This is a genomic window from Sulfitobacter sp. KMM 9851, from assembly GCF_057178245.1.
In genome coordinates, this window is the sequence record NZ_CM169991.1 from 3,638,033 (window position 1) to 3,694,738 (window position 56,706).

Below are 56,706 nucleotides of genomic sequence, written 5' to 3' on the forward strand. Positions count from 1 at the left end.
CCGCGATATTCATCAAGGGTTTCGGCCACTTTGCGTTTCTCGTCGATGATCGTGGTGTTTTTCCACATGGTGCCATCGTCAAGCTGCACTTCGTCCTCAAGCGGGCCATCGGCATAGATGGTATCGCCGGAGTGCAGGAAGAAATCGGGTTTGTGCGTGGCCATGGTGGCGTAGGTGCGCATGCCGTCGTCGTCGATGCCCCAGCCTTGGCCAGCGGTATCGCCGGACCAGGCAAAGCGGATGTTGCGCCGCGCGGTGGGGGCGGTGCGGAACTGGCCGATGATCGGCTCGGACGTGGCATTGATGTCGTTCAGATCAGCAGCGGTGAAGCGGTAAAAGATGTCTTGGTCAGAGGGCAGCCCTTCGACCAGTCGCTTGATCGCCAAATCGTGGTTCGGCAGGGCGTTCATCGGGGCCAACTGGCGCGCATTGGCAAAACTTTCGGTGGTGGAAACCTCCATCTGCACCCGCGCCGGGCGGTCTGTGCGTGTCCAGATCATGCCGGATGTTGTATCCACGTCACCCGACTGCACACCGTGGGTAAAGACCGGGCGAGATGACGCGCGGCTGAGGCTGGGCATGGCAAGGCCAGCGGCAAATGCGGCGGAACCTGCCAGCATGGCGCGGCGGGTGGGGCGGATAAGTTTTGTCATTGGATGGGTTTCCCTGTCTGACGGGTTGCGATGGGCGCAAATGAACGGGCCTGCGTGACAGGGGATCGACAACTAGGTTACGGTTTGACGAAGGTTTTATTGCACGCCGCTTAATGTGTTACCAAATTTATAAAAACCTCCCGCTTTGGTAACATTAATATTGAAACGAATCGGCGCACCGTCTAGATAAACTGGAACAATAGGAGGTTTTCCATGCAGGCATTCATCTGCGACGCGCAGCGCACTCCCATCGGCCGCTACGGCGGCGCTTTGTCTTCGGTTCGTGCGGATGATCTGGCCGCGATCCCGATTGCGGCACTGATGGCGCGTAATGGGGATGTGGATTGGGCGCGTGTGGATGATGTGATCTTGGGCTGCGCCAATCAGGCGGGCGAGGATAACCGCAACGTGGCGCGTATGGCGGCACTGCTGGCCGGGTTGCCGGTGGATGTGCCGGGGGCGACGATCAACCGGTTGTGTGCGTCGGGCATGGATGCGGTGGGCGCTGCGGCGCGGGCCATTCGGGCGGGCGATATGGATCTGGCGATTGCCGGCGGCATTGAAAGCATGTCGCGGGCGCCGTTTGTGATGCCCAAGGCCGAAACCGCGTTTTCCCGCAGCAATACGGTTTATGACACCACCATCGGCTGGCGCTTTGTGAACCCCAAGATGAAGGCGAAATTTGGCGTCGATTCGATGCCTGAGACAGCGGATAACGTGGCCGAGGATCATGGCGTGTCGCGCGCGGATCAGGATGCTTTTGCCGCGCGCAGTCAGGCCCGATGGGCCGAGGCGGATGCATCGGGTATCTTTGCCGAGGAAATCACCCCCGTCACGATCCCACAGCGCAAGGGTGACGCGATTGTGGTGGACCGCGACGAACACCCACGCCCCGGCACGACGTTGGACGCACTGGGCAAGCTGCGCCCGATCAACGGGCCGGACCTGAGCGTGACAGCGGGCAATGCCTCGGGCGTGAACGACGGGGCGGCGGCGCTGCTGATCGCGTCGGAGGCTGGGGTGAAGGACCATGGGCTGACGCCGATTGCGCGGGTTGTCGCGATGTCTGCCGCGGGGGTTGAACCGCGGGTGATGGGCATTGGGCCAATTCCCGCCGTGCAAAAGGTGCTGGCGCGGGCGGGTCTGACCATCGACCAGATGGATGTGATAGAATTGAACGAAGCCTTTGCCAGCCAAGGGCTTGCCACGTTGCGTGCCTTGGGTGTGGCGGATGATGCGGCGCATGTGAACGCTAATGGCGGCGCGATTGCCATTGGGCATCCCTTGGGCATGTCCGGCGCACGGCTGGTGATGACGGCCGCCTTACAGCTACGGCGGACAGGCGGGCGGTATGCGCTATGTACGATGTGTGTGGGCGTGGGTCAGGGTGTGGCACTGATCCTCGAAAACGCAGGCTGATATTTCTTTTCTGAGAAAGGAACGGACCGATGTATGCACAGATGATCAAATCCACCGGCCAGGGCGTGAAATCGCTGGACGAGATGGAGCCCGAGGAACGCGCCTTTCAGGAGCGGATCAACGCGGGCGGCAAGATCGAGCCGAAAGACTGGATGCCGGACGGCTATCGCAAGAACCTGATCCGCCAGATCGGTCAGCACGCGCATTCCGAGATCGTCGGCCAACTGCCCGAAGGCAACTGGATCACCCGCGCGCCCACGTTGGAACGTAAGGCGATTCTGCTGGCCAAGGTGCAGGATGAGGCAGGGCATGGGTTGTACCTGTATTGTGCGGCGGAAACGCTGGGCGTGACCCGCGACCAAATGACCCGCGACCTGCTATCGGGCAAGATGAAATACAGCTCAATCTTCAATTATCCGACCCTAACATGGGCCGATATGGGCGCTGTTGGCTGGTTGGTCGATGGCGCGGCGATCATGAACCAAGTGCCGTTGCAGCGCACATCCTATGGGCCATACGCCCGTGCGATGGTGCGCATCTGCAAGGAGGAATCGTTCCACCAGCGGCAGGGTTTCGACATCATGATGAAGATGGCCAACGGCACCAAAGCGCAGCGCAAGATGGCGCAGGACGCGCTGAACCGCTTCTGGTTTCCGGCGCTGATGATGTTTGGCCCGTCAGACAAGGATTCGGTGCATTCGGCGCAGTCGATGGCGTGGAAGATCAAGATGAATTCCAACGACGAATTGCGCCAGAAGTTCGTTGATGAATGCGCCCCGCAGGCCGAATACCTTGGCCTGACGATCCCGGATGAAACGCTGAAGTTTGACGAAGAAACCGGGCATTACACCTTTGCAGAGCCTGATTGGGATGAATTCTTTGACGTGCTCAAGGGCAATGGCCCCTGCAACACGGAACGTCTGGCGGCGCGCAACAAGGCCTGGGATGACGGGCGTTGGGTGCGTGAGGGGCTCTTGGCCCACGCGGAGAAAAAGCGCAGCAGAAAAATGGCAGCGGAGTAAGCACAATGAGCAGCCCAGAATCCAGTGAATATGACGGCACCGAAGCAGCGCCGCACGGCAAGGCGCGCAGCACCGAATGGCCCCTGTGGGAGGTTTTTATCCGTGGTCAACACGGGCTAAGCCATCGCCATGTCGGCAGTCTGCACGCTGCGGACGCGGAAATGGCCATCAAGAACGCGCGGGATGTGTACACCCGCCGCAATGAGGGCGTGAGCATCTGGGCGGTTGAGGCAAGCAAGATTGCGGCCTCCTCGCCCGAGGAAAAAGGCGCGTTGTACGAGCCTGCCAATGACAAAGTGTACCGCCACCCGACGTTTTTCGATATTCCTGACGAAGTGGGGGCGATGTGAGCACGGCTACTGATCCCAAGTTCGAATTTCTGTGCCGCATGGGGGACAACTCCCTAGTGCTGGGCCACCGCGTATCGGAGTGGTGCGGCGTGTCGCCTGTACTGGAAGAAGACATCGCGCTGGCCAATGTGGCCCTGGACCTGATCGGGCAGACGCAGCTGTGGCTGGGTCTGGCGGGCGAGGTTGAAGGCGCGGGGCGCGACGCTGACAAGTTGGCGTTTCACCGCGATGTCTGGGATTTCCGCAATGTTTTGCTGGTGGAACAGCCCAACGGTGACTTTGGCCAGACCATGATGCGCCAGTTCTTGTTTGATGCTTGGCATTTGTCACAGTTGACGGCGCTAATTGAGTCTTCGGACGACCAGATTGCCGCGATTGCGGAGAAATCTGGCAAAGAGGTGACCTATCACCTCGAGCGGTCCACAGACACGGTGATTGGCCTTGGCGATGGTACCGAAGAAAGCCATGTGCGGATGCAAAACGCGCTGGATCTCTTGTGGCCTTATGTCGGCGAGATGTTCATCAGTGACGACGTGGATGCAGCGATGGTAGCGGCGGGCATTGCACCTGATCCGTCCAACCTGCGCGCGGGCTATGATCAATTGGTCGACAACGTGCTAAGCGCGGCCACCCTGAATAAGCCAGAAGATGATTTTGCGCATAAGGGTGGAAAATCCGGGGTGAGGCACAGTGAACATCTGGGGCATATGTTAACCCAGATGCAATGGCTGCAACGCGCCTATCCGGATGCCTCATGGTAATCGAAAGACCCACGTTAGAGACTGTTTGGATGTGGCTTAGCGCCGTTCCGGACCCGGAAATTCCGGTTATTTCTCTGACTGATCTCGGCATTATCCGCGACGTGGCATGGCAGGGTGATGTGCTGGAAGTGACGGTGACCCCGACGTATTCAGGCTGCCCCGCGACCAGCATCATCAATCTCGATATTGAAACCGCTTTGCGTGCCAAGGGGATCGAGAAACTGACCCTGAAGCGCCAGCTTTCGCCCGCCTGGACCACCGACTGGCTGTCGGATGCGGGCCGCACCAAGCTGGAGGCCTATGGCATTGCCCCGCCGCAGCCAGCGGGCGGACCGCAGCATTGCCCGCGCTGCCAATCGAATGATCTGGAAAAAATCAGCCAGTTCGGATCGACCCCTTGCAAGGCACAGTGGCGCTGCCGCGATTGCCTAGAACCCTTCGACTATTTCAAATGTATCTGAGGCCCCAATGAGCCAGTTTTTGCCCTTATTAGTGACTGATATCCACCACACCATCCGCGATGCCGTGGTGCTGACACTACAGCCGGAAGACCCGGCCGCCTTTGCCTTTACCCAAGGCCAGTACCTGACGTTTAAACAAGATTTCGATGGCACCGAGCTGCGCCGCAACTATTCGATCTGTGCGGGTCTTGACGATGGCGAACTAAAGGTTGGGATCAAACGCGTTGATGGCGGGGCTTTTTCTAGCTTTGCCAATACGCAGCTCAAGGTCGGGGATACGCTGCATGCGATGCCGCCGCAGGGCAAGTTTTTTACTGCGTTAGAGCCGGATATCGCTAAGAATTACCTTGGTTTTGCCGGGGGCTCCGGGATCACTCCCGTGCTGTCAATCTTGAAAACCGCGCTGAAGCGCGAGCCTAAATCAACCTTTACACTGGTCTATGCCAACCGCGCGGTGAACACGATCATGTTTCGCGAGGAGCTCGAAGACCTCAAGAACCATTACATGGGGCGGCTAACGGTCATTCATATTCTGGAATCCGGGCAAGACATGGAGCTGTTCGAAGGCCGGGTCGATCAGGCCAAATGCTCGGCGCTGTTCAAACACTGGATACAGGTGGAAAACATCACCACCGCATTTATCTGCGGACCGGAACCGATGATGCTGGCAATTGCGGATGCGTTGAAAACCCACGGGTTAGAGCCTGATCAGATCAAATTTGAATTGTTCAGCGAAAGCCAGCAAGGGCGTTTGGCGAAACAGGAAATGGCCAAACGCAGCGAAGGCCAAAGCGGCACAGACGTAACCGTTATCATCGACGGCGCGCGGCGCAGATTTACCATGCAAAAGGGCCAGTCGGTGCTGGAAGCAGCACTGGAAAACGGCCAGGATGCGCCGTTTGCCTGCAAGGCCGGGGTTTGTTCAACTTGCATGGGAAAAGTCATCGAGGGCGAGGTGGAAATGCTGAGCAATCACGCGCTGGAGGACTATGAGGTCGATCGGGGCTACGTCCTGACCTGCCAGAGTTACCCGCTGAGCGATAAACTGATCATCGACTACGACCACCACTAAGGAATCTGACATGCGCGATATTCACAGCTTTGCTGCAGGCGAATGGATTGCCCCCGGTGCGGGCGCCCGAAACATTGCCAGCGCAATCAACGGCGACGTGATCGCGCAGGCCGGCAACGACGCGCTGGATGTGCAGGCGATGCTCAGCTTTGCGCGCGATGTTGGCGGCCCTGCCCTGCGGGCGATGACGTTTCATGACCGCGCGCGCATGCTCAAGGCGCTGGCGCTGCATCTGCGCGAACACCGCCCGGCCCTGTATGATCTGAGCTATGACACAGGCGCGACCCTGTCTGATCATAAGATAGACGTGGACGGCGGGATTGGCACGATGTTGGTTTTCGCCTCCAAGGGGCGGCGCGAGATGCCTGATGCACATGTATTTCTTGATGGCCCGCCCGAGCAGCTGGGCCGCGAAGGGCAGTTTATGGGGCGGCACATTTGCACGCCACTTCAAGGGGTTGCGGTACATATCAACGCTTTCAACTTTCCGGTTTGGGGGATGTTGGAGAAATTGGCGCCAACCCTATTGGCAGGCGTGCCAGCGATCGTGAAACCGGCCACTGCCACCTGCTATGTCACCGAACACTGCGTGCGCTTGATGCTGGACAGCGGTTTGCTGCCCAAGGGCGCGCTGCAACTGGTCAGCGGTGGTTTGGGCGACATGCTGGATCATCTGGATTGTCAGGATGCAGTAGCCTTTACCGGGTCTGCCGACACGGCGCTAAAACTGAGGGCGAACCCGGTTTTGTTGCAAAACTCAGTGCGCTTCACGGCAGAACAGGACAGTTTGAATGCATCGGTTCTGGGGCCAGATGCAGTGCCGGGCACGCCGGAATTTGATCTGTTTGTCAAAGAGGTGCAGCGCGAGATGACTGCCAAGGCGGGCCAGAAATGCACCGCGATCCGCCGCATCATGGTACCGCAGGCGCAAGTCGATGCAGTGATTACAGCCCTCTCAGAGCGGCTCGGCAAAGTCACTATTGGCGATCCGCGCGCCAAGGAAACGGGCATGGGTGCGTTGGTGTCTGGCAGCCAGAAACGCGATGTGCTGGAAAAGGTCGCGCTGATGAGCGGCGAAGCAGAGCGCGTGTTCGGCAACCCCGATGATTTCACCGTGACCGGTGCTGACAAGGACAAAGGCGCGTTTTTGCCGCCGATGCTGTTTCACTGTGCCGATCCCGATGCGGCCCAGCGTGTACATGACACCGAAGCCTTTGGCCCCGTGTCGACGATCATGGCCTACCGTGATCTGCCCCATGCAGTTGATCTGCTCAACAAGGGCAAGGGGTCGCTGGTGGCGTCGGTCATTACCCATGACGGCGACGTGGCGCGCGAGATAGCGCTGGGTGCTGCGGCATTCCACGGGCGTCTGTATTTCAACAACCGCACCTCGATGGCCGAGGCAACGGGGCACGGATCGCCGCTGCCGCATATGGTGCATGGTGGGCCCGGGCGCGCCGGTGGCGGCGAAGAGTTGGGCGGCATCCGCGGCGTGATGCATTACATGCAGCGCACGGCAATTCAGGGTAGCCCAGACATCTTGACCGCGATTGGACAGCAGTGGGTGCCGGGCGCGCGCGAAATTTCAGACCGGGCGCATCCATTTACCCGCAGGTTTACCGACTTGGATTTGGGCGAGACATTCAATTCGCCCAGCCGCAAGGTGACTCTCGAGGATATCGAGACATTTGCCCATTTCACGGGCGATACGTTTTACGCGCATATGGATGACGCCGCCGCAAAGGCAAATCCGTTTTTCCCAGGCCGCGTGGCGCATGGCTATCTGCTGCTCAGTTTCGCGGCAGGCCTGTTTGTGCAACCCGATCCCGGCCCCGTGCTGGCCAATACCGGGCTTGATAACCTGCGGTTCCTCGAACCTGTATCGGCGGGCGACAGCATCAAGGTGCGCCTAAGCGTAAAACACAAAACCCCACGCAATGAGGAATACGGCGAGGTGCGCTGGCACGTAACGCTGACCAATCAAAATGACGCGGCGGTGGCAGAATACGAACTGCTGACGATGAATGCGGTCTGAGGGCTTCACCCCGTCGACAACGGCGCTGGCCGCGCTTGGCGGGCAGCGGGTCTGGTCGCTGATGATTAGCCTGTTTGGCGATTTGGCGCAGGGCAGTGGCGATGCCATCGACGGGCCGGTTCTGTCGACGATCATGACCGCCCTTGATGTCCGGCCCGAAGCGACCCGCGTGGCCCTGCACCGCCTGCGAAATGATGGCTGGTTGCAGTCCCGGAAGTCGGGGCGGATCAGCCAGCACAGTCTAACGCCAAAAGGTCGGCAGGAAAGCGCTGCCGCCAGCCCGCGCATCTACGCCGCTGTCCCAAATCTGAACGAGGCTTGGCAATTGGTGCTGACCGAAGACGCCTCAACCGAAATGGACAGCGTGGTCAAGGCGGCGGGCTTTACTGGCCTGCTGCCGCGCACCTATGTCGGCCCGGCAACGGCCACAGCGCCGACAAATAGCCTGAGCCTGCCCGGCGGCACCCCTCCGGATTGGCTGCGCAACGCGGTCGAACCTGCGGGCTTGGCAGAGGATTATGCCGCATTGCTGGATGCGCTGACCACCCTGCGTGCCGATCTGCCCGGCCCAGACGATCTGTCACCGCTGGACATCGCCGTGCTGCGTTGCCTGATTGTGCACAATTGGCGGCGGCTGGTCCTGAAACACGCCGCGTTGCCCGGCGGGCTGATCCGCGCCGATTGGCCGGGGTATCAATGCCACGTCTTGGTGGACGACATGCTGGCCCATTATCCGCGCCCCGCCCTGCATGATGTCAGCGCTGCGCAATCGGGCTAGGTCGCTTTGCTTTTTCGGGCTTCAAATACCCTCGGGGTTTGGGGCAGCGCCCCAAGGCGCGCGCCAAGCGCGCCAAAACCGCCGCTTTCCCAATGCACACAAGCGCGATATAGATTGCGCCATGACCAATTATCTTTATCAAAATGACCTGCCTGATGGTCTGGACCTTGGTCCAAATGTCGCGATTGATTGCGAAACCATGGGGCTGCATCCACACCGCGACCGGCTGTGTGTCGTGCAATTGTCGGGCGGTGACGGCAATGCCCATCTCGTGCAGATTGCCAGAGGCCAGACCGAGGCACCAAACCTTCGCGCCTTGCTCGAAAACCCACATGTGCTAAAGCTCTTTCACTTTGGCCGCTTTGACATCGCCGCGATGCTGAATGCCTTTGGTGCGGTCGCCGCCCCTGTCTATTGCACCAAGATCGCAAGTCGCCTGATCCGCACCTACACGGACCGGCACGGGTTGGCCAAGCTCTTGCAAGAATTGCTGGGCGTCGACATTTCAAAGCAACAGCAATCCAGCGACTGGGGCGCCGAAAAGCTGAGCGAGGCGCAGATCGAATATGCGGCGTCGGATGTGCTGTATCTACACCGCCTGCGCGACGAATTAAACAAACGGCTTTTGCGTGAGGGGCGGATGGACATGGCGCAGGCCTGTTTCGATTTCCTGCCAATGCGCGCCCGCCTTGATTTGGAGGGGTGGCCGGAGACGGACATCTTTGCTCACACATGAACACACCATTCTTAGATACCGCACGGCGGGTGATCCGTACCGAAGCAGAGGCCCTGAATGCCCTGGCCGACAGTCTGGATACACGGTTTCGCGATGCCATCGACCTGATGAAAGCCACAACCGGACGCGTGATCGTCACCGGCATCGGCAAATCGGGGCATATCGCCAACAAGATCGCTGCCACACTGGCCAGCACCGGAACACCGGCGCAGTTCGTGCATCCGGCAGAGGCCAGTCATGGCGATCTGGGCATGATCACCGGGGCCGATGTGGTGCTGGCGATTTCCAACTCGGGCGAGGCGCCCGAACTGGCCAACCTGATTGCCTATTCGCGACGCTATGCCATTCCGCTGATCGGCATAACCAGCCGTTCAGACAGCAGCCTGGGTCGGCACAGCGACGTCGTGCTGGAACTGCCCCGACTGGGCGAGGCCTGCGGCACCGGCGTGGTGCCGACCACCTCGACGACCATGACATTGGCGATGGGCGATGCGCTGGCGGTGGCATTGATGGAAAACCGGGCCTTCACAGCCGAGCATTTCCGCGATTTCCACCCCGGCGGCAAGCTGGGCGCGCGGTTAAGTCGGGTGTCCGACTTGATGCACTCAGGCGACGCATTGCCCCTCGTCGGTGCCGAGGCGAGCATGGGCGAAGCACTGAGCGAGATCAGCCGCAAAGGTTTTGGCGTGGTCTGTGTTGCCGACGAAAGCGGCGCACTGGCCGGGATCATCACCATGGGCGATCTGGGGCGCCATATGGATGGGCTTATGTCGATGACGGCCCGCGAGGTAATGACGCCGCAGCCGATCACCATCGCCCAAGACGCGCTGGCCGAAAAGGCCGTGGGCATCATGAACGGGCGCAAGATTACCTGTCTGATCGTGGTTGACCCCGCAGCACCCACAGCGCCGCTGGGCATTTTGCACATCCATGACTGCCTGCGCGTCGGTCTGGGGTAGCGTGATGCAGGCAGATCGCTATTCGAGGATGGTATCCTTGCTCAAGGTGGTTTTCCCTCTAATGGCGCTGGGGCTGCTGTCGACGCTGTTCCTGCTGTCTCGGGTGATTGATCCGGGCGCGACAATCCCCTTTGCTGACAAGGATATCCAGGATCGGCTGCGCAATCAGCAGGTCACCGGCCCGTTCTTTTCCGGCACCACGGCCGATGGCGATCTGATTTCCTTTTCCGCCGATGCCTTGACCACGCCCAAAGGACAAACCGACGGGAACGAGGCGATCGAGGTGCGCGCCGAGCTTGACCTAAAGGACGGCGCACGGATCACATTGCAATCCGACAACGCGCGGTTCGACCTGGCGGCGGATCTTGCGGAACTGACAGGCGATGTGCGCATCAACACCGACAGCGGCTATCGCATTATCTCTGATCTGCTGAAGTCAGAGATGGCAGATTTCAACCTTCAGTCCCCCGGCCCCGTCGAGGCCTCCGGCCCACCCGGTACGTTGACCGCAGGCAGTATGTCTATCGTCGATCCTGAGGGTGCGGATGGCCCCCAATTGATTTTCACAAATGGCGTGAAGCTGGTATATACGCCCAATACAACAGAAGAGTAATCGTCTTGAGACATTTGCGAGTTTTGCTGCTGCCGCTATTTCTGGCCGTTCAAACCCTTCCCGGGTTCGCGCAGAGCGCGAATGTAGCTTTTGGTACCATCAAACAAGATACCAGCCTGCCGGTTGAGATCACAGCAGACGACCTGACCGTCGATAATGCCTCGGGGACAGCGGTTTTCACTGGAAATGTCTTGATCGGGCAGGGTGAAATGCGCCTTACCGCGGCACGCGTTCAGGTTGTTTATCGCGCCGAGAACAAGGGCATCGCCCGGCTGGAGGCCACCGGTGGCGTAACACTGGTATCCGGCCCGGACGCGGCCGAATCAGAGCGTGCGGATTACAACATTGATGATGGGGCCATCGTGATGTCGGGCAATGTTTTGCTGACGCAGGGTGCCAGCGCATTAAGCGCGGACCGCATGACGGTGCAATTGTCTGACGGGACCGCCCAGATGTCGGGCCGGGTAAAAACTATTCTGCAGACAGGCAGCAATAACTGATGCCCCCCCCTGATCTAAAGGTGGCCGAAGGCATGTCGGGACTGCGCATCGAACATCTGCGCAAATCCTACCGCAAAAAGACCGTGATCCGCGATTTTTCCATGCATCTGGAACGGGGCGAAGTCGTCGCCCTGCTGGGGCCAAACGGGTCAGGCAAGACCACAACATTCTATGCGGTGGCCGGTCTGGTCACGCCAGAAGGCGGCACCGTGACAGTTGACGGCAAGGACGTGACGACCCTGCCGATGTACCGCCGTGCCCAGCTTGGCATCGGGTATCTGCCGCAGGAGATGAGCATCTTTCGCGGCTTGTCGGTGCAGGACAACATCAGCGCCATCCTGGATATCAGCGTTGCGCGTCGACACAAGCGGCGTGAGCGGCTGGAGGAACTGCTGTCGGAGTTTTCGATCGAACACCTGCGCCGCGCACCCGCGCTGGCCCTGTCGGGCGGCGAACGGCGGCGGGTGGAAATTGCGCGCTGTCTGGCTGCCAATCCGAACTATCTGCTGCTGGACGAACCCTTTGCCGGGGTCGATCCCATTTCGGTCGGCGACATCCGGCATCTGGTTTCCGACCTCAAGACGCGCGGCATCGGTGTGTTGATCACAGACCATAACGTACGGGAAACATTGGAAATTGTCGACCGGGCCTATATCCTCCACGAGGGCAAGGTACTGATGTCGGGCACCCCATCCGAAGTAGTTCAAAACGAAAACGTGCGCCGCGTCTATCTCGGCGATAATTTTCGTATCTCCTGACCAATCGGTCAGATTGCGCCCATTTTCCCGCCAGCACGGTTGAACGTACCATTGACTTTCAACCGGAATCGCGGCCTCATTGAGCCATGGTAACACCGCGTTCCTGCTTGATCCCGCACCAGCCTTCACGCCAAGGCATGGTTAAAATCATCCCGAACGCAGCGCCATATTCCCGCATCTGAGCGCCCCTGACGTCCACAGCCGTGGACCGTTTGGCGACGCTCAGACCTACAATAACAAGGAGACAATATGCGGTACCAAATCAGCGGCAAGCAGATCGACATTGGAGAAGCGCTTCAGACTCATGTGAAGACAGAGCTGGGCGAGGCAGTCAAAAAATATGCCGAACGTCCAATTGACGCGCAGGTTATATTTTCAAAGTCGGCACATGAATTTGTCTGTGAGGCGACCGTACATCTTTCCACCGGATTGACGGCCTCGGCAAAGGCCCATGCCACTGAAATCTATGCCGCCTTCGATTCATGCTGCGAAAAGATGGAAAAGCAGTTGCGCCGATACAAGCGTCGGTTGAAAGATCACCATAAAGATCGTTCCGAACCGGTTGAACTTCTGGGCGCATCCTCCTATATCCTCGCGTCAGACAGTGATTCAGACGCGCAGGAACCTGACAGCCTCCAACCCATGATCATCGCCGAAATGCAGACCAAGATTGCAACCTTGTCTGTCGGTGAAGCGGTTATGCATATGGAACTGGCAGGAGCCCCGGTGCTGGTGTTTCGCAAGGAAGGCAAGGAAGGGCTGAACGTCGTTTACCGCCGCGAGGATGGGAACATCGGCTGGATCGACCCTTCGTAACCCAAGGCGGACATAGTCCGCATAAAGAGCAGAGCGAGCGGAATGGATTTTGCCAAACTCCTCAAGCCGGAGGCCGTCAAGGTATTGACGTCGGCCTCCAGCAAGAAGCGTCTGATGCAGGATATCGGAGAACTGGTGCATCAGGCCTACGGCTTGCCCGCAGGGCAGGTTGTTGACGCTCTACTGACGCGCGAGGCCCTGGGGCCGACGGGTGTGGGCCACGGTGTGGCCCTGCCCCACGCCCGCGTGGACGGCATCGAGGAAGTGGTCGGTGCATTTGTCCTTTTGGACAAGCCGATTGATTTTTCTTCGGTGGATCGGCAGCCTGTCGATATCGCCTTTGCGCTTTTTGCGCCCGAAGATGCCGGGGTGGAACACCTCAAGGCGCTGGCGCTGGTCGCGCGGACGCTGCGGGATGCCAGCATCTGCACCAAGCTGCGGTCCAACCCAGACCCGGCCACACTGTTCACGATCCTGACCGAAGACAAGGCCGTAAAGGCCGCCTAGGCGGTCGGCCAAAGGTCAGGCCGTGATGGCATCGCCCTTTGCGGCTTGGTGACGCGTTGCCTTCTTTTCACCCAGCATCAGCATGGCGGGCGTTACGATCAGCGTCAGTACCGTCGCGATTATCAGCCCGCCCGCAATTGCCGAGCTAAGTTCGGTCCACCACTGCGTCGACGGCGCGCCATAGACCACTTCGCGCGTGAAGAAGTTAATGTTTAGGCCGATCACCATCGGCATCAGACCCAGCGCCGTGGTGACTGACGTCAGCACGACGGGCCGAAGACGCTGGGCGCCGGTCCGCAGGGCCGATTCCAGAGGCGACAGACCTGCTTTCTTTAGGTCGTTGTAAGTGTCGATTAGCACGATGTTGTTGTTCACAACGATACCCGCCAGGGCGATCACACCGATGCCGCCCATGACCACGCCAAAGGGCCGCCCGGTGACCATCAGGCCAAACAACACCCCAGCAATCGAAAATACGATGGCCGACATCACGACGAACGCCTGATAGAAATTGTTGAACTGGATCACTAGGATTACGAACATCAGCAGGATCGCGGTTAGAAACGCCCCGGCGAGAAAGATCATCGAATCCTGCTGGTCCTCGGCCTCGCCTGCAAAGGTGGCCTCGACACCTACGGGCAGGTCCATCGCGTCGATGGCGCTGCGCAGTGCGACGGTCTGATCGTTTACCAGCACCCCCGGCGCCACATTTGATTCAATGGTGATGACACGGCGCTGGTCGACGCGGGTGATAGTCCCGGACCGGGGGCTTGGCTCGAACGTCACGAAATTGGCGATCGGCACCAGCCCGGATTCAGTCGGCACGCGCAGGGATTGCAGCTCTTCCAGGGTGCGTTCATTGGACGGAAAGCGCACATTGATGTCGACAGAACCTTCGGCATCGTCGGGACGGTAATCGGCCACAGTAATGCCGCGCGTCAGCAGTTGCACTGCCTGACCCAACGTCGAGATATCAGCGCCAAAGCGGGCGGCCTCGGATCGGTTAACGGCGATACGCCATTCGACACCCGGCAAGGGGCGGCTGTCGGTCACATCGGTAAAGCCGCCGATGTCATCCATCGCCGCACGGATTTGCGTGACGGCTTTGGCCTGTTCGGCCGGGTTGCGGGCGCGTACGCGCAGGGTGACGGGTTTGCCCGCTGATGGCCCCTCGGATGCTGTTTGGACCTGCACGTCGATACCGGGGATCTGTGCCATCTGGGCGCGGATTTCATTGCCGATCACAGCGGCGGTGCGGCGGGTGTCCCAATCGGTGAATTCGACCTGAATCGTCCCGATCAGATCGGCGCTGTCCTGATTATTGCTGCCAGTACGGGCATAAACACTGGCGATCTCGGGATAGTCAAACAACCGTTCTTCGACCTTGCGCACCAATGCGTCCTTTTCAAAGATCGAAAAGTTGTCGCGGGCGCGCACCTGCACTTGTGCAAAATCAGGCTCTACTTCGGGGAAAAAGGTGATGCCGTTGCCAAATTGACCGTAGGCCGTAAATCCCGCGAGCAAAAAGGCGATCGCGCAGGTCAGTGTGATCCATGGGCGCAGGATCGCGAATTGCAGCAGTTTGACATAGCGCCCGGTAAAGCCCCCCAGATCACGCGGATCGCCATTTTCGGCGGCGTGCAATGTCGCCTTGTCCTTGGCTGTCTGGGGTGGGCGTTTGCCGATGATGCCACCGACAACAGGAATAAATACCAGCGCCATGAAAAGGGACGCCGTGAGCGTAAGGATCACTGTGATGGGCAGGAATTTCATGAACTCACCGACCGTGCCCTCCCAGAACAGCAGAGGGAGGAACACCGATAGAGTGGTGGCTGTAGAGGCGATGATCGGCCACGCCATGCGCTTGGCCGCATGAGCATACGCCACTTTGGGTGCGTCACCCTCTTGCAACCGGCGATCAGCCAGTTCGGTTGTCACAATCGCCCCGTCGACCAGCATCCCCACTACGAGGATAAGCGAAAACAGCACGACGAGGTTCATGGTAAAGCCCATCGCCCAAAGTGCTGTGACCCCGGCCAGGAACGCCCCCGGTATCGCCAACCCCACCAGCAGCGCCGACCGCACCCCCAGCGCCCAGACGATAACCACCATCACGAGGATCACGGCGGCAATCACATTGGCCTCAAGATCAGACAACATGTCTTCGACCTGTTCGGATTCGTCCTGCGTGTAGTTTACCGTCACGCTCTGCGGCCAGTCGGCGCGCATTTCTTCGATCAGGGCGCGAACGGTGGCGACGGTTTCGATGATATTGGCACCGGAGCGTTTCTTGATTTCAAGCGCCAGTGCAGGCTGACCGTCGATGCGGGCAAACCCGGTGGGGTCTTCGAACGTGCGGCGGATGGTGGCAACGTCGGCAAAGGTGACCACGGTGTCACCGCGTACCTTGATCGGGAGCGACATTACATCTTCGATGTCTTCGATAAGACCCGGCACCTTTAGGACAATACGCCCAGCACCGTTTTCGATGGCACCCGCCGCAATCAAGCGATTGTTACGTGTGATCTGGCCGATCAGCTCTTCAAAGGAGATGTTGTAGGTCTCGAATACTGTCGGGTCGATCAGCACTTCCATCAGTTCAGTGCGTTCACCGCCGACATCGACCTCAAGCACGCCTGCCAGACCTTCGATTTCATCCTTCAGATCTTTAGCGATGGTATTAAGCGCGCGTTCCGGCACAGGGCCGGACAAGATCGCCGTCAGAATTGGAAACAGCGCCGTGTTGATTTCCGTCACAACCGGGTCCGACGCGTCTTCGGGCAGATCGGATTTAGCCCGGTCCACGCCCTCGCGCACTTTATCGAGCGCCTGATCAGCGTCAAAGCCCGGTTCAAATTCTAACTGGACCGACGCGTATCCTTCACCCGCGTTGCCTGTGACCTGTTTCAGTCCGGTAATAGCGCTGAGTTCGGTTTCCAATGGCTCGACCAGCAGGCGTTCGCTGTCTTCGGGGGAAATACCGTCCAGGGTGGTGGACACATATAGCACCGGGATCGGAATCTCGGGCGAGCTTTCCTTGGGGATGCTGATGTATGCAAAGGCGCCAACGGCAAGGATCATCACCAACGCCATCACCACGACGCGCGTCCGGTCAAAGGCGGCCTCGATAAGTCCGTTCATTTGTCTGCCTCGGATTTGGCGACGTCGTCCTGTTCTATGATCTGGCCTGTGCCCTGAGAGGGGTCATCGACCTCGGGGACACCCGCCGCCACTTCATCGGCCCGCGGCGCATCTGCGGCGTCCTCGGGCTGTGGGTTGACCACTTCGCCGTTGTTCACGAAACCCTGCCCGATGGTGATGATCCGCGCGCTTTCGGGCAATCCAGAGACCCAGATGCCATCGGTTTGGGCACGTACGATGCCAATTGCATTAAAGACCACTGTGTTTTCTTCATTCACGGTCTTGATGCCCAGAGTTCCGTCAGTGCCAAGCGACAAAATTGCTGGCGATACAAAATGAGCCTGCACTTCGCCGGTGGGGATACGCACCTGTGCGCTGATCCCGGCAGGGATGGCAGCATCGGCGTTATCAACCGTAATTTCGGCCTCAAACGTGCGGGTTTCGGCGCTGGCGCTGGTGCTGACAAACTGGACTTTTCCGGTGGCCTCGGCCCCAGTGATAAAGTCGACGCTGGCCTGCTGGCCTACCTTGACGTCACGTAGCGACTGCTGCGGAATCTGCACGCTGATGGTCAGTGGTGTGTTGTCGACCAGCCGGGCCACTTCCGCGCCCATCGAAACAAATTCGCCCGCGTCAATGTCGAGCGTTTCAAGACGACCCGCAAAGGGGGCGCGAATGTCGGCGTCCTGAATGGCTTGCTGTGCCGTGGCCAGTGATGCCTCGGCAGCGGCGAGCGTGGCGCGCGCTTGGCTCACGCGGTCCACAGTGGAAACGCCCCGCGACAACAGTGCTTCAGCATTGTCGTATTCACGTTGCGCGCGGCTCAGCTCGGCCTCGGCGCGGGTCAGGTCGGACTGGCGGGTGGCGATATCAAGGCGGGCAATGACGTCTCCCGCTTTGACGTCCGCGCCCTTCTTGACCAACACCTCGGCAACTTCGCCACCGGTTTCGGCGCGGATCATCGTATCGCGGTCTGGCAAAGCCTGCCCTTCGGCGACGAACACCTGTGTCACCACCTCGGCGGTGGAGGGGCGCACGGCAACGGTGACAACTTTGGCTGCGGTAGCTTTTTTGGCGGGAGCCACGCCGTCATCGCTTGGCAGGATCAGGCCGCTGCCCATCCACGCCAGAATAACCAGCACCAACCCACCCGCGATGAACTTGGACCGGGCCGAGCCTGCATCGCTGTCAAATGTCAGCGGCTGGCGCCGGTCGCGAGGGGTATCATTCATCATCAAACTCCGCGGCCATCGGGAAATCACACCGGCCAGAACGGCAAGTGGTGCATATCTCTTGCTATACTAAGCTGGCTCAAAATAGGGCCGTTGCATATGCTACAAGAGCCGGCTTGGCGCACCTCCGGCTCGGAGCGAACCTATGTACGCTTCTCGAACTGTCAAGACAGCGCGAGATCCCCAAAAAGGTTACGCAACGGAAGGTAGACGGGCAGTGGTGCTATTTCAAACCGTTGCGCGCGATATAGCTGGCCAGATCAAGGATCAACTGACCGCGCGCTGCCGCAATGGCATTGGGCCCGCCTTTAGGGTCAAAGGCAACCTTGAGGTCAAACAGCCCAGAGCGTTCCGCCCGACCGTCCCGCACCGCGACAAAATACTGCCCCGACGTACGGAATTCACCCGCCTTGGTCGCCAACAGTTCGGCAAAGCGCACTTCGAGCCGCGCATCAGCAAAAGCCTCGAACGGCCAAGGCTCGGACGCGATCCGCCGCCCGGTCATCCGTGCAAGGTTCTGGCTCAGTTCCAGCGCGACGGCACGTTCGGGGGCGTCGGCCCACAGGACACTTTTGGAGCTGATGAGCGTCCCGTCGTCCTCCTGGGTCGAAATCTCATCCGCAGCGGCGTAGCTGGGCAGAGAGACATCGCGCACCTCAACCGCACTGAAAGCGATGTTGATCTTTTCGGTCACCACTGGTGGGCGGACGGCAAAGCGTTCGGCGCTGCCACAGGCGGCCAGCAGAAGGACCGTTCCCAGTATCGCGATACGTTGTGTGTAGGCCATGTATTACCGTCCCAGTAAGAGAGAGTTGGGGTTACGTTCGATGCTGCGTGCCAAAGATGCAAGGGCATCCGCCGCTTTTTGGATATCGCGCAGGGTATCTTCGGCGCTGCGGCTAAGTTGATCACCCTTGTTATAGCCTTCGATGGTGCGGCTGGCCTGTGCAAAGAGTGCCGACAGGCGGTCAACAATCTTGGGCAGATCCTTGGCCGACACCGCAATGCTGTCAGCGGCGTTGCGCGCTGAAACGAGCGTCCGGTTGACGTTCTCGATGGCGCCGCCCTCGCGCAGTTCTTGAAGGGTATAGTTCACCTCGTCCAACGCCCGTTTAAGCGACCCAGGCAGAGCCACCGCATCGTCGGTGCCGATCACGGCGTCGGCGGATTTGGTGAGGTTCGTCAGCTCGATAACAAGCTCCTCGATTTCAAGCGAATTCGCCTTTTCGGCCACCGCCTTGATCTGATCAACCAGCGCCGGCACGCCTTCGACAGAGGATGACACCGCCGTTGCGGCCTCGGATGCACCATCGAGCACGCTGAGCAGGCGTTCCGCAATGCGTTCCTGTTCCAGTGTGGCGACAAGCTTTTCAACGCGCACAAGCGTGGCGTTCAGCGTGACCGGAATGTTCTGCATATCGTCAGACGTTACCAGCCCTGTCAGTTCCGCCATCAACTGTCGCAGATCTTGCGGCGTCTCGCGCAGGTCTTTGTCGGACACCAGCGCATCAGCCGAGTTGAGGAACGAGATTGCACTGTTCAGCAACTCCTCGATCGGCAGATTGTTGATACGTGTGAACACGCCCTCAACCGTCGCCGCAGCATCAGAAGTTTCGCTTTTCGTCGTGGGCAGGATTGGCAGATCATTGGCAGCCGTTTCGATATTGGCCGCCGACGCGTCGTCCACCATCAGCAATTCTACCTTGAGCCCCCCTGTCAGTAGGCTAGCCGAGGTCAGCCGCGCACGCAGCCCGGCAGAAACGCGTTCGGTCAAAAAGCCCAGTGCGTTCTCGGCGGTCACTTCACCTTGTAGGCCCAGCCTGGCTGGCTGGATCGACAGGGTGACGTTCAGACGTACACGGCTGTCGCCGAACCGGTCAAAGTCGACCAGACCTGAAAGAGTTTCCACCTCACCGATCTTCAATCCACTCAATTCAACCGGCGCGCCGACGGTCAGGCCGGAAATGTTGTCATCGAACACCACACTGACCTTCAACGGGTCGACTTCGGAGGCGTTAAAGACTGAATTGCGCGCGCTTTCCTTATCGGGGAAAATCTCGAACACGGTGCCGTCGCTAACGCGGTCGCCCCCGGATACGAACGTGTCAAAGGTGATCCCGCCGCCCACCAACGTGGCGAGCGAAGAAAAATCAATTTCAGCACCGGCAGGGCCGATATTCACACTGAAACCGGACGTGTCCCAGAACCGCGTGGATCCATTGACCAGTCCGCGGTGCTCTTCGAAGATCAATGCCTCGACGATCGCATAGTTGCCGCGTGGCGCGATCTTGGCATAGCCTACGCGGCCCACCTCGATCCCCTTGTATAGGATCGGGGCATTGTCCGTCAGCTGGCCAGTGGCTGTGGACCGAAATGCAATTTCCAACCCTTCCTGACCCGGCCGGATCAGCGGCGCCACAGAGGCGCCTTGGAATCGGTTAGCGGGTTGGCCCACCTGGGTGTCCCATGACCCTTCGATATAAACGCCGCTCAACACAGTGCTAAGCCCGGTGATGCCCTGCGCGGTCACTTCGGGCTCCACGATCCAAAAGACAGCGCTGCTGTCGATATATGCGGCCACATCCTTGTCTACGCGGATGGTCGCGGTGACGCGTTCGAGGTCTTCGGTAAAGCCGACCTTTTCAACACGCCCGACGGTAATATTGCGATACTTCAATTCGGTCTCGCCTGCCGCGATACCAGAGCCGTTTTCGAATTCGACGATGATTTCCGGCCCGCGTTCGGCATAGGAACGCCACGCCACGGCAACGGCAACAATCAACGCGAGGATTGGCAGAACCCAGACAATCGACGCGCCGCTGAGGAACATCTTGCGCGCGGGTGAAACCGACACTTTCGGCGGTGTATCAGTCATTGCGCTGCGGACCCCCATCCTTGGCTTGCACATCCCAGATCATACGGGAATCAAACGCTTGCGCTGACAACATCGTAAAGATCACCGACAGGGCGAAAAAGATGCTCGCCGGGCCCGGATTGATGGATGCCAGTGTCTTGAGTTGCACCAGAGACGACAAAATCGCAACCACAAAGATATCGATCATCGACCAACGCCCGATATATTCAACGACTTCGTAGAGATATTGCCGCTGTTGCCGCGAGGCAACCGACCGCTGCTGTACGCTGATCGCCAGAAACGCCACCGATGCAAACTTGCCCAGCGGGATCACCACAGAGGCAAACAGAATAATCACGGCAATACCCCAATTGCCGTGATTGGCCAGTTCGACCGCGCCACCGATGATCGTGCTCTCGTCGACCTGAAACAGCGTTCGGGTTTTCAGCATGGGATAGATATTGGCAGGGACATAGCACATAATCCCGACCACCCAGAACGCCCACACCCTTTGCAAGCTCATCTCATCGCGCGAGACAAGTCGATGGCCGCAGCGCCCGCAGGTCTGCGTACCCATCGGCCAAGCCTTGGCGCAACGCGTGCAAGCCACGAGGCCCATGTCGCGCGCGCTTATGATTTTTTCGGATGTTCCAGTGAGTTCCATACTGACCATTTACATAGAAATTTGTCCTGCGCGATGACGAGGACGACAAGAACGCCGAACATCCAGAAGGCGGGGCCGAACCCGACATCGGCAAGGTCTGATACCTTGACCAGCGCCACGGCACAGCCAATCGCAAAGATTTCAGCCATAGACCAAGGGCGCAGCGCCTCTGACAGGCGAAATGCCTGCATCGCTTGGCGGGCAGGCGGGCGATCCAACACGATGGGGATCAGCACATATAGGGTCAGCAACACCCGCAAAAGCGGCACGAAAAAGATAAGGGCCGCCGTTGCCAACGACAGTAAGATCATCGGGCCACCAGCAAAGGCCAGGGCCGCATCAAGAATTGACACCGCATTCTTGTTGCCTGCCGCGTCGATCGTCAGAAACGGAAACACCGCAGCACCAATGATCAGCACCACGACCGCAACCGCAACCGCGATGATATGCAGCCCGGCGTTACGGCGCGGCGTGATCAATTGCGTATGGCAGCGTTGGCAGATCGCGCGTTCGCCATGCGCAGGTTTTTCCACCGCGTACACAGCGTCGCACTGCGGGCAGACGATCAGGTCGTCGCGCGGGACTGCTGGCTGATTGGGCTGTGCGGTGTCTACCATGGCGTATGAGTATATGATCCGACGGGGGGTTCATATCAATAACTTGAGGCTAGCCGGTCACGGAAATGTGGGCGGCATCCCTCCACCACAGGCCAACATCTTATGGAACGGTCGCCGCCGCCAATCGTTGTCTCTGGGAATACAAACTTAAAAACGGAGATACGAAATGACCGATATCAAAGACGCAAAAATCCTGATCCTTTCCGCCGATGGCTTTGAACAGTCAGAACTGGAAAAGCCTTTGGCAGATCTTCGCAAACACGGCGCAACTGTTCATGTGGCAACACCTGATGGGAAAGATATCAAGGGCTGGGATAAGGACAACTGGGGCAACACCGTGAACGCCGATCTGGCGTTAGGCGATGCCAAAGTCGACGCCTACAACGGCATCGTTTTGCCGGGCGGCCAGATCAACCCGGACCTGCTGCGCGTCAACAAGGACGCAATCGCACTGATCCGCGCATTCCACGACGCAGGCAAAACCATCGCCGCTATTTGTCACGCCCCCTGGCTTCTCATCGAAGCGGGGATCATCAAGGGCCGCAAGGCCACATCCTATGGGTCCATCTCAACCGACATGAAAAATGCAGGCGCGGCCTGGGAAGACAGCGAAGTGGTGGTAGATCAAGGCATCATCACCAGCCGGTCACCCGAAGATCTGGACGCATTTGTCGCCAAGATCGTCGAAGAGATCGAAGAAGGTAAGCACGAACGCAAGGCAGCCTGAACCACCGTTGTTTATCCAATCAGCCCTCGGCCTGTCAGGCCGGGGGCTTTTTCATGATCTGTGCAATCTCACGCGTGTTCAGCCCAACCTCGCGCAAGACAGCTTCGGTCGCGGCACCGACGGCGTCAGGGAGGGTTGGTTGTGGCGGTTCCGTTCTGCCAAATCTCGGCGCGGTCCCCGATTGCAGCACATCCCCCGCTACCAGGCTGCGACGCGCGGCCATATGGGGGTGCTGGGCAGCCTCCGAAAAGCTTAGAACCGGGGCAACGCAAGCATCAGATCCGTCGAAAATCTGCGCCCAATCATCGCGGCTACGCGTGGCAAACAGCGTGGCAAATTCTGCGCAGCGGGTCGGCCATGTTTCCGTGTCATTCTGCGACGCGGCATAATAGGCGGGCAGACCCAGCTTCTCCAACAAGATTGCGTAGAACTGCGGTTCTAACGCGCCCACAGAGATAAATTTTTGATCTGCGCAGGTATAGCAGCGGTAAAAAGGTGCTGCCCCGTCCAGCCAATTCGACGCGCGCGCCTCAGTCCAGCGGCCCTGTGCCAGCATACCGTGGATTAGCCCCATCATCGCAGGCACGCCATCTACCATCGCGGCATCCACCACCTGCCCCTTGCCGGATATGCCGCGTTCGATCACCGCAGAAAGGATTCCGAACAGCAAGAACATGGTGCCACCGCCATAGTCCGCCACCAGATTGAGTGGCGGAATGGGCGGCGCATCGCGCGCGCCCATAGCGTGCAGCGCACCCGTTAGCGCAAGATAATTTATGTCATGCCCTGCCGTCTGAGCCCAAGGACCGGTCTGACCCCAGCCGGTCATGCGGGCATAAATCAGCTTGTCTGGGCAGTTTTTTGGGCCAAGGCCAAGGCGTTCCATCACGTCGGGGCGAAAGCCTTCGATCAGGACGTCACTGGCGGCAATGATGCGATGCGCAGCTTTTTGGCCAAGATCGGATTTCAGATCGAGCACGACTGACTGCTTGCCGCGGCGGTTGATGTCAGTGGGGTCAGCGGGTGCGTGTTTACGATCTATCGTGACCACCCGCGCGCCCAAGTCGGCCAGCAGTTGCCCCGCCAACGGCGCAGGGCCAAGGCCAGAGAACTCAACGACGCTAAGCGACGCCAGTGGCCCCTGCCGCATCAGGCCGCACCCGGCACCTGCACCTGCCGCCCCCCTTCGACGAAGTTTGCCAGTGACAGCGGCCAAACGGTGCCGGGCCAGCGCAATTCCATCTCGCGCTTACGGGGGCGATAGACGGCGGTATATAGGGTGCCAAATCCGGCGTTGAAGGCGGTGGAATAAAGCGGCGGTTTCAGAAACGCGCCGATAAACTTTTCCTCGGGGTCGCGGTGCAGGCGCAGACGTTGCAGCAGATAGCGTTCACGCTCGACCGTGGCGGTAAAGCGGGCGTGACTGATCCATTCGACATTTTCCTGATGGTTCGTTGCCACCGCCGCATGGGTAATCTGTGCAGGCCGGTCGGGGGCCATCATCGCCGTCAGGTAATGGCGTTTGCGGTCCAGAACGGTCACATTATAACTCATGTGCGTAGGCACACGGGCCAGCACAGCACCCGCCTCTTCGACTGTTGTGCAGGTCTGAAGCACGTAGCGCAGGATCAGCGGCACGCCAAAGCCTTCGCCCACTACACGGCGCCCCCCAAACGTAAGCGAGATCGCCAGCCCGGCGTCGTTCACGCCGTCCACCAGACCCCAAAGTCCGTCAGACGTGCCCATCACCTGCCGACCCTGCCAGTTGGTGCGCAGCAACAGGGAATCAAAGGCATTGGTGTTGTAATCGTAGTTGCGCACCATCACCGGTTCTTTGCCCGCCCAGATCGCCTGACTACAGGCCGACAGATATGGCGGTGGGCAGTAAAAGCTTAGGAACCGTGCTGCGTGGTCTCCGCCGCCCGCCAGCGCGCACAGCTCTTCGTAAAGAGGCAGCATTTCGGGCATATGCGCCGTCAGCGCGCGGCGACATTGGGTATATGTCGGACGCGCGGCCGCACCTTCCTTGAGCCACCACGCGCGGTAGTCAGGCCAATATTCGGCGAAAAGCCCGGCCCACTTTGGGCCGGGCGTATCTTCGGACAATGCGCGCCAGAACATCGCGACCTTTCAGATACCTCAGAGGATCTTAAACGCCGGATCGGACAATTCCGGACCAGCGGATGCAGTTGGCAGAGGCTTGCCATCCACAGATTGCTTGATGCCGTGAATCCACTTTTTCGCCCGCTCATTCAACTGGAAAGACTTGGTCATCGATCGGCCTCGCGTCACCAGTATGCCAATGTCGGCGCCTTCATAGCGATAATCACCCGGTTGCAGGATGCGCAGGAAGAAGGCTTCGTTCTCGCTTTCCACGGCGCGGCGGTGATAATCGAAGCGGTCAAACACAACGCGACCATCCTCAAGCATCTTGTAGATGCCGGTCTCTGGCGAGTTGGTACAGATATCGACGCTGTCTTCGGTGTGCTTGATCACCATCTGGCTCCAGCCGTCGATCATCTCGGGGTCGGCCCAGCGGGCGTTCAGCTCATCCACATCCAGATCGAACTTTTTCTTCGAGAACTCAAGCAGGTGGAACAGAAACAGCGGTGCATCCGCATGGGCAAAGGCGGCGTGGTTGGTCATCGAAGAACAGCCGGTGATGCGCGGGTTCAGTTCACCCAACCACAGATCGCCGGTTTTCTTGTCGATCAGGAAATCGAGCTCAAAATACCCGCGATACCCCTCCTTGCGCAGCTGTTCCCCGAACTTAAAGGTCAGATCGCGGGCTTTTTCGCGCACCTTGGGTGGAAAGGCGGTGGCAAGGATTTCATTGCCACACCAGCCACCGCGATAGGGCGTCAAGTCTTTGAAGCCGACCAATTCGGTCATCAGAGGGCCAACAATTGTGCCTTCTTTAGTGGCGCAGGCTTCGATCGCAGAGCCACGACAATCAATTCGCTTCATGATCTTGATCTCGCCTTCGCCGACGATCTCGCTCTCGTGGCGGCGGAAGTCGGCTTCGGATTTGATGAAGAAAGTTGTGTGTCCTGAATCGCCATAGGCCGATTGCAGCACCAAATCATGACCGATTCCGGCTTTCTCGCAGGTCTTTTTCAGGTCTTCGTATGATTTCACTTCGGCCAGCACGTTAGGCACCGAAGGCACCCCTGCCTTGTTGCCGATGCGCACTGTTTCGATCTTGTTGTCCATCGACTGCCGCAGCTTGGCCTTTGGGAACCACACGTCGGCACCAAGTTCCTTGGATAGGCGTTCGGTTTCTTCATCGAACATCAGGAACACAAACTTGGGCTTGCCGCCGCGACGTTTGACAAAGTCGATGACTTCTTTGTGCTGCAACAGGTAGTTGTTGATGTCTTCGATGCTCTGGAATTCTGCGTGCGGCTGCTCTGACGGGCAGAACACGTTGGGGTGCTTGCCGCCATAACAGTCGATGTAGCAGATATATTTGAAGTTCTTCACCCATTCATCCAGCCCCAGCAGGTTAAAATTGGTGGCCGAAATGAAATAGATCGGGTCTTCGTTGCGGTGAAAGAACCGGCGGATTTCTGAGATATTCCTGAGGATTGTTGCCATGTTGTTGGTCCTTTTTTATCAAACAGGTGAAGAAGAAAGATGTTTGTCGCGGACGCGTTTCAGCGCCGCTTCGGTAAACACGCGCAGGCCCAAATCAGGCCGATAGCCGTGAATTTCGCTAACATCCAAGGCGCGCATGAAAGCGAGGATTTCCTGGCTGACAACCTGTCCAGGAACGAGGATCGGAAAGCCGGGAGGATAGGGGATGATGAAACTGGCGGAGACAACTGTCTGGCCGTCATCCATCGCCTCTTGCAGTGATCCATTCAGATCGAGGTAGTCACAGTTCTTTTCATCATAGGCGAGGAAGAATGCAGTGCGGATATCACCCTCTGGTGTGTCGTGGGCACGGAATGCCTCGTGAAAGCGGCTAAAATCCGGCAGCGGTGGATAGTGCTCCATCAGGTTGGACACGCGCCGGTCGAAAGACAGCCGTTCCATCCGGCTGGCATCGTCCAACAAATCATCAAGCGACTTTGCGATCTCGACCAGAACTTCGATCAGATAGGCCACTGATGACCGCGTGGTGCCAATGTTGGTCATAAACAGCACTGTGTTGCGGGAGGTCTTGTTGATCTGGATGCCATATTTATCCATCAAGATATCTGTCTTGAAGGTATCGCCATCCCAGCCCGTACCGCCCACGGCCAGTGTGACACGGGTCGCATCGAGGACAAATTCGTCCTGCTCCCAGCAGTCCCACATATCCGTCCAGCCCTGTTGGGTGTCGTAATAGCTGGTGACCCCGCTTTCGCGGTGAGCCTCTGGAATCATGTCACCGGCAGTCAGAACCTTGAAGTACTTTTGCAGCAGCGGGTGATCGGTGATGGCGCGCCGCATCGACATCGCCGCCTCGATCTGGCGTTGTACAAATTCGTACCCTTCAAGTTCGACTTGCCGGCGCCCCACATCAAGCGAGGCAATGATCTGGTAGTTTGGCGATGTTGATGTGTGCGTCATGTAAGCTTCGTGAAAGCTTTGCTCGACCTCGCCCTTGAAGTCCTGATCGTTGACATGGATCATCGAGCCCTGCCGCAGCGACGTCAGCGTTTTATGAGTCGATTGCGTGGCATAGATCCGCACCCGCGCGTTGGGCGGCGGGATCAGGCGGGTTTTCAACAGCGTCTCGTCGTCCGCATCCTTGAGCATGATCTGCTGCTTGTCATAGGCAGCGGCGTGGGCCTCCGACCGGAATTTTTCGCGCAGCGTATTGGCTGCATTCATACCCGTGCGCTGGCGATAGGTTGGGCTGAACCGGGCAAAGGCAAACCACGCTTCATCCCACAGGAAAATCAGGTCAGGTTTGATGGCCAGACATTCTTCCATTACGCGTTCGACGTTATAAACCAGCCCGTCAAAGGTGCAGTTGGTCAGCAGCAACATGCGCACACGGTCCAGTTTTCCTGCCGCCTTGAGCGTCAGCAACTGATGCTTGATTTCATGCAGCGGCACGGCGCCGTACATCGAGTATTCGTTAAGCGGATAGCTATCGAGGTAACTCACCTGCGCGCCGGCCAGCACCATCCCGTAATGGTGTGACTTGTGACAATCCCGGTCGACCAGGACGATATCACCGGGGCGCACCAAGGCCTGAACCACGATTTTGTTACAGGTCGACGTGCCGTTGGTGGCAAAGAAGGTCTGTTTCGACCCAAACGCACGGCTGGCCAGTTCCTGTGCCTCTTTGATCGGGCCGTGCGGTTCCAGTAGACTGTCCAACCCACCAGAGGTTGCAGAGGTTTCCGCGAGGAAGATGTTCGGCCCGTAAAACGCACCCATATCCTGAATCCAATGCGATCGGGTGATGGATTTACCCCGGCTGATCGGCATGGCGTGAAACACGCCGGTGGGCTGTTTTGAATATTCAACCAAAGCGGTAAAGAAGGGCGACTTATTGCGCGCCTGCACCCCGCGCAGGATGTTCAGGTGCAGCTCCATGAAGTCTTCTTGGTTATAGAAAACCCGCCGACAGATCCCCAGATCAAGACCTGCGATATCTTCGACCGACCGTTCTGTAACCAGATAGGCGTCCAGTTCAGGGCGGACCTTGGCGATCATTCGGCAAAGTTCGGGGCCGTAGCTTTCGGGGTGCAGCGCGTCGATTTCATCGCGCCCGCCGGCCCGGGCGAGATAGCGGGCCAGGATCGGCTGATCCATCTTTGATTTCAGTATCAGGCCGGGGCGCACGACGATGGCCTGAATGTTGTGGTTGAACATCACCGCGATCAACGCATCCTCAAGGCTGGGCACCACAACGGCCTCGTAGATGAACGGATCTTCGGGGCGGCGCATCCGGGTCACGTTACTGCGCAGCCAGCGTTCTTGCTGTTCGCTTACATTGTCGACGATCAATATCTCGAAATAGGGTTTCGCAAGCGCGCGGGCCTCGGGTGGCAGCATCGCTTCGTCGTCGTGTTCGTCCTGATCAAGGCTGTCACGTTCGAGCGGGATGGTCCGCCGACGGTAGGCACCCGTCGTCAGCGCGCGTGTGACCCGGTTCACCGAAAACGCGATGTCTTCGAAATTGCCATGGGCGTAATGGCGGCGCATGTGCTCAAAGGCAGACATGCCGGGAAAGGCCCAATAGGGTTCAATCAATTCCAACGAGACAAACAGCTCGTCGACCAGTTTGCTCAGCCGCGCCACCTCTTTGGCGCTGGGGCCACGGGCCAGTGCAGTTGTGGCAGCACGCAGCGCGCTCCAGCGGTCAGATCTCAGCTGAATGGCGGAAGAGTAATCGTTCATAGAATGCATCAGTCGTTCTCCGCTGGGCGGCATCGACTGATGCTTGGCTTTCGGCGTTTGGTGCCGAAAGCCATCACACCAGCTTAGCCGCTGGATGTTTCCCCGGGCACGGTTGCATTACCGGGCGTCAGGGGGGGATTGGGTGTCGCCGCAGCCGGGGCTACGGGCGCTTGGCTATTGATCACGGCTGCGGCAGAGCCTGCGCCGGGGTTGGCAAGGGGTTCGGCGATCAGGCTGGGTTGCTGCTGCCCTTTGAAGGCAGGCATGTCCGCAGGCACCTGTTGTGCAGGCACGTCAACATGAAGCCCCGCGCGCGTGCCCTGCTGAGGAATTTCGAGCGGACCCAGTGTCTTGAGGTAGGCATCCGTGCCGCTGGCGCGGTCATAGATCGAGAAATCGGTGGACCGATCGCGGAAGGATTTAAGCAGTTGACCAAGGCCTTTCATACCTGTCTCACGCTGACGGCGGACCATCGAGAGGTCAACCTCAATTGGAAACATATCTTCCTGGCCGGCAGACTGGTGCAGGACCATCGAGGTTGGATCGACCACGCAGGATTTACCCACACCGCCCGCGCCCAACCCGTTTACGTCGAAGATATAACACTGGAACTGCGCTGCCGTGGCCCGCGCGATGGCCAATTCTGCGTCGCGGTCGGTCGTGCCAGTCAGGACCGGGTGCAACAGCACCTCGACGCCCTGTGACGTCAATTGGCGCGTGGTCTCGGGAAACCACATGTCATAGCAGATCGACAGCCCAAAGCGGCCAACATCAGGTACGTCAAAAACACAGAATTCAGTCCCTGCTGCGATCCCGGCTTCGTAGGGCCGGAATGGAAACATCTTGGCGTACCGGCGGATGATCTCGCCCTCGGGGTTGATGACTACCGAGGTATTATAGACCCGTCCATCACCGGGATCGGTCAGGAACATCGAACCGGGAATAAGCCAAACCTTGTGCTTGCGCGCAGCGGCCTGAAACCGCTCTATGGTTTCGTTTTCCGGGGGCAATGAATACTGATCGAGCGGGCCAAAAGGGGCCAGTTCGGAAAACAGCACCATCTGTGTCCAGGGAAACCGCGCCATCAGAATATCTAGGCGATGAATCATGCCATCTACATTTGACTGTAGGGCGTTGACGTACATCTGCACGCCGGCAATTGCGAAAGGGGTCATATCAGCTTACTCCGAGCTTTGCGGCCCGCTGGAAGATATTCCTGCCCATTGCCGCCTTGCACGCCCCTTACGCCCTTACTACCAGAACGGAAACAGGGGATCTGCGCACGATCCTGTCGGCGTTGGAGCCGACAAGGAATTCGCGCAGCTGATCCGGCTTTTGCGACGCCATCACCACCAGATCGGCCCCGGTCTTTTCAATGATCTTGAGGGCCTCGCGGTGGATCTTGCCGAACTTGAGATGCTGTTTCACCTTTATCTCGTCTGGGACGTGATCCTCGACCAGCTTGGCCAGCGCCTCGGCCGCCTTTGCGGTTGCCCTCTTTTCGAAATCCTTGGGAAAGAACCCTTCGACCAGTGGCGTTCCCATGTCAGGCACCACGGTGAGGATATGCAGGGTGCCGCCCGACACGCGGATCATCTCCACCGCTTGCGGCAGCGCCTTTTTCCACGACTTATTGTCGTTCAGGTCAACGGTCAGCAAGATCGTGTTGAACATATCCGGTCCCCCTCAGGCTGCGACGGTTTCACGGGTGGCGCGTGCATTGCGGCCCCGTTGCAAGAAGATCACCAACCCAAGCAGCAACAAAGCCGGGATGAACATCCAGTATTTGCTGGGTTGCGGCACTGGCTTCAGTACACGCAGAACCTCTTGATCCCAGTCGAGCCCGGCAGATTGCGCGGCGCTGGAATAGGCCACATCGTCGATGATCATCTTGTCGCCATCCTGTCGGAAGGTCAGCCCCGCCGCTTCCAGCTTTTCAGCACCGGTTGCACCCTCGCCAATCGGCACGAGCGCGACAAATTCGATCGGGTCCCCCAGATCGTTGACGCCGGCGACCCGCAAGCGCAGGTTTTCACCAACCGGTGTTCCCTCGGCCGCCTGTTCAATGGCTGCTGGCGGCTCCTCCACATAGGGGGGAGAGACCATATCCATCCAGAATCCGGGACGGAACAGTGTGAAGGCGATCAAGAGCAGCGCGATGGTTTCGTAGAACCGGTTCTTGGCAAGGAACCAACCTTGCGTCGCCGCCGCGAACAGCAACATGGCACAGGTGGCTATTACAAAGATGAATATCCCCTGCGCCCAGGTGACCCCGATCAACAGAAGTTCGGTGTTGAAGATAAACAAGAATGGCAATGCGGCGGTGCGCAGCGAGTAAAAGAATGCCACAACGCCGGTTTTGATCGGATCACCACCGGAAACAGCGGCTGCGGCAAAACTTGCCAACCCCACCGGGGGTGTCACATCCGCCATGATGCCAAAGTAGAACACGAACAAGTGCACAGCGATCAATGGCACGATCAGCCCGTTCTGCTGGCCTAGCGTCACAATTACCGGGGCCAATAATGCAGACACCACGATATAGTTCGCCGTGGTCGGCAGCCCCATCCCAAGGATCAGCGACAGGATCGCGGTCAGGAACAGAATGGCAAGGATATTGCCGCCTGACAGCACCTCAACCACATCGGCCAGTGCCGATCCGACACCCGTTTGGCTGACCGCGCCCACAATGATACCTGCCGTCGCCGTCGCGATGCCGATGCCGATCATGTTACGCGCGCCGGTCACGAGGCCATCAATCAGGTCAAGAAAGCCGTCTTTGACGTCATTGGCCAACCGGCTTTCGCCGCGGAAAATGGCCATTAGTGGACGCTGTGTCAGCAAGATGAAGATCATGTAGGACGCCGCCCAGAAGGCCGACAGGCCCGGTGACAAACGGTCGACCATCAGTGCCCAGACCAGCACCACAACCGGCAAAATGAAATGCAGGCCGGACCGCGCGGTAGGGCCGGGCAACGGCAGCGACGTTACCTCTGCATTTGGGTCGTCAAGCTTGAGCGGTGCTTCCTTGCTGGCGACATAGAGCAGGCCAACATAGACCGCCGTAAGGAAGACAAAGATGATGTAGCCCGCGGTTTCCGGAAATGCCGGACGAATCCAGCCCATCAGGTAATAGACGCCAAAAGACAGCGCGCAGATCGCGATGATCGCAAAGGCGATGCCGATCAGCTGCTGCACCCAAGGCTTTGGGGTATACGCGCGCGGCAGACCTTGCATGCCTGCTTTCAGCGCTTCCAAATGCACAATGTAGACCAGCGCGATGTAGGAAATCACCGCCGGCAGAAAGGCATGTTTGACCACGTCGAAATAGGGAATGCCGACGTATTCCACCATCAAGAAGGCCGCAGCGCCCATCACAGGTGGCATGATCTGACCATTGACCGATGAGGCCACTTCAACGGCACCAGCTTTCTCAGATGAGAAACCGACCTTTTTCATCAGGGGGATGGTGAATGTGCCCGTCGTCACCACATTGGCGATGGAAGAGCCCGAGATCAGCCCCGTCATCGCCGAGGCGACCACCGCAGCCTTGGCCGGGCCGCCGCGCATGTGGCCCATAAGGCTGAATGCCACTTGAATGAAATAGTTGCCCGCGCCCGCCCGATCGAGCAGGGAGCCGAACAGAACAAAGAGGAAGACAAAAGACGTCGACACCCCCAACGCGATGCCAAAAACGCCTTCGGTGGTGATCCATTGATGGTTCACAATTTCGGACAGGCTGTTGCCCTTATGCGCGATGATGCTGGGCATGTTGGGGCCCATGACGGTGTAGAACAAGAACACAGACGCCACGATCATCAGAGCGGGGCCAAGGGCGCGACGGGTCGCTTCGAGCAGGATCATCAAGCCGGTTACGGCGACAACATAGTCTTGCAGGATCGGCGCGCCGACCCGGTCCGCGATGTCGCGGTAGAACATAAAGAGGTATAGCGCGCAAAGTGCGCCAACAATCGCCAGCGCCCATTCCCAGATCGGGATGTGATCCTTGGGCGAGCCAAGCACGACAGTAGCGACGACAAAAAGAGCGGGCAGCGGAACCCACCAGACCGGGGTCGCATCCTTTGCACTGATCATGAACAGCGCGGCAAGTGCCAGAGGCACGACAATGCCCAGCACGACCTGGAATTTGGTGCGCGCCGCCGGGAAGGCCATAACCCCAAGGAATACAGCAAAGCCGAGGTGGATCGACCGCGCGAGTGTGTCGTTAAAAAGACCAAAGGGCGACGCGATGTAGAGCTGGAAGATCGACCACGCCAGTGCGGTGAGCATCAAAAGAGTGCCTATCGTGCCCTTTATTGCACGTCCGCCCGTGTCGGAGGAGGCGACAAGTTCGTCCAGTTCCGCCTGGCTCAACCCGCCGCGACCACCGGTTGCCGCATTTTCGACGGCAGCCGCCTGCTGTTGGTCTTTTTGTGACATCACTTTCCCCCTGTCGGCCCCATCTTATGACGGGTGCGCAATTTATTCTTGGGTGTCTGGCGGCAGTTGCCTGCCGCCAAACGCATCACATTCGCTTAGAAGACCAAGCGGATCATTCGATCCAGCCGCGCTCCTTGTAGTACTTCTCGGCACCGGGGTGCAGCGGCGCGGACAACCCGGCGCTGATCATGTCTGCTTCGACAAGACCTTCAAAGGCTGGGTGCAGCTTTTTGAAGCGGTCAAAGTTATCAAAAACGGCCTTAACCACCTGATATACAACGTCGTCATCAACATCGGAGGATGTGACGAAAGTGGCTTTTACGCCAAAGGTTTCGACATCGTTGTCGGTCCCTTTATACATGCCGCCGGGCACAGTCGCCTTGGCGTAGAATGGGTTCTCTTCGACCAGCTTGTCGATTTCCGGGCCGGTGACAGGCACGATATGCGCATCGATGGTGGAAACCGCCTCTTGGATCGACCCGTTCGGGTGGCCAACGGTATAGATGATCGCATCAACCTTGTTGTCACCCAGTGCGGCGGCTTGTTCGGCCGGCTTCAGTTCGGATGCCAATGCGAAATCGTCAAGCGTCCAGCCTTTGGCTGCCATCACGACTTCCATCGTGGCGCGCTGACCGGAACCGGGGTTACCGATGTTCACGCGCTTACCCTTGAGGTCGTCGAAAGTTTCGATGCCACTGTCGTTGCGCGCGATCACGTTGAACGGTTCACCATGGACGGAAAACACAGCGCGCTCTTTGTCGAACTTGTTGCCTTCAAATTCCGACGTGCCGTTGTACGCGTGATACTGCCAGTCGGACTGGGCCACACCCATGTCCATATCACCAGCCTTGATCGCGTTGATGTTTGCAATGGAACCACCGGTAGACGGCGCGGTGCATTTCAAACCGTGATCGGCAGAACCGCGGTTCACAAGGCGGCAGATCGACTGACCTACGACAAAGTAAACGCCGGTCTGGCCGCCGGTCCCGATGGTGATGAATTTTTCCTGTGCCGTCGCAGCGGTCCCGGCCACCATGGCCCCCGCAATCGCCAGCATTTTGAACATTTTCATAGCTGTTCTCCCTTTTTTGTTCGTCAAGATCCACCAATAGGTGGACCCGTCACAATGTGTAGCGGAGGCGCAAAATATAAAGGCGATTTTGCCCCCAGCATCGCATTTCCTCCCTGCACCTCAGCTTTGGCACCCGGTGCGCGGGAATCCTATCGTCAGGTTAGGCGCGTTTGATATTATGATCAAGCGGGCTGTCACAGATCACGGTTCCGCAAGGTCAAGCCTTTGTCACCAAGCTTTTTTCAACCTGACTGTACAGGGCACCTTGGTTAGGAGATCGCCCTAATGTTGATTATATTAAACACACCGTGTGATAATTTACAAGCATCTCCTTGCAAGAGGTCCCAATCCGGTCAAAGTGACGATGATAATATCGCGAAACTTACAATCGGAGCATATATGCCCTCGCTCGACTCGCTGACTCGATTTACGGCCCTGTTCGCCTGCGCCATCCTGGCGCTGCTATCAATGATCCTCATGGCAACTTGGTCGATCTGGTTCGGGCTGCCATTGCTGGTATTTGGCGCGTTGACCGCGGTCGGCACCTACGACCTGTTTCAAACCAAACATTCGATCCTGCGTAATTATCCGGTGCTGGGGCACATGCGCTTCATCTTTGAAGGGATCAGACCGGAAATCCGGCAATACCTTATCGAATCCGATCAGGATGAAGAACCGTTCAGCCGCGATGACCGCAGTCTGGTTTACCAGCGCGCCAAGGGGCAAGAGGACGCGCGCCCGTTTGGTACGCGGATGCGGGTCTATGACGCCGGGTATTCATGGGTCACCCATTCGGTGCAACCGACGCATATCACTGACACGGATTTCCGGGTGGTGATCGGCGGCAAGGACTGCAAACAGCCTTATAGCGCGTCGATCTACAATATCTCCGCGATGAGTTTCGGCTCCCTGTCTGCCAATGCCATTCAGGCGCTGAACACCGGGGCGAAACTGGGCGGCTTTGCCCATGACACCGGCGAAGGGTCGGTCAGTCGTTATCACAAGGCAGGCGGCGGTGACCTGATTTTTCAGGTGGCGTCAGGCTATTTCGGCTGCCGCGCGCCGGACGGGACATTTGATGCTGACAAGTTTGCCGAAACGGCCGCGCTTGATCAGATCAAGATGATCGAACTAAAGCTCAGTCAGGGGGCCAAGCCTGGGCATGGGGGTATGCTGCCCGCGCGCAAAATCAGCGCCGAGATCGCAGAAGCGCGCGGCGTGCCGATGGGCAAGGACTGCGTGTCACCTGCCGCGCATTCGGCCTTTTCAACCCCGATCGGGATGATGCATTTCCTGCAAAAGCTACGTGATCTGTCGGGCGGCAAGCCTGTGGGGTTCAAGCTGTGCATCGGGCATCAGCGCGAATTCATGTGCATGGTCAAGGCAATGTTGGATACCGGCATCGTGCCGGATTTCATTGTCGTCGATGGCACCGAAGGCGGCACTGGTGCGGCCCCGGTAGAGTTCGCCAATCACGTCGGAATGCCGATGGTCGAGGGGCTGACCTTTGTACACAACACGCTGCGTGGGGCGGGTATTCGCGATCAGGTAAAAATCGGCGCGGCGGGCAAGGTGGTGTCGGCCTTTGACATCGCCCGCGCGTTGGCACTGGGGGCAGATTGGTGCAACTCTGCGCGCGGATTCATGTTTGCCATCGGCTGTATCCAGGCGCAGGCCTGCCACACCAATCATTGCCCTGTGGGCGTCGCCACCCAGGACAAAATCAGACAGCGCGCGCTGGACGTAGGCCACAAAAGCGAACGTGTCGCGCGGTTTCATCGCAACACGATGGAGGCGCTGGCAGAGATGACAGGGGCCGCAGGGCTCCCCAACCCCAGCGCATTCCTGCCACGCCACCTGATGCTGCGCCAAGGCGACAAGAGCATGGTGCAGGGTGATCAGGTTTATCCCTATCTTCCGGCGGGCTATCTGCTCGACGATCAGGCGATGGATTATAACGGCAACAAATCCCGCTGGGCCCGCGCCCGCGCCGAGAGCTTTGCCCCGGTGGATTAAACCCGCTGCGTCAGGTCTGGCAGCACGGGTGCGGCTGCAATCAGTGATTTGGTGTAGGCATGCTGTGGGGTATCGAACACAGCATGCGTCGCGCCCTGTTCGACGATTTTACCCGCCTGCATGACCAGCACCCGGTCCGTCACGCTGCGCACCACCGACAAATCGTGCGATATGAACAGATACGTCAAGTCATAGGCGCCGCAAAGCTCTGCCAGCAGATCAAGGATCTGCGCGCGCACCGACACGTCCAGCGCACTGACCGCTTCGTCAAAGAGGATCAGTTCGGGGCGGATGATCAGAGCGCGGGCGATAGCGATACGTTGGCGCTGGCCACCGGAAAATTCATGGATGTACTTGCGTGCATCACCGGACGACAGGCCAACCGCCGTCAGCGCCTCGTCTATGGCGCGCTGGCGATCGGCGCCCTGTGGCGGGTCAGGCAACAGGTGAAACGGCTCGGTCACCAATCGGTCGACCCGATGACGCGGATTGAAGCTGCCGAAGGATCTTGGAACACCACCTGCATTTTGCGCCGGACGACGAGGTTCGGGCGATTGCCGGTAAACACTGGCGCACCGTCGAGGGTGATCTGCCCGGCCTGCACCGGTTCCAGACCCAAAATCGCGCGCGTTAGGGTCGATTTTCCGCAGCCGGATTCTCCGACAAGACCCAGGCGTTCACCGCGCTGAATGGTAAAGCTTACGTCATCCACTGCGCGAAACCGTCCCGGCGCGCCAAACAGTGTCTTGCGCGGCAGGGTATAGTCGCGCCGGATGCCCATGATCTCAAGCAGCGGTTTAGGTGGCGGCGCAGGCGGCAGATTGACCTGATGTGACGAGGCCGCGAACAGCATTTTGGTATAGTCATCGCGCATGTTGTGCAGCAGCGCGTTGGTCTCGTTCTGTTCGACAATCCGCCCTTTGCGCATCACCACGATACGGTCGGCCATGTCGGCCACCACGGCCAGATCATGGGTGATCATCAACAGACCCATTCCGTCTTCCTGCACCAACCGCTTCAGCAAGTCGAGGATTTGCGCCTGCGTCGTCACGTCCAGCGCCGTGGTCGGCTCATCTGCGATCAGCAGCCGGGGCCGCAGGGCAATTGCCATGGCGATCACAACGCGCTGACGCTGGCCGCCACTCAGTTCATGCGGATAACGTGACAGCGGAAACTGGTCCTGTGGCAGGCCGACGCGGGTCAGGGTATCGGCGGCGCGCGCCTCTGCTTGTTGGCGCGACAGGCTGCGGTCGTGAATGCGGATAGTCTCAGAGACCTGCCGCCCGATGGTCTGCACCGGGTTCAGTGCCGTCATCGGCTCTTGAAACACCATGCCGATATCGTTGCCGCGTATATCGCACAGGTCACGCTCTGCCAGCCCGGTGAGATTTGTTTCGCCAAGCATGATATGGCCCGTGGTCCGCGCGCCCTGCGGCAACAGTTGCAGCGTGGCCAGGGCGGTCATTGATTTGCCCGATCCGCTTTCCCCAGTCACCGCGACAATCTCGCCCGGATGAATGGAAAAGGTGACACCATGCAGGATGCTGATCCCGTGGATCGACAGCGACAGATTGGAGATGTCCAGCAATGTCATACGCGCGCCACCCGCAAACGCGGGTCCAGAAGATCGCGCAGCCCGTCGCCCATCAGGTTCAACCCCAGCACCGTGAGAATGATCGCAAAACCGGGCATCAGTGCCATATGCGGCGCGATGCTGACCAAGGTCTGCGCATCTGCCAGCATCCGCCCCCAGGACGGCGTTGGCGGCTGCGCGCCCAGACCGACATAGCTCAACCCCGCCTCGGCCAGGATGCCTAGGCTGAACTGGATGGTGCCTTGCACGATCAGCAGGTTGGTAACATTGGGCAGGATGTGTTCGGCGGAAATACGCACAGCAGATTTGCCGGCAACCCGCGCGGCCAGAATGAAATCGCGCTGCCATAGCGACAGTGCCGCCCCACGGGTGATCCGGGCAAAGACCGGGATATTGAATATTCCGATGGCGATGATCGCATTGACCGCCCCTGCCCCAAAAACCGCCGTGATCAGGATCGCGATAACGATAGCCGGAAACGCAAAAACCAGATCGTTGCCGCGCATGATCACCTCATCCACGAAACTGCCACGCCGCGCTGCTGCCCACAGCCCCAGCGGCACCCCCGCCCCCATGCCGATGCCCACCGCCACCAGCGCGACAGCGATAGAGGTGCGTGCGCCAACCATGATCATACTGAGGATATCACGGCCAAAGTGGTCTGTGCCCAGCAGATGTGCCACGCTCGGCGCTTTCAGCTTGTTGGCGATGTTGAGCGCGCTGTGATCGAACGGTGTCCAGACAAAGCTGATAAGCGCCGCCAGTACAAAGATGCCTGTCAGCATCCCACCCAAGGCCAGATTGCGGTTCATGTACGCGCCCTCAAGCGCGGATCAACCGCAGCATAGGCCAGATCGACGACAAAGTTCACCACGATCACGGAAAAGACCAGCAGCATGACCACCGATTCCACCACGATCAGGTCACGTGCGGAGATGGATTGGAACACCAGCCGCCCCAGTCCCGGCAGATAGAATACCTGTTCAATGATGATCGACCCCGCCAGTAGAAACGAAAACTGTAATCCAATAATCGTCAGCACCGGGATCAGCGCATTGCGCAATCCGTGCCGCCACAGCGCTTGGCGTGACGATAGCCCCTTGGCGCGGGCGGTGCGGATGAAATCTTCGCCCAGCACGTCCAGCAAGGACGATCGCATGACGCGCGCCAGAATAGCCGCCTGTGGCAGCGCCAGCGCGACAGCAGGCAGCGTCAGCGCGTGCAGCCCGGCCCAAAGCCCTTTGTCCCAGCCCACGAACCCGCCGGCTGAGAACCAGCGCAGGTTAATAGCAAAAATCAGCACCAGCATCATTGCAAACCAGAAATTCGGCACGGCCACGCCCAGTTGGGTGGCCCCCATAACGCCGATGTCCCCCGCCCGACCGCGGCGGGAGGCCGCAAAGATACCCGCAGGGAAGGCAACAACAATCGACAGCGCCAGCGCATAAAGCGCAAGCGGCAGCGAAACCCAAAGGCGGTCGCCAATCATCTCTGCCACCGGCGTGCGATAGGTATATGAGGTGCCAAAGTCACCGGCCAGCATGCCGGTGACCCATGAAAGATATCGTTCAAACTTGGTTTGATCCAATCCCAGTTCGGTCCGCAGTGCCGCCAGGGTTTCGGGCTGCGCGTTCATGCCCAACATGAATGACGCGGGGTCGCCCGGCGCAACCTCGATCACGGCAAAGATCACCAGCGAGGCAACGGCAAGGCTGATCAAAAGCGACAGCATTCGTTTGAGGGTATAGCGCAACATCTCGCGAGGTTAGGCGCGCGGGCGCGCATGGTCCAGAGGCCTTGTCGAAGGCGCCCCATCGCTGTCTGTGAAACGCTGCGCGGGTGGCGACCGTGCCCCACACGAAAACGTTACAATCTGGTTTTTACGCCAAGAAGCATAGCCTTATCGCGACAAGCAATTCGGTCAGGGTCGACAACCGCAGCGTTTACGGGAACCAAACGACGGGCCTGGGGTTGTGTATGTAAGTTCAATCAACGTGGAGAGTTATAATGAAAACGACACTTAAAACACTTGCTATCGCTGGCCTGCTGGGCACCGTTTCTGCACCTGCTTTTGCGGCTGCGCACCTGGACATGGCGACAATGACCTGTGCCCAGTACAAAGCGCTGAGCGCAGATGATCAGCTTGAAGTGGCGACAATGGCCATTGCAGAGATTGATTCCGGCATGGACGGCGCGCCAAGCGATGGCGAACCAAAAGCCGTTGAAGACTCAATCGGCGATACCACTGCTGCCGAAGCAACCGACGGTACGTCCACTGAAGGTACAGTTGAAGAGAACAATGGCGAAGCGATGGCAGTTGAGCCAACAGGCGGCAACACTGCTGAATCCAATATGACAGCAGAGCCAATGGACGAAGCCGCATTGGAAGCCTTCATGGCCGTATGTGATCAGAACCTTGACGCATTGGTTAGCGAAGCCGCTGCCAACATGGACGGCACACGCTAAGCCTTCTTACTATAGTATTGAAAAAGGGCACCGTTGTGGTGCCCTTTTTGCTGTTCACAACGTGAGTGATTAATCTATTCGGCCCAGCCGACAGCGGTCAGATCGGTGGCTTGGGTCGGCGCGTTTTCCCACAGCCCCTGAACACCGGCTTTTGCCACAGTCAGGGTGGCCAGCTGGAACAGGTAACCGTTCACGTAATCCTCTGAAATCATCCGCTGGGCATCGCCCAGCAACTGATCACGTTCAGTAGGGTCCGTTGTGGTGTTCAACTTGGTGATCAGCGCCTGAAAATCTGCGTTGTCATACTGGAAATAGTATTCTGGATTTGCATAGACACCGATGTCCATCGGTTCGGTGTGGCTGACGATCGACAGACCAAAATCGCCTTTGAAAACGGTCTCCAGCCATTGCGCCCACTCGACGTTGGTAATCTCGGCCTTGATCCCGACCTCAGCCAACTGCGCCGCGATAATCTCGCCGCCGCGACGGGCGTAAGAGGGGGGTGGCAGGTGCAAGGTGGTTTCAAAGCCATCAGCAAACCCGGCTTCGGCCAACAAAGCTTTGGCCTTTTCGGGGTCATAGTCGCTCATCCCCGTCAGATCGACATAGGCAGGGTTGTGCGGGGCAAAGTGGGTTCCGATGGGCGTGCCGAAACCGAACATCGCGCCGTCGATAATCGCCTGACGGTCAATCGCATGGGCCACGGCTTCGCGGACCTTCACGTTATCGAATGGCGGACGCGTGTTGTTGGTGGACAAGATGGTCTCGCCCTCGGTCGATCCGACCAGCACCTGAAAACGGGGGTCGGCTTCGAACTGAGGGATATTTTCGGGGGCAGGAAAACTGATGAACACGTCCACGTCTTCGGCCATAACCGACGCAAAGGCAGCCGTGGGATCAGAGATGAACTTGAACGTAGCGGTTTCCAGCTTGGCCGGTTCACCCCAGTAATCAGGATTGCGCGAGATGTCGATTTTATCGCCCTGGGTCCAGCTATCGAACTTGAAAGCGCCGGTGCCGACTGGGGTCTGCTTGATGTTGTCGATGCTTTCGGGGGCCACGATCACGGCATCTCCCCATGCAAGGTTGAACAACATATTGCCGTTGGGCTCTGACAATTTCACTTCGACGGTCAGCGGGTCAATCACGTTGACCTCGGAAATCGCGGCGTAAAGCGCCTTTTGGGCGTTGGCACTGTCCTCTGCATTAATCCGGTCGAGGCTGAATTTCACATCTTCGGCGTCCATCGTGGTGCCGTCGTGGAACGTCACACCATCGTGCAGCTTGAACGTATAGGTCAGCCCGTCGTCAGAAATCTCCCAGGACTCGGCAAGGCCCGGCACGACGGAACCATCGCCCATAAAGCGGGTCAGCCCCTCAAAGACGTTAGAGTAGAGCACGGAATCGATGGCGCCCGCAGCAGCGGAGGTTGGGTCCAGATGGGGTGGCTCCAACTGCATCGCAACCGTGATCCCGGTCTGCTGGGCGGCTGCTATACTGGCAGAAAGAGCCAGTGCAGAGGCCATAAAAGCCCGCGTGGCAAACTGTTTCATCAAAGATAACTCCCTGTTTTTAAGTCAGTCTTTTGGCAGCAACAAAGATTCGAGCGCGGCCGCCATGACCTTGGCTGCGTCTATCATATCATCAATGCCGATGTATTCATCTGGTTTGTGCGCCAGTTCCAGAATGCCGGGACCGTAGGCGATGCAGTTTTTCAGCTTGCCGATCCGGTCGATGTGTTTTTGGTCGTAGGTGCCAGGCGATGCGACATATTGCGGGCTGATGCCCATCACATCTTCGATGGCGCGGGTGACGGTGCGCACAACCGGCGCATCGCGATCCGTCATAGAGGGCAGAACGCTGTTCAATTCGGTCAGTTCATAATCGAAATCAACCCGCGTCGCGCGCAAGCCCTCCAACAATGCGGTGACCTCATCGCGGACCTGGTCCAGCGGTTCTTCGACCAAAAAGCGTCTATCAATCACGATACGGCATGAATCCGGCACGCAATGGGCGGGCAGGCCCGTGAAATCCTCGCTTTGCTCTTTTTGGCCGCCATGGATCGAATTGATGTTCATGGTCGAAGATCGCGCACCCTCTGGCACCACCGGCATATCCGTATGACGCGCGGCCATCGCCGGGAACAGCTTGTTTTCGAACTCTTGCAGAACCGCACCCATGTGGCGCACCGCGCAGTCGCCTAGAAACGGCATCGAACCATGGGCAATCTCGCCCTTTGTCTCAATCTCTGCCCACCAGCCGCCACGGTGGCCAAGGCAGATGCGATCCTTGTTCAGTGGTTCGGGAATGATAACGTGCTGCACCTTCGCGGGATCAAAGAACCCCTGTTCGGCCAGATAGGCCACCCCGCCATAGCCGCCCGATTCCTCATCCGCCGTGCCGGAAATTTCAATCGCACCGCAGAAATCGGGATAAAGTTCGACAAAGGTTTCCGCCGCGATAATCGACGCCGCCAGCCCGCCCTTCATATCACAGGTGCCACGGCCATAAATCTTGCCGTCGGAAATTTCGGCGCCAAAGGGGTCGAACGTCCAGCCTGCGCCGACTTCGACCACATCAGTGTGGCTATTGAAATGTACGCAGTCGCCTTTGTATGCGCCGTCGCGGCGGGCCACGATGTTCCAGCGGGGGTACTTCTCGCTGTCTCCGGGAGTGCCGTAAGCACGGATCAACTGGGTCTCAAACCCATGTGCCGCAAGCCGCCGATCCAGATATTCGCAAATAGCGCGATAATCCTGCCCTGGCGGGTTCAACGTGGGGATGCGGATAATATCCTGCGTCAACGCGATCAGGTCGTCACGTTTGGCAGCGATGGCGGAGGAAAGTTTGCTTTGCATGATGCCATGTTCGAACGCCTGTGCAGGATTGGCAAGTGGCGACAGCAGCTTAAACACACCTTGTTTTGCCCCTTGCGACACCGAAACGGCCATTTATTTTACTTTTGGCCTATGCCACAGCCCCACCCGCGCTAAACTATTTGTCTCACCTGCAACAGGAAATCGCATGGCCCCGCTTATCCAGCCCAGACCATCCAAGACCGCCCTGCCCGAGGACGCCGACGAAAGATCTGTTAGCGATGCGGCGCCACTGTCACCCAAGCTAATCTACGAGGTGATCCGGCGTGACGGTGAAGAGGAAATGGCTCGCAGCCATCGATCACTGATCTGGTCGGGCATTTCTGCGGGCATGTTGATCAGCCTGTCGGTACTGGGCGAGGCTATTTTTCGCACCTATTTGCCTGACACCCCGTCGCGTTTTCTGATCGAAAACTTGGGGTATTCGCTGGGGTTTCTGGCGGTGATCATGGGGCGGATGCAGCTGTTTACCGAAAATACGATCACCACTGTCCTGCCCGTGATGCAGGCCCGCAGCTGGGGCACGTTGGGCCGTATGCTGCGCCTGTGGGGCATCGTTCTGGCGGCCAACGTGGTGGGGGCCTTTACGGTTGCGGCGCTGTTTGTATTCACGCCCGCCCTGCCGCCGAACATCATGCCTGCCATTGTCGAACTGTCGCAACATGCGACAGGCATGACCGCCGCCGAAGGGTTTTGGCGGGCGATCCCTGCGGGGGTCATCGTGGCGCTGATCGTGTGGATGTTGCCGCAGGCCGACGAGGCCGCGTTTTTCCTGATCCTTGTCTTCACCTGGTTGATTGCCGCGGGGGATTTCACCCATATCGTAGCTGGATCGGTTGAAATGGCAGTGCTTATCCTGAAGGGCAGTCTGGGTGCTGCTCAGGCGATCTTTGGCTTTTTCCTGCCTGTGCTGTTGGGCAACATCATCGGCGGCACGTTGATCTTTACGCTGGTTGCCTGGGGACAGGTCCGCGACGATGTGCAAGACAGGTGATCCACGCCGCCAGAAATAAGGAATAATGCCCTATGGCCCAACGTAGGCCCCCCGCGGCCCTGTCTGTCCATTGGGATGCGTTCAAGGCCAGTCTGGCACATGTATCGGACAACAACCTTGGCCTGATTGCCGCCGGGGTTGCGTTTTTCGCCATGTTGTCGCTGTTTCCTGCGCTTGCGGCGCTGATTGCCCTGCTCGGAATGATTTCTGACCCCGTTGTCGTGGTGGCACAACTGGAAGAAGTGCGCGGGCTGCTGCCGGACGATGTCTACCGGATCATCAATGATCAGGTCGTCGCGCTGGTGACGGCGCGCGCCGATGCGTTAGGCTGGGCCGGTCTGGTGTCACTGGTTGTGGCGCTGTGGTCCGCGCGGGCCGGTGTCGGTGCGATGATGATCGGGCTGAACAACGTATACAACGAACGCAATCGCAACGCCGCGCATCACTATCTGCGCGCGCTGCTGCTGACGGTCAGCCTTGTCGGGGTGGCGATCGTCGCGATGTTGACGGTGGTGGTTGCCCCGGTGGTGCTGTCCTTCTTTCCGCTCGGCACCTTTGGCACGCTCATCGCCGACGTCCTGCGCTGGACTGCGGCTGTGGCCGTTCTTTTCGCGGGGGTTGGGGTGCTCTATCGCTATGGTCCAAACAGGCGCGCTGCACGGTTTCAATGGCTGACCTCGGGGGCGATCCTGGCGGTCGTATCCTGGGCCATCCTGTCTATGGGGTTTTCCTACTACGTTGCAAATTTCGGTAACTATAATCAGGTCTACGGCTCCATCGGGGCCGTTATCGCGATGCTGATCTGGCTGTGGATCAGCAGCTTCCTGATCCTTTTAGGGGCCTCTCTGAATGCACAAATCGAATTGCGCACCCGCCCGGATAGCACGATCGGACGGTCCAGACCGATGGGCAAACGTGGCGCTTATGTTGCCGATAACATCGTCAAAGTGGATGGCAAATAGCGCGCCTTAGATAAGCGGGCGGGGGCGCGGAAGGTGGGTCTTCATCATCGCAATCTTGGCCAGTGCTTCTGTGTCATTGATCTGCAACGTGCGTTCAGACCACGCCAGCAACTGCCGGTTTTTCAATTTCGCCAGTGTCTTGTTGGTATGTACCAGCGACAGCCCCAGGGCATCCGCTAGATCGCGCTGCATGAATGGCAGCGACATCTGATTCTGATTGACCATGCCCAGGGATTTGCCCCGCTCAAAGATTTTGACCATGGACCAAGCAATCGCCTGTAGCGCGCTGCGCTGACCCACGGTCGCCAATGCCTCGCCCATAAAGTGCTCTTCGATCGCGGCCAGCCAGGTAACATCGAACGCGCGTTCCGGGTGCGCCTTTAGAAACCCCCAAAATTCGCTGCGGTTAAACACGCACAGCCGCATGGCGGACCGCGCTTCGACTGAATGCCCCATCTTGCCCATGATTCCAGCTTGAAGACCGATAAAGTCACCCGGAAACACGAAACTGACAACCTGACGGTTACCGTTTTCCAGTGTTTTGTCGCGGATACCCATGCCTGACAACACAGTGTACAACTGCGGCGCATTTGATCCCTCCATCAGTATGGTAGACCCCGGTTCAACCGTAAGCTCGCCGGCCTTGAACCTTTCCATAAAGCCCAGCTCTTCCTTTGACATCCGGATAAAGGCGTCCTTTCGGTGCAAGGGGCAATATCGGCACTGGGTAGTCATTGATTTCTTTGCCTCTCACTATGTCACAGTTTAATGCGTCCGCGGACGTGCGGCCCTATGTGTGACACAGAAATTGGAGCAGCGGCATGTCTTATCTTATATATGAACCCGATCCGTTAGTTTGTTATGACATACGTGAATCACTCATTGCTGCATATCCGCAGTGCAAGGCGTTTGTCTGCGCCGACCTGAACGAAGCTGCGATCGCGGAAACGCCAGAGGACCTTGGCTTGGCAATTTTGTCGTTAAGGTGCGAACAATTGCCTGCCATTCTGTTGCTCTTCGCGTCGCTGCGGCCCGGTTGTGCGGTTTTGATTATAATGGATGATGCGCCGCCGCCGCAGATCGACAATCCGCTGCGGGCGGGTATCTTGCTGCGTCCGTTCAGCAGCGATACATTGACCGCCGCGATTAACGCCGTGTTTTCTGTCCAGCAGTCATACCAGCTAGAAACGCCATAATTACATTTTTAAGCGTGTCATGTTCTTGGGATTGTGCGGGGGTGTGGCTGCGTGCCTTGTCTGATGACCGGGCCGAAATCACCGCCAAAAGTATAAAAGCGCAGCCAAAATACAGCCCGCCCAGTATCAGTGCAGCCATCAAGGTAGTTGTGACCGTGGTAAGGTACAACCAGCCTGCCAAAGTAAAAAACCCCACTCCGACACACAGCATCAGGGCTGCGCCGGTGCCCAGAAGGGCCGTCTGCGCAGCCCGACGCGCCGAGTGGCGCAAGGGGGCTAGTAGGGATGCCAACATATCAGCGGCGTGCGGTCACGAGGCCCACCAAAAATCCGACACCCGCAGCAATGCCAAGCGCCGTGGCTGGCTGTGCGATGATGAATTCCTCTGCCTGCTTTTGCGCCTCAAGCGCCTTGGCGCGTCCGGCATCGGTCAGGTCATGCGCGGTTGTTGTGGCGGTTTTGCGCATCTCTTCGGTCTTGGCCTTGCCGTATTGACCCAGCGTAGCGGTCAATGATGCGACGTCGTTCTTGAGTGTCGCAATCTGCGCGGAAAGATCATCAATTGATACGCTGGTGTCGGCGGTCGTTGTGGCCGTGGTTGACTTAGCCATGGTCGGACTCCTGTATTTTTGCACATCGGGTTGTAGAGTTAACCCCTTACCAGAACAAAAGTTCCCTACGGTCTGCGCGGTTGGTCAGGTTGCGCGTCCGCCCGCACCAAACCGCGCCCGAAGGCGAGGATTGATGACGGGCTATATCGGCGCAGATCAGGCGTTCAGCGTTTCGGTGGACGAAAAGAACATCGCTTGGGACACGGCCGACTCTACCTGCTCCACAGAATAGGGCTTGGAGATCAGGAAAGCCGGTTCTGGCTTGTTGCCTGTCAGCAGCCGCTCTGGGAACGCGGTGATAAAGATAACCGGGCGCAGGCCCAGATCAGCCAACAAATCATTAACCGCGTCTATCCCAGACGAATTATCGGCCAATTGAATGTCTGCCAAGATGAGGTCCGGCACATCGGCCTTGCCCAGCTTAACGGCTTCGTCACGGGTGCGCGCGATACCTGTGACACGGTGGCCCATCTCGGAAACGATCGATTCAATGTCCATCGCGATGATCGCTTCGTCTTCGATGATCATCACCGAACCAGTGGCGCTGTCGGCCATTTCACGGCGGGCGATCTTGATCAGCTCTTCGGCCTCGCCCTGATCTATCCCGATAATGGTGGCGATTTCGTCGTACGAGAACCCTTCAATCGTATGCAGTAACAGGGCCTCGCGGCTGTTGTTTGTCAGTTTGGCCAGATGCCTCTGCGCCTTGGCCTGAAGGCCGCTTTCACCTTCCTCGACCGGCGCGCCTGCACTGGCCCAAATGCCGTACAGCACTTTGAAAAGTCCGGTCTTTGTGTCCATCCCATCCAAGATTGAGCGATCCACGAGCAGGGCTTCAAGCGCCGCTGCGGCAAAGGTATCGCCGCTGGTTTGACTGCCGGTCATCGCCCGTGCAAAACGGCGCAGGAAGGGGATGTTGGCACCCAGTTGGTCGCTGATGCTTGGCTTTTGTGTCGCATCGTTCATTTTGTTGAGATCCTTTTTTACTTTTCTTGGAACCAAACACCCATACATTGTGTTTGGTTCCAGTATGCGGGCATATATTTTCAATTGGAACGGCGAATCTAGAGGTTATGTTAGTGAATTCAGTGAACAAAGACGAGCGTGAGCGTGTCATCGACGAAAATCTCAAGCGCGTCTTTGATGAAACGCTTGATGAAGGAATCCCTGATCGGTTCAAGGATTTGCTCAAACAGCTGAAAGACCAAGACAAGGGCGAAGGGTCAAACGGATGAAACACTCCGACCCTCGTGACCAGCTGGTAGAGCATCTGCCGGCGATGCGCGCCTTTGCCATCAGTTTGACGCGCAATACAGCCACTGCAGACGATATGGTCCAAGATACGCTGGTTAAGGCATGGACAAACATCGAGAAATTCGAGGTCGGCACCAATATGCGGGCCTGGCTGTTCACCATCCTGCGCAACACCTATTACTCGTCCCGTCGCAAAGCCAAACGTGAAGTCCCCGATGTGGATGGCATTCTGACTGAAGGTCTGGCCGTAAAGCCCGCACATGACGGCCACATGCAAATGACAGATTTCCGCAAAGCTCTTTTGCTGCTCAAGGACGAGCAAAGAGAAGCTTTGCTGCTGGTAGGGGCCTCCGGGTTCTCCTACGAAGAAGCGGCTGACATGTGTGGCGTTGCTGTCGGCACGATCAAAAGCCGAACTAACCGCGCCCGTGCCCGTTTGGCAGAACTACTGGGCCATAGTGATTCCGAGGCACTCGAAATGACAGACGATTCCACGATGTCGGTGTTGTCGGCATCCAAAGTCTCCTCCTTCTGAAAATGACGTCTGGCTTCTTCAGCGGCGACTTGATGCGCGGATTGACGATCCGCGTGTTGCTGTTTTTGTCATTGGCTTTGCTGCCCATTGGCCTGATCGCCGTGGTGCAGACCCGTCAGATCGCAGACCAAAGCCGCGATAGCGCGGAACTGTCACTGATTGCTGTGACCGAACAGGCGTCAGCCGGCGAACGCCGCGTCATTCAAGAGGCGTTCGGCGCGGCCGAAGCGCTGACGTCGATCGTACGCTTGCGCCGAAACGACGCCGCAGAATGCACCGACTTTCTGATGGAGTACAAAGAGGCATCAAAAATCTATTCGTTGGTTGGCTTTGTCGCGCTCGACGGCAAGATGACCTGCTCTTCCACCGGAGAAGAGTTTGATTTTTCCAAGTCGAAAAGCTTTCAGAGTCTCGTTGCAGACCCCGCGCGCCGTGCAAGCGCAGTACCCGAGGGGTCGATCAGCAAGCGCGCGGTCACACTGATTAACGCGCCGGTCTACGAAAGTCGCAAACTGATCGGGTTTATGGCCATCAGCATTCCCCATGAAACCATCGACAACATCCGTGACACAAGCGCAGCGCGGACCAATGTCGCGATGATGACGCTGAACAAGAGGGGCGACATTCTAACCACTGAGAATGGTCTGGAAGTCGCCGAATCCGAATATCCGCGCGACATCGCGCTGTCTCTTTTGACCACGAGGGATGCCAGCGTCTTTATGACTGGCAACCAAAAAGGGGTTGAGCGCGCCTATGCGATTGTGCCGATCGTTCCTGACACCGTTTATGCCCTTAGTGTTTGGCCGAACGACACCCCGTTCCTAAACTCTGGCATATCGACCCGCCTTAGCGCGCTGTTGCCAATTGTGATGTGGCTGGCCAGCCTGATCGTTGCCTTCTGGGCGCTGAACCGTCTGGCTATCGCACATATCCGCAAGCTCGGCCGCCAAATGCGCCGCTTTGCGCTTAACCGGACATTGCCCAATGCCAACTTGGGCCCGTCGGTGCCGACGGAATTGGTTGAAATGGAATCGGCCTTTATCGGCATGGCGGAATCCATTTTGCGCGACGAAGCAACGCTCGAAGACAGCCTGCGGCAGAAGAATATCCTGCTGAAAGAAGTCCATCATAGGGTAAAGAACAACCTACAGCTGATCTCGTCCATCATGAATATGCAGATCAGACAGGCCAAGTCCGACGATGCCAAGTTTGTCTTGCGTCGATTGCAAGACCGCATCCTCAGTCTCGCTACCGTTCACAAGAACCTGTACCAGAACGATGATCTGGTGCGGGTTGATGCCGGTGCGCTGCTGCATGAAATCGTGAACCAACTGCTGTCCGTTGGGTTACCGCCAGGATCGCGCGTCGACGTTGAACAGAAATACGAAAACATACGGCTTGATGCCGACGATGCGGCACCGCTTACTTTGCTGGTGTCCGAGGCAGTCACCAATGCGCTAAAATACCTACCCGATGCGAGCAACGGCAAACCACGGATCGAAATTAACCTGGCCTATGACGGCCCCGACAGGGCCAAATTGGAAATCCGTAATACAATCGGTGAAGGCAGCACGGCAGCGCCCGGAACCGGTCTTGGCTCCCGTTTGATCTTGGCGTTCACACGGCAGCTCAATGGCCAGGTCGAGATTGACCCCGATGGCGATACATTCGATCTAGTCGTCAGTTTTCCGGTCCCAAAACGTAACCGCGAGATCTATGACTACTGACACCTGTGTATAAATGAGCGCATTTATGCGCGCCTCCGCCCGTTTCACAGATGAATCCAGAATCTGTGGAACCCTTCGCCCTTTTCACGGTTGAGCCCCTGAAGCGCGTATTGGAAAGGAGATGCACATGACCACGGAATTGTTTCTCGGTGGGCTAACTATCCTGACCTTGGTGGCATTCATCATTGTTGCGTTGACCACTGGTAAGCAGGTCAATCAGCGCGATACGAATGAATTTGGGTCCGTCAAACAACGGTCAAAAACACCGAGGTAGGGACTAACGCCCGACGACCTCAGGATTTCATCAGCCGCTCCCGATGTTCAGTCGGGGGCGGCTGCTGGCTTTCCTGCCTCACCAAATAACCCGTCAGGTAAAGAAATACGCTTAGAAACTCGGCGGTGTGCAGGCGCTGATCACCACACATATTTCATCACCAATATTGCGGAACCGATGCGGCAGGCGGCTGTCGAAAAGATAACCGTCACCGGTATTCAGCACAGATATATTGCCATCGACAGTCACTTCTATCGACCCGCGCACCACGATCCCCGCCTCTTCGCCCTGATGGCTCAACCACTCCGGGCCGGTATCGGCACCCGGCGGGTAGGTCTCATATAAAACCTGCAGTGCGTGCTGTTCAGCATTTCCAAGCTGTCGCAACGACACCTGATCGGCGCTGCTGGGTGAAATCTCGGTAAACTCGTCAGCGCGGTAGAACACCTTGGGTGTATTTGAATCTTCAAGCGTCGAGAAAAACTCTGCCATGCTGATGGGAATGGCGTCCAGCAGGCTTTTCAACGAGGCAACCGAGGGGCTGGTGCGGTTTTTTTCGATCAGCGATATGGTGCCGTTGGTCAGGCCTGCCCGCGCAGCCAACTCGCGCTGCGACAGCCCGCGCTGTTTTCGGATGGTCCGTAACTTGCCACCAATATCCAACGATTTTCCCCACTTAACGACATCTGACGCTTAGCGTCTGTTATACTTATAGTCATAGGCCATTTCAGGCCCATCGTTACAGTCGTCCGAATAGGCCGAAAAATCACGATTGACAATTATATTAAACAACATAAGACGTTTTTTTAAACGTGACGACGGCATTTGAAGCAGAGGAATCAGCAATATGTCCAGCACCGCCAAGAAACAGAACCGCAAAACAGCCGCCAAGGCTAAGCCGAGCATGACCGTGGTGGAAACCATGGCGACCGCCGCGGCGCAATCATCGGAATTGACGAACGCGGCGCTGGTCGCCCGGCGCGAAGCTGCTGTTCCACGCGGTGTGGCCTCCGCTGCGCCCATCTATGCTAAATACGCCGAAAACGCCGAACTGTGGGACGTCGAAGGTAACCGCTATATTGATTTTGTCGGCGGTATCGGCGTGCTCAATACTGGCCACCGCCATCCCAAGGTGATCGCCGCCGCCAAAGCGCAGGAAGATCACTATACCCACACCAGTTTCCAGGTCGTGCCTTACGGCCCCTACGTCGAACTGGCCGAAAAGCTGAACGCGCTGGCCCCTGGTGACGCGCCCAAAAAGACACTTCTGGTCACCACTGGTGCCGAAGCCGTTGAAAACGCAGTAAAGATTGCCCGCGCCGCCACTGGCCGCCCCGGCATCATCGCCTTTACCGGCAGTTACCATGGCCGCACGCTGCTGACGCTGGGCATGACCGGCAAGGTATCGCCTTACAAAAAAGACGTTGGCCCCTTCCCGGCAGACATCTTCCGCGCGCCATTCCCATCTATCCGCGACGGAATTACTGTAAAGGACGCGATCACCGGCCTGAAAAATCTGTTCCTGACAGATGCGCAGCCCGAACGCGTTGCGGCGATCATCATCGAACCGGTATTGGGCGAAGGCGGTTATACACCGGTGCCATTCGAGATGATGCAAGAGTTGCGCGCGATCTGCGACCAGCACGGTATTCTGCTGATCGCAGACGAAGTGCAGGCCGGTTTTGGCCGGACAGGCACATGGTTTGCAATCGAACATTCCGGCGTTGTGCCCGACCTGATTACCGTTGCGAAATCCATGGCAGGTGGCTATCCACTGGCCGGCGTTATCGGTCGCGCCGATTTGATGGATGCGCTGGCCCCCGGCGGTCTGGGCGGCACCTATGGCGGCAACCCGGTTGCCTGTGCTGCATCACTCGCCGCGATCGAAGCGATCGAAGACGAAGGCCTGCTGGCACGTTCCACCGCGATGGGTGAAACCCTCAAGGCACGGTTTGCCGAGATCGGCGAACGCGCAGCGCCCTACCGTTTCTGGGACATTCGCGGCCTTGGTGCGATGGTCGCCGTTGAATTCGTGACCGATTTCGACAGCGCGATGCCGGATGCGGATTTCACCAAACGCGTTATCGGTCATGCGCTCAAGCGCGGCCTGCTTTTGCTGAGCTGTGGCATGCACGGCAACGCCGTACGCGTCATGGTGCCGCTGACAGCCTCGGACGAAATTGTCGAAGAAGGCCTGGCCATCTTTGAAGCAGCGGTTGTCGCCGCGATGGCTGAAGAAGCCCACTAATATCGCGACACGTCAATGCAAGGGCGCGCAGGGATACCTGCGCGCCCTTTTGCATGTGCGACATCTGCTAGAACGCAGTAAGGATTTGCAACGGGTCTTGGCAAGCCAGCGCGATGCGCGCACACTTGTCGGGTAGTCAAAGACTGACGTAGACACGGGAGGGGATCGCCATGCGACTGACAGGAAAAACAGCCATCGTGACAGGCGGGGCGTCGGGCTTCGGGGCAGGCATCGTGCGGCGGTTCTTGCAAGACGGGGCGCGGGTGATGATTGCCGATATCAACGACGACGGCGCTGTGCAGCTGGCGCAGGAAATGGGCGATCATGCCACGGCGCAGCGTGTCGATGTGGGCGATGCCGGGTCTGTCCGCGCGATGACGACCAAGGCGCTGGATACCTGGGGGCATATCGATATCCTGATCAACAATGCCGGTATCACCCATATGCCCACTGCGTTGGAGGACGTATCGGAAGACGATTTTGACCGGGTCTTCCGCGTTAATATGAAATCGGTCTTTCTGACCGCGCAGACCATCGTTCCGCATATGAAGGAACGCGGCAAGGGGGCGATCCTCAACGTCGCCTCGACCGCCGGCGTCTCTCCCCGACCTCGGCTGAACTGGTACAACGCGTCAAAGGGCTGGATGATCACAGCGACCAAGACGATGGCCGTCGAACTGGCCCCACATGGTATCCGCGTAAACGCGATCAACCCCGTCGCTGGGGAAACACCGCTTTTGAAATCGTTTATGGGCGAGGACACGCCCGAGATCCGTGCCAAATTCCTGTCGACCATCCCGCTAGGTCGGTTTTCGCAGCCCGAAGATATGGGCAATGCCGCGCTTTTCCTGTGCTCGGACGAGGCAAGCATGATCACCGGCGTTGCGATGGAAGTCGATGGCGGGCGCTGTATATGAGGGCCGCCGCACGATGAAACCCGGCCCCCGCAACCTAATCACTGATGTCTGTGGCCTGCGCGTCGGCAATGCGCAGGACCATACGTTGAAATCCGGCACCACTGTGGTGGTTGCCGATCAACCCTTTACCGCCTCTGTGCATATCATGGGGGGCGCTCCTGGCACCCGTGAAACCGATCTGCTGGCCCCGGACAAAACCGTGGCGGCGGTGGATGCGCTGGTGCTATCGGGTGGGTCTGCCTATGGGCTTGATGCCTGTTCCGGTGTTGTCGATGGGCTGCGCAGCATGGGGCGCGGCTTTCAGGTCGGGGACGCTGTCATTCCGCTGGTGCCGGGCGCAATCCTGTTTGATCTGCTCAATGGTGGGGCAAAAGATTGGGTGCAAAACCCGTACGCGGCCCTTGGGCGGCAGGCGTTTGATAGCGCGGCTGAGGATTTTATGCTGGGCAGCAGTGGCGCTGGCACCGGTGCGTTAAGCGCGATGGTAAAAGGCGGGCTCGGCTCTGCCAGTTTGCAATTGCCCGATGGCAGCATGGTTGGCGCGATTGTCGCCGCTAACCCGGTAGGGGCTGTGACCACACCGGGTGACAGGCATTTCTTTGCGGCACCGTTTGAGATTGACGGCGAATTTGGCGGGCTTGGCCCCGATCCGGCAAGCGGGCTTGGCCTCCAGCTCGACAGCCGCAAGATCGCGGCGATGTCGGCCCGCGAAAACACCACCATCGCCATCGTGGCGACAGATGCCAACCTGACCAAGGCCGAGTGCCAGCGCGTCGCCGTGGCGGCACATGACGGTATCGCGCGCGCCGTGGTTCCCGCCCATACACCGCATGATGGTGATCTGGTGTTTGCCCTGTCCACCGCCACCAGACCTGCGGGCGATGTCATGTTGATCGGCCATGCCGCCGCGCTTTGCCTGTCGCGCGCCATTGCACGCGCCATTCATGCCGCCACCCCGGCAGAAGGTGATCTGCTGCCATGCTGGAGTGACCTGAATGCCTGACTTATCCCTGCCCGATGTCACCCTGCACTACGACGTTGACGGCAGCGGCCCGCCCCTGCTGATGCTCGCCGGGATGCTGAGCGACAGCGCAAGCTGGGCGGCACTCGCACCACTGCTGGCCGCAGACTTCACGCTGATCCGCCCCGACAATCGTAGTACAGGGCGCAGCACGCCGTGGGATGCACCGCTAAGCGTGGGACAAATGGCGCAGGATGCCGCCGCGCTGATGGATGACCTGGGGCATGATCAGTTTCATGTCGTGGGTCATTCGATGGGCGGCTTGATGGCGATGGAATTGGCTGGTGCGGTGCCGGGTCGGGTGGCATCGCTGACCATCCTGGCGTCGGCCCCGGTGCGGGTGCCGCGCACGATGGCGGTATTCGATACGCTTCTGGCCATCCGCCGCGCGCCAATGGGTGAAACGCTGTGGCTGCGGGCGCTCTATCCCTGGATTCTTCAGCCTGGGTTTTTTGCCGATCCGTCCAATGCTGATACAGCTCTCGCGGCGGCGCTGGCCTATCCACACGCCCAAAGCGTCGATGCCATGGAACATCAGATCGAAGCGCTGCGCAGCTTTCGTCCTGCGACACGTCCCCATGAGCTGACCTGCCCCACGCAAGTGATCTATGCCGCCGATGATCTGCTGATCCCCGAAGCCGCCGCTCGCGCGGCTTTTGCCAAGGTGCCTGACGTTGTCCAGATAACGCTGCCTGATGCAGGCCATTCCATCCATTGGGACGCGCCAGTCGCCGTGGCCGATCTGATCCGCCCCTTTGCCCTTTCCCATGCGAGCGGAGCACCGGCATGACCCAAGACCTCTATGGCCTCGCCCACAGCACTGAAAACCCGGCCAGCGTGGCGGCGATCAACGATTTCGTACACGGCTTTATCTCATATCACCCCAAGGCTGCAGGCATCATCGCCGCGGCGGATGCGGACCCGGCTTCGGCGCTGACCAATGCCTATGCCGCGATGTTGTGGATGTTTCTGGAACACCCCATCGCCCCGTCAAAGGCGCAGCCCTATCTGGAACGCGCGCAAGCGGCCAAAACCAAAAACGCGCGCGAAGAACAGATCGTATCCGCCGTTGCACAATGGGTCACGGGCGACATTCCAGCGCTCATCGCCAGCTGCGACGGCATCATTGGCCAATGGCCCCGCGATCTGACGATGCTAAAGCTTGCGCAGTATCATCTGTTTAACTGTGGTGATGCGCCGGGGATGTTGCGGATGGCGCTTAAAGGTCTGCCCGAGGCGGCAGACGTGCCATATACCCACGGCATGATCGCCTTTGGCTATGAGCAATGCCATCTGCTGGATCAGGCCGAAGCCGCCGCGCGCGATGCCATGGCGCTGCACCATGATGAACCCTGGGCGCATCATGCGCTGGCCCATGTGATGCTGACACAGGGGCGCGTCGCGGAAGGGGCCAAATTTCTCGAAAGCGTGGCGGACAGCTGGCAGAACCTCAATTCCTTCATGCGTAGCCATAACTGGTGGCATC

The 56,706-nt window shown here is 58.5% G+C and carries 54 protein-coding genes and 1 pseudogene (2 of these 55 only partly in view); 30 read left to right on the forward strand and 25 right to left on the reverse strand.

The genetic code is table 11. The annotated features are described in order from the left end of the window. On the reverse strand, positions 1 to 653 hold the 5' portion of the coding sequence (locus tag AC1965_RS18010; protein ID WP_483885203.1) for an alkaline phosphatase D family protein. 895 nt of this gene lie to the left of the window's left edge; only the first 653 of its 1,548 coding nucleotides appear in the window; its start codon is at positions 651 to 653; the stop codon falls past the left edge of the window. Between the two features lie 213 nt (positions 654 to 866). On the opposite strand from AC1965_RS18010, the gene pcaF reads away from it, so the two are divergent. From pcaF to AC1965_RS18085, 15 genes are all read left to right on the forward strand, one after another. Continuing rightward, positions 867 to 2,072: a 3-oxoadipyl-CoA thiolase gene (gene pcaF / locus AC1965_RS18015; RefSeq protein WP_483885204.1), complete on the forward strand. Its 1,206-nt coding sequence runs from the start codon at positions 867 to 869 to the stop codon at positions 2,070 to 2,072. 29 nt (positions 2,073 to 2,101) lie between these two features. Then, positions 2,102 to 3,094, forward strand: coding sequence for a 1,2-phenylacetyl-CoA epoxidase subunit PaaA (gene paaA, locus AC1965_RS18020; RefSeq protein ID WP_483885205.1), 993 nt, complete (start codon positions 2,102 to 2,104; stop codon positions 3,092 to 3,094). A gap of 5 nt (positions 3,095 to 3,099) precedes the next feature. Then, complete coding sequence (gene paaB / locus AC1965_RS18025; protein ID WP_483885206.1) at positions 3,100 to 3,444, forward strand: 1,2-phenylacetyl-CoA epoxidase subunit PaaB; 345 nt, start codon at positions 3,100 to 3,102, stop codon at positions 3,442 to 3,444. A 38-nt stretch (positions 3,445 to 3,482) separates the two neighbouring features. Next, a complete protein-coding gene (gene paaC / locus AC1965_RS18030) occupies positions 3,483 to 4,205 on the forward strand; it encodes a 1,2-phenylacetyl-CoA epoxidase subunit PaaC (protein WP_483887081.1) in 723 nt (240 codons plus the stop codon). Then, on the forward strand, positions 4,199 to 4,666 hold the full coding sequence (gene paaD / locus AC1965_RS18035) for a 1,2-phenylacetyl-CoA epoxidase subunit PaaD (protein WP_483885207.1): 468 nt from the start codon (positions 4,199 to 4,201) through the stop codon (positions 4,664 to 4,666). The genes paaC and paaD overlap by 7 nt, the downstream gene beginning before the upstream one ends. A 7-nt stretch (positions 4,667 to 4,673) precedes the next feature. Further along, the gene (locus tag AC1965_RS18040) at positions 4,674 to 5,738 is read left to right on the forward strand and encodes a 2Fe-2S iron-sulfur cluster-binding protein (protein WP_483885208.1); all 1,065 of its coding nucleotides are present in this window, start codon (positions 4,674 to 4,676) and stop codon (positions 5,736 to 5,738) included. 10 nt (positions 5,739 to 5,748) lie between these two features. Continuing rightward, positions 5,749 to 7,773: a phenylacetic acid degradation bifunctional protein PaaZ gene (gene paaZ, locus AC1965_RS18045; protein WP_483885209.1), complete on the forward strand. Its 2,025-nt coding sequence runs from the start codon at positions 5,749 to 5,751 to the stop codon at positions 7,771 to 7,773. Then, positions 7,763 to 8,551, forward strand: coding sequence for a PaaX family transcriptional regulator C-terminal domain-containing protein (locus AC1965_RS18050; RefSeq protein WP_483885210.1), 789 nt, complete (start codon positions 7,763 to 7,765; stop codon positions 8,549 to 8,551). The genes paaZ and AC1965_RS18050 overlap by 11 nt, the downstream gene beginning before the upstream one ends. A gap of 121 nt (positions 8,552 to 8,672) precedes the next feature. Continuing rightward, on the forward strand, positions 8,673 to 9,287 hold the full coding sequence (locus tag AC1965_RS18055; protein ID WP_483885211.1) for a ribonuclease D: 615 nt from the start codon (positions 8,673 to 8,675) through the stop codon (positions 9,285 to 9,287). Then, complete coding sequence (locus AC1965_RS18060) at positions 9,284 to 10,246, forward strand: KpsF/GutQ family sugar-phosphate isomerase (RefSeq protein ID WP_483885212.1); 963 nt, start codon at positions 9,284 to 9,286, stop codon at positions 10,244 to 10,246. The genes AC1965_RS18055 and AC1965_RS18060 overlap by 4 nt, the downstream gene beginning before the upstream one ends. Then, a complete protein-coding gene (locus AC1965_RS18065; RefSeq protein ID WP_483885213.1) occupies positions 10,218 to 10,859 on the forward strand; it encodes a hypothetical protein in 642 nt (213 codons plus the stop codon). Before AC1965_RS18060 ends, AC1965_RS18065 begins: the two co-directional genes overlap by 29 nt. 5 nt (positions 10,860 to 10,864) lie before the next feature. Continuing rightward, positions 10,865 to 11,359 carry a lipopolysaccharide transport periplasmic protein LptA gene (lptA, locus tag AC1965_RS18070; RefSeq protein ID WP_483885214.1) on the forward strand — a complete coding sequence of 165 codons (495 nt, stop codon included), beginning with the start codon at positions 10,865 to 10,867 and terminating at the stop codon, positions 11,357 to 11,359. Further along, positions 11,359 to 12,117, forward strand: coding sequence for an LPS export ABC transporter ATP-binding protein (lptB, locus tag AC1965_RS18075; RefSeq protein WP_483885215.1), 759 nt, complete (start codon positions 11,359 to 11,361; stop codon positions 12,115 to 12,117). The genes lptA and lptB overlap by 1 nt, the downstream gene beginning before the upstream one ends. A 249-nt stretch (positions 12,118 to 12,366) precedes the next feature. Further along, the gene (hpf, locus tag AC1965_RS18080; protein ID WP_483885216.1) at positions 12,367 to 12,933 is read left to right on the forward strand and encodes a ribosome hibernation-promoting factor, HPF/YfiA family; all 567 of its coding nucleotides are present in this window, start codon (positions 12,367 to 12,369) and stop codon (positions 12,931 to 12,933) included. 42 nt (positions 12,934 to 12,975) lie between these two features. After that, positions 12,976 to 13,440: a PTS sugar transporter subunit IIA gene (locus tag AC1965_RS18085; protein WP_483885217.1), complete on the forward strand. Its 465-nt coding sequence runs from the start codon at positions 12,976 to 12,978 to the stop codon at positions 13,438 to 13,440. A 15-nt stretch (positions 13,441 to 13,455) separates the two neighbouring features. Here AC1965_RS18085 and AC1965_RS18090 read toward each other — a convergent pair whose 3' ends face one another. From AC1965_RS18090 to AC1965_RS18115, 6 genes are all read right to left on the reverse strand, one after another. Next, positions 13,456 to 16,581 carry an efflux RND transporter permease subunit gene (locus tag AC1965_RS18090; protein WP_483885218.1) on the reverse strand — a complete coding sequence of 1,042 codons (3,126 nt, stop codon included), beginning with the start codon at positions 16,579 to 16,581 and terminating at the stop codon, positions 13,456 to 13,458. Continuing rightward, positions 16,578 to 17,816, reverse strand: a complete 1,239-nt coding sequence (locus tag AC1965_RS18095) for an efflux RND transporter periplasmic adaptor subunit (protein ID WP_483885219.1) — start codon at positions 17,814 to 17,816, stop codon at positions 16,578 to 16,580. Before AC1965_RS18095 ends, AC1965_RS18090 begins: the two co-directional genes overlap by 4 nt. 220 nt (positions 17,817 to 18,036) lie before the next feature. Further along, the gene (locus AC1965_RS18100; protein WP_483885220.1) at positions 18,037 to 18,600 is read right to left on the reverse strand and encodes a PqiC family protein; all 564 of its coding nucleotides are present in this window, start codon (positions 18,598 to 18,600) and stop codon (positions 18,037 to 18,039) included. A gap of 3 nt (positions 18,601 to 18,603) precedes the next feature. Further along, on the reverse strand, positions 18,604 to 20,688 hold the full coding sequence (locus AC1965_RS18105; RefSeq protein ID WP_483885221.1) for a PqiB family protein: 2,085 nt from the start codon (positions 20,686 to 20,688) through the stop codon (positions 18,604 to 18,606). Continuing rightward, on the reverse strand, positions 20,681 to 21,286 hold the full coding sequence (locus tag AC1965_RS18110) for a paraquat-inducible protein A (protein WP_483885222.1): 606 nt from the start codon (positions 21,284 to 21,286) through the stop codon (positions 20,681 to 20,683). The genes AC1965_RS18105 and AC1965_RS18110 overlap by 8 nt, the downstream gene beginning before the upstream one ends. Before the next feature lie 11 nt (positions 21,287 to 21,297). Then, complete coding sequence (locus AC1965_RS18115; RefSeq protein ID WP_483885223.1) at positions 21,298 to 21,948, reverse strand: paraquat-inducible protein A; 651 nt, start codon at positions 21,946 to 21,948, stop codon at positions 21,298 to 21,300. 166 nt (positions 21,949 to 22,114) lie between these two features. Between AC1965_RS18115 and AC1965_RS18120 the strand changes: the two genes are divergently transcribed. Further along, positions 22,115 to 22,675, forward strand: coding sequence for a type 1 glutamine amidotransferase domain-containing protein (locus tag AC1965_RS18120; protein WP_483885224.1), 561 nt, complete (start codon positions 22,115 to 22,117; stop codon positions 22,673 to 22,675). 34 nt (positions 22,676 to 22,709) lie between these two features. Here AC1965_RS18120 and AC1965_RS18125 read toward each other — a convergent pair whose 3' ends face one another. From AC1965_RS18125 to AC1965_RS18160, 8 genes are all read right to left on the reverse strand, one after another. After that, positions 22,710 to 23,825: a CaiB/BaiF CoA transferase family protein gene (locus AC1965_RS18125; protein WP_483885225.1), complete on the reverse strand. Its 1,116-nt coding sequence runs from the start codon at positions 23,823 to 23,825 to the stop codon at positions 22,710 to 22,712. Further along, on the reverse strand, positions 23,825 to 24,796 hold the full coding sequence (locus AC1965_RS18130; RefSeq protein WP_483885226.1) for a C45 family autoproteolytic acyltransferase/hydrolase: 972 nt from the start codon (positions 24,794 to 24,796) through the stop codon (positions 23,825 to 23,827). Before AC1965_RS18130 ends, AC1965_RS18125 begins: the two co-directional genes overlap by 1 nt. 18 nt (positions 24,797 to 24,814) lie before the next feature. Then, positions 24,815 to 26,272, reverse strand: coding sequence for a biotin carboxylase (locus tag AC1965_RS18135; RefSeq protein ID WP_483885227.1), 1,458 nt, complete (start codon positions 26,270 to 26,272; stop codon positions 24,815 to 24,817). Between the two features lie 18 nt (positions 26,273 to 26,290). Further along, positions 26,291 to 29,026, reverse strand: a complete 2,736-nt coding sequence (locus tag AC1965_RS18140; RefSeq protein WP_483885228.1) for an aminotransferase class I/II-fold pyridoxal phosphate-dependent enzyme — start codon at positions 29,024 to 29,026, stop codon at positions 26,291 to 26,293. A gap of 74 nt (positions 29,027 to 29,100) precedes the next feature. Further along, the gene (locus AC1965_RS18145; RefSeq protein ID WP_483885229.1) at positions 29,101 to 30,192 is read right to left on the reverse strand and encodes a carbon-nitrogen hydrolase family protein; all 1,092 of its coding nucleotides are present in this window, start codon (positions 30,190 to 30,192) and stop codon (positions 29,101 to 29,103) included. Positions 30,193 to 30,259: 67 nt separating this feature from the next. Further along, positions 30,260 to 30,691: a universal stress protein gene (locus tag AC1965_RS18150; protein ID WP_483885230.1), complete on the reverse strand. Its 432-nt coding sequence runs from the start codon at positions 30,689 to 30,691 to the stop codon at positions 30,260 to 30,262. Between the two features lie 12 nt (positions 30,692 to 30,703). Then, on the reverse strand, positions 30,704 to 33,457 hold the full coding sequence (locus tag AC1965_RS18155) for a TRAP transporter permease (RefSeq protein ID WP_483885231.1): 2,754 nt from the start codon (positions 33,455 to 33,457) through the stop codon (positions 30,704 to 30,706). Positions 33,458 to 33,569: 112 nt separating this feature from the next. Beyond that, positions 33,570 to 34,529: a TAXI family TRAP transporter solute-binding subunit gene (locus AC1965_RS18160; protein ID WP_483885232.1), complete on the reverse strand. Its 960-nt coding sequence runs from the start codon at positions 34,527 to 34,529 to the stop codon at positions 33,570 to 33,572. A 399-nt stretch (positions 34,530 to 34,928) separates the two neighbouring features. Between AC1965_RS18160 and AC1965_RS18165 the strand changes: the two genes are divergently transcribed. Further along, positions 34,929 to 36,545, forward strand: coding sequence for an FMN-binding glutamate synthase family protein (locus tag AC1965_RS18165; protein WP_483885233.1), 1,617 nt, complete (start codon positions 34,929 to 34,931; stop codon positions 36,543 to 36,545). On the opposite strand, the pseudogene AC1965_RS18170 reads toward AC1965_RS18165, so the two are convergent. From AC1965_RS18170 to AC1965_RS18180, 3 genes and pseudogenes are all read right to left on the reverse strand, one after another. Then, a pseudogene (locus tag AC1965_RS18170) lies at positions 36,542 to 38,139 on the reverse strand (ABC transporter ATP-binding protein). The gene AC1965_RS18165 and the pseudogene AC1965_RS18170 sit on opposite strands and share 4 nt — an antisense overlap. Next, entirely contained in the window at positions 38,136 to 38,951 is an 816-nt protein-coding gene (locus AC1965_RS18175) for an ABC transporter permease (protein WP_483885234.1), read from the reverse strand. Before AC1965_RS18175 ends, AC1965_RS18170 begins: the two are co-directional and overlap by 4 nt. Then, entirely contained in the window at positions 38,948 to 39,895 is a 948-nt protein-coding gene (locus AC1965_RS18180; RefSeq protein WP_483885235.1) for an ABC transporter permease, read from the reverse strand. Before AC1965_RS18180 ends, AC1965_RS18175 begins: the two co-directional genes overlap by 4 nt. A gap of 251 nt (positions 39,896 to 40,146) precedes the next feature. On the opposite strand from AC1965_RS18180, the gene AC1965_RS18185 reads away from it, so the two are divergent. Then, entirely contained in the window at positions 40,147 to 40,605 is a 459-nt protein-coding gene (locus AC1965_RS18185) for a hypothetical protein (protein ID WP_483885236.1), read from the forward strand. Positions 40,606 to 40,679: 74 nt separating this feature from the next. Here AC1965_RS18185 and AC1965_RS18190 read toward each other — a convergent pair whose 3' ends face one another. Both AC1965_RS18190 and AC1965_RS18195 read right to left on the reverse strand, forming a co-directional pair. Continuing rightward, positions 40,680 to 42,158 carry an ABC transporter substrate-binding protein gene (locus AC1965_RS18190; RefSeq protein ID WP_483885237.1) on the reverse strand — a complete coding sequence of 493 codons (1,479 nt, stop codon included), beginning with the start codon at positions 42,156 to 42,158 and terminating at the stop codon, positions 40,680 to 40,682. A gap of 24 nt (positions 42,159 to 42,182) precedes the next feature. Further along, positions 42,183 to 43,463, reverse strand: a complete 1,281-nt coding sequence (locus tag AC1965_RS18195) for an acetylornithine deacetylase/succinyl-diaminopimelate desuccinylase family protein (protein WP_483885238.1) — start codon at positions 43,461 to 43,463, stop codon at positions 42,183 to 42,185. 166 nt (positions 43,464 to 43,629) lie between these two features. Between AC1965_RS18195 and AC1965_RS18200 the strand changes: the two genes are divergently transcribed. Then, the gene (locus AC1965_RS18200; protein WP_483885239.1) at positions 43,630 to 44,475 is read left to right on the forward strand and encodes a formate/nitrite transporter family protein; all 846 of its coding nucleotides are present in this window, start codon (positions 43,630 to 43,632) and stop codon (positions 44,473 to 44,475) included. 32 nt (positions 44,476 to 44,507) lie between these two features. Further along, positions 44,508 to 45,437, forward strand: coding sequence for a YihY/virulence factor BrkB family protein (locus tag AC1965_RS18205; RefSeq protein WP_483885240.1), 930 nt, complete (start codon positions 44,508 to 44,510; stop codon positions 45,435 to 45,437). A 6-nt stretch (positions 45,438 to 45,443) separates the two neighbouring features. On the opposite strand, the gene AC1965_RS18210 is transcribed toward AC1965_RS18205, so the two are convergent. Further along, positions 45,444 to 46,172, reverse strand: a complete 729-nt coding sequence (locus tag AC1965_RS18210; protein WP_483885241.1) for a Crp/Fnr family transcriptional regulator — start codon at positions 46,170 to 46,172, stop codon at positions 45,444 to 45,446. 86 nt (positions 46,173 to 46,258) lie between these two features. Here AC1965_RS18210 and AC1965_RS18215 point away from each other — a divergent pair, with 86 nt between their 5' ends. Next, entirely contained in the window at positions 46,259 to 46,633 is a 375-nt protein-coding gene (locus tag AC1965_RS18215) for a hypothetical protein (RefSeq protein ID WP_483885242.1), read from the forward strand. Here the strand turns inward: AC1965_RS18215 and AC1965_RS18220 are convergent. The 3 genes from AC1965_RS18220 to AC1965_RS18230 form a co-directional block, all read right to left on the reverse strand. Beyond that, positions 46,584 to 46,928 (reverse strand): phage holin family protein, encoded by a 345-nt coding sequence (locus tag AC1965_RS18220; protein ID WP_483885243.1) that lies wholly within the window; start codon positions 46,926 to 46,928, stop codon positions 46,584 to 46,586. The genes AC1965_RS18215 and AC1965_RS18220 overlap by 50 nt on opposite strands. A gap of 1 nt (position 46,929) precedes the next feature. Beyond that, entirely contained in the window at positions 46,930 to 47,244 is a 315-nt protein-coding gene (locus tag AC1965_RS18225) for an ElaB/YgaM/YqjD family protein (protein WP_483885244.1), read from the reverse strand. 156 nt (positions 47,245 to 47,400) lie between these two features. Continuing rightward, the gene (locus AC1965_RS18230; RefSeq protein ID WP_483885245.1) at positions 47,401 to 48,210 is read right to left on the reverse strand and encodes a response regulator; all 810 of its coding nucleotides are present in this window, start codon (positions 48,208 to 48,210) and stop codon (positions 47,401 to 47,403) included. A 107-nt stretch (positions 48,211 to 48,317) separates the two neighbouring features. On the opposite strand from AC1965_RS18230, the gene AC1965_RS18235 reads away from it, so the two are divergent. From AC1965_RS18235 to AC1965_RS18250, 4 genes are all read left to right on the forward strand, one after another. Next, complete coding sequence (locus tag AC1965_RS18235) at positions 48,318 to 48,479, forward strand: NepR family anti-sigma factor (RefSeq protein ID WP_483885246.1); 162 nt, start codon at positions 48,318 to 48,320, stop codon at positions 48,477 to 48,479. Further along, positions 48,476 to 49,033 (forward strand): RNA polymerase sigma factor, encoded by a 558-nt coding sequence (locus AC1965_RS18240; RefSeq protein ID WP_483885247.1) that lies wholly within the window; start codon positions 48,476 to 48,478, stop codon positions 49,031 to 49,033. The genes AC1965_RS18235 and AC1965_RS18240 overlap by 4 nt, the downstream gene beginning before the upstream one ends. Positions 49,034 to 49,035: 2 nt before the next feature. Continuing rightward, positions 49,036 to 50,760 carry a sensor histidine kinase gene (locus AC1965_RS18245; RefSeq protein WP_483885248.1) on the forward strand — a complete coding sequence of 575 codons (1,725 nt, stop codon included), beginning with the start codon at positions 49,036 to 49,038 and terminating at the stop codon, positions 50,758 to 50,760. 127 nt (positions 50,761 to 50,887) lie between these two features. After that, positions 50,888 to 51,034 (forward strand): hypothetical protein, encoded by a 147-nt coding sequence (locus tag AC1965_RS18250; protein ID WP_483885249.1) that lies wholly within the window; start codon positions 50,888 to 50,890, stop codon positions 51,032 to 51,034. Between the two features lie 111 nt (positions 51,035 to 51,145). Here AC1965_RS18250 and AC1965_RS18255 read toward each other — a convergent pair whose 3' ends face one another. Then, on the reverse strand, positions 51,146 to 51,697 hold the full coding sequence (locus tag AC1965_RS18255) for a cupin domain-containing protein (protein WP_483885250.1): 552 nt from the start codon (positions 51,695 to 51,697) through the stop codon (positions 51,146 to 51,148). Between the two features lie 184 nt (positions 51,698 to 51,881). Here AC1965_RS18255 and gabT point away from each other — a divergent pair, with 184 nt between their 5' ends. From gabT to AC1965_RS18280, 5 genes are all read left to right on the forward strand, one after another. Continuing rightward, positions 51,882 to 53,282: a 4-aminobutyrate--2-oxoglutarate transaminase gene (gene gabT / locus AC1965_RS18260; protein WP_483885251.1), complete on the forward strand. Its 1,401-nt coding sequence runs from the start codon at positions 51,882 to 51,884 to the stop codon at positions 53,280 to 53,282. A gap of 170 nt (positions 53,283 to 53,452) precedes the next feature. Next, a complete protein-coding gene (locus AC1965_RS18265) occupies positions 53,453 to 54,199 on the forward strand; it encodes an SDR family oxidoreductase (RefSeq protein ID WP_483885252.1) in 747 nt (248 codons plus the stop codon). A 13-nt stretch (positions 54,200 to 54,212) separates the two neighbouring features. Further along, positions 54,213 to 55,202, forward strand: coding sequence for a P1 family peptidase (locus AC1965_RS18270; RefSeq protein WP_483887082.1), 990 nt, complete (start codon positions 54,213 to 54,215; stop codon positions 55,200 to 55,202). Further along, positions 55,195 to 56,010 (forward strand): alpha/beta fold hydrolase, encoded by an 816-nt coding sequence (locus AC1965_RS18275; protein ID WP_483885253.1) that lies wholly within the window; start codon positions 55,195 to 55,197, stop codon positions 56,008 to 56,010. Before AC1965_RS18270 ends, AC1965_RS18275 begins: the two co-directional genes overlap by 8 nt. Next, positions 56,007 to 56,706 carry the 5' portion of a tetratricopeptide repeat protein gene (locus AC1965_RS18280; protein ID WP_483885254.1) on the forward strand. The gene runs 668 nt beyond the window's last position, so 700 of the gene's 1,368 nt are visible here — the first part of the coding sequence; it begins with the start codon at positions 56,007 to 56,009; its stop codon lies beyond the right edge, outside the window. The genes AC1965_RS18275 and AC1965_RS18280 overlap by 4 nt, the downstream gene beginning before the upstream one ends.

Excerpts from the sequence above, each read along its gene's own strand:
- AC1965_RS18160 (WP_483885232.1), bottom strand. The coding sequence starts at position 34,529 with ATGAAAATGTTCAAAATGCTGGCGATTGCGGGGGCCATGGTGGCCGGG.
- AC1965_RS18210 (WP_483885241.1), bottom strand. The coding sequence starts at position 46,172 with ATGACTACCCAGTGCCGATATTGCCCCTTGCACCGAAAGGACGCCTTT.
- AC1965_RS18145 (WP_483885229.1), bottom strand. The coding sequence starts at position 30,192 with ATGACCCCTTTCGCAATTGCCGGCGTGCAGATGTACGTCAACGCCCTA.
- paaA (WP_483885205.1), top strand. The coding sequence starts at position 2,102 with ATGTATGCACAGATGATCAAATCCACCGGCCAGGGCGTGAAATCGCTG.
- AC1965_RS18085 (WP_483885217.1), top strand. The coding sequence starts at position 12,976 with ATGGATTTTGCCAAACTCCTCAAGCCGGAGGCCGTCAAGGTATTGACG.
- AC1965_RS18250 (WP_483885249.1), top strand. The coding sequence starts at position 50,888 with ATGACCACGGAATTGTTTCTCGGTGGGCTAACTATCCTGACCTTGGTG.
- AC1965_RS18135 (WP_483885227.1), bottom strand. The coding sequence starts at position 26,272 with ATGGCAACAATCCTCAGGAATATCTCAGAAATCCGCCGGTTCTTTCAC.
- AC1965_RS18120 (WP_483885224.1), top strand. The coding sequence starts at position 22,115 with ATGACCGATATCAAAGACGCAAAAATCCTGATCCTTTCCGCCGATGGC.
- AC1965_RS18055 (WP_483885211.1), top strand. The coding sequence starts at position 8,673 with ATGACCAATTATCTTTATCAAAATGACCTGCCTGATGGTCTGGACCTT.
- AC1965_RS18245 (WP_483885248.1), top strand. The coding sequence starts at position 49,036 with ATGACGTCTGGCTTCTTCAGCGGCGACTTGATGCGCGGATTGACGATC.
- AC1965_RS18155 (WP_483885231.1), bottom strand. The coding sequence starts at position 33,457 with ATGTCACAAAAAGACCAACAGCAGGCGGCTGCCGTCGAAAATGCGGCA.
- AC1965_RS18130 (WP_483885226.1), bottom strand. The coding sequence starts at position 24,796 with ATGTTCTGGCGCGCATTGTCCGAAGATACGCCCGGCCCAAAGTGGGCC.
- AC1965_RS18270 (WP_483887082.1), top strand. The coding sequence starts at position 54,213 with ATGAAACCCGGCCCCCGCAACCTAATCACTGATGTCTGTGGCCTGCGC.
- AC1965_RS18185 (WP_483885236.1), top strand. The coding sequence starts at position 40,147 with ATGAAAACGACACTTAAAACACTTGCTATCGCTGGCCTGCTGGGCACC.
- AC1965_RS18265 (WP_483885252.1), top strand. The coding sequence starts at position 53,453 with ATGCGACTGACAGGAAAAACAGCCATCGTGACAGGCGGGGCGTCGGGC.
- lptB (WP_483885215.1), top strand. The coding sequence starts at position 11,359 with ATGCCCCCCCCTGATCTAAAGGTGGCCGAAGGCATGTCGGGACTGCGC.
- AC1965_RS18100 (WP_483885220.1), bottom strand. The coding sequence starts at position 18,600 with ATGGCCTACACACAACGTATCGCGATACTGGGAACGGTCCTTCTGCTG.
- gabT (WP_483885251.1), top strand. The coding sequence starts at position 51,882 with ATGTCCAGCACCGCCAAGAAACAGAACCGCAAAACAGCCGCCAAGGCT.
- AC1965_RS18165 (WP_483885233.1), top strand. The coding sequence starts at position 34,929 with ATGCCCTCGCTCGACTCGCTGACTCGATTTACGGCCCTGTTCGCCTGC.
- AC1965_RS18205 (WP_483885240.1), top strand. The coding sequence starts at position 44,508 with ATGGCCCAACGTAGGCCCCCCGCGGCCCTGTCTGTCCATTGGGATGCG.
- AC1965_RS18105 (WP_483885221.1), bottom strand. The coding sequence starts at position 20,688 with ATGACTGATACACCGCCGAAAGTGTCGGTTTCACCCGCGCGCAAGATG.
- AC1965_RS18235 (WP_483885246.1), top strand. The coding sequence starts at position 48,318 with ATGTTAGTGAATTCAGTGAACAAAGACGAGCGTGAGCGTGTCATCGAC.
- AC1965_RS18090 (WP_483885218.1), bottom strand. The coding sequence starts at position 16,581 with ATGAACGGACTTATCGAGGCCGCCTTTGACCGGACGCGCGTCGTGGTG.
- AC1965_RS18150 (WP_483885230.1), bottom strand. The coding sequence starts at position 30,691 with ATGTTCAACACGATCTTGCTGACCGTTGACCTGAACGACAATAAGTCG.
- pcaF (WP_483885204.1), top strand. The coding sequence starts at position 867 with ATGCAGGCATTCATCTGCGACGCGCAGCGCACTCCCATCGGCCGCTAC.
- paaB (WP_483885206.1), top strand. The coding sequence starts at position 3,100 with ATGAGCAGCCCAGAATCCAGTGAATATGACGGCACCGAAGCAGCGCCG.
- AC1965_RS18065 (WP_483885213.1), top strand. The coding sequence starts at position 10,218 with ATGACTGCCTGCGCGTCGGTCTGGGGTAGCGTGATGCAGGCAGATCGC.
- AC1965_RS18225 (WP_483885244.1), bottom strand. The coding sequence starts at position 47,244 with ATGGCTAAGTCAACCACGGCCACAACGACCGCCGACACCAGCGTATCA.
- AC1965_RS18215 (WP_483885242.1), top strand. The coding sequence starts at position 46,259 with ATGTCTTATCTTATATATGAACCCGATCCGTTAGTTTGTTATGACATA.
- AC1965_RS18040 (WP_483885208.1), top strand. The coding sequence starts at position 4,674 with ATGAGCCAGTTTTTGCCCTTATTAGTGACTGATATCCACCACACCATC.
- AC1965_RS18220 (WP_483885243.1), bottom strand. The coding sequence starts at position 46,928 with ATGTTGGCATCCCTACTAGCCCCCTTGCGCCACTCGGCGCGTCGGGCT.
- AC1965_RS18240 (WP_483885247.1), top strand. The coding sequence starts at position 48,476 with ATGAAACACTCCGACCCTCGTGACCAGCTGGTAGAGCATCTGCCGGCG.
- AC1965_RS18060 (WP_483885212.1), top strand. The coding sequence starts at position 9,284 with ATGAACACACCATTCTTAGATACCGCACGGCGGGTGATCCGTACCGAA.
- AC1965_RS18125 (WP_483885225.1), bottom strand. The coding sequence starts at position 23,825 with ATGCGGCAGGGGCCACTGGCGTCGCTTAGCGTCGTTGAGTTCTCTGGC.
- paaC (WP_483887081.1), top strand. The coding sequence starts at position 3,483 with ATGGGGGACAACTCCCTAGTGCTGGGCCACCGCGTATCGGAGTGGTGC.
- AC1965_RS18195 (WP_483885238.1), bottom strand. The coding sequence starts at position 43,463 with ATGCAAAGCAAACTTTCCTCCGCCATCGCTGCCAAACGTGACGACCTG.
- AC1965_RS18140 (WP_483885228.1), bottom strand. The coding sequence starts at position 29,026 with ATGCATTCTATGAACGATTACTCTTCCGCCATTCAGCTGAGATCTGAC.
- paaZ (WP_483885209.1), top strand. The coding sequence starts at position 5,749 with ATGCGCGATATTCACAGCTTTGCTGCAGGCGAATGGATTGCCCCCGGT.
- AC1965_RS18180 (WP_483885235.1), bottom strand. The coding sequence starts at position 39,895 with ATGTTGCGCTATACCCTCAAACGAATGCTGTCGCTTTTGATCAGCCTT.
- AC1965_RS18275 (WP_483885253.1), top strand. The coding sequence starts at position 55,195 with ATGCCTGACTTATCCCTGCCCGATGTCACCCTGCACTACGACGTTGAC.
- AC1965_RS18095 (WP_483885219.1), bottom strand. The coding sequence starts at position 17,816 with ATGATGAATGATACCCCTCGCGACCGGCGCCAGCCGCTGACATTTGAC.
- paaD (WP_483885207.1), top strand. The coding sequence starts at position 4,199 with ATGGTAATCGAAAGACCCACGTTAGAGACTGTTTGGATGTGGCTTAGC.
- AC1965_RS18190 (WP_483885237.1), bottom strand. The coding sequence starts at position 42,158 with ATGAAACAGTTTGCCACGCGGGCTTTTATGGCCTCTGCACTGGCTCTT.
- AC1965_RS18110 (WP_483885222.1), bottom strand. The coding sequence starts at position 21,286 with ATGGGCCTCGTGGCTTGCACGCGTTGCGCCAAGGCTTGGCCGATGGGT.
- AC1965_RS18200 (WP_483885239.1), top strand. The coding sequence starts at position 43,630 with ATGGCCCCGCTTATCCAGCCCAGACCATCCAAGACCGCCCTGCCCGAG.
- AC1965_RS18050 (WP_483885210.1), top strand. The coding sequence starts at position 7,763 with ATGCGGTCTGAGGGCTTCACCCCGTCGACAACGGCGCTGGCCGCGCTT.
- hpf (WP_483885216.1), top strand. The coding sequence starts at position 12,367 with ATGCGGTACCAAATCAGCGGCAAGCAGATCGACATTGGAGAAGCGCTT.
- AC1965_RS18115 (WP_483885223.1), bottom strand. The coding sequence starts at position 21,948 with ATGGTAGACACCGCACAGCCCAATCAGCCAGCAGTCCCGCGCGACGAC.
- AC1965_RS18230 (WP_483885245.1), bottom strand. The coding sequence starts at position 48,210 with ATGAACGATGCGACACAAAAGCCAAGCATCAGCGACCAACTGGGTGCC.
- AC1965_RS18175 (WP_483885234.1), bottom strand. The coding sequence starts at position 38,951 with ATGAACCGCAATCTGGCCTTGGGTGGGATGCTGACAGGCATCTTTGTA.